General features: G+C 36.8%; 59 protein-coding genes, 1 tRNA gene, 1 other RNA gene and 1 pseudogene (2 of these 62 only partly in view). 44 read left to right on the top strand and 18 right to left on the bottom strand.

The genetic code is table 11. From position 1 onward, the window contains the following. From NST14_RS26290 to NST14_RS26195, 20 genes and pseudogenes are all read left to right on the top strand, one after another. Positions 1–389, top strand: partial view of an ATPase gene (locus NST14_RS26290; protein WP_229143149.1) — the 3' portion only. The gene continues 4 nt to the left of window position 1, outside the view; 389 of the gene's 393 nt are visible here — the last part of the coding sequence; its start codon lies beyond the left edge, outside the window; it ends in the stop codon at positions 387–389. Between the two features lie 16 nt (positions 390–405). Further along, positions 406–633, top strand: coding sequence for a hypothetical protein (locus NST14_RS26285; RefSeq protein WP_229143148.1), 228 nt, complete (start codon positions 406–408; stop codon positions 631–633). A 100-nt stretch (positions 634–733) separates the two neighbouring features. After that, positions 734–1,495, top strand: a complete 762-nt coding sequence (locus NST14_RS26280) for a MerR family transcriptional regulator (protein ID WP_000260368.1) — start codon at positions 734–736, stop codon at positions 1,493–1,495. Further along, positions 1,492–2,112: a hypothetical protein gene (locus NST14_RS26275; RefSeq protein WP_000025190.1), complete on the top strand. Its 621-nt coding sequence runs from the start codon at positions 1,492–1,494 to the stop codon at positions 2,110–2,112. Before NST14_RS26280 ends, NST14_RS26275 begins: the two co-directional genes overlap by 4 nt. A 275-nt stretch (positions 2,113–2,387) precedes the next feature. Continuing rightward, positions 2,388–4,364 (top strand): excinuclease ABC subunit B, encoded by a 1,977-nt coding sequence (uvrB, locus tag NST14_RS26270; protein WP_000441046.1) that lies wholly within the window; start codon positions 2,388–2,390, stop codon positions 4,362–4,364. Positions 4,365–4,369: 5 nt separating this feature from the next. Beyond that, positions 4,370–7,246, top strand: coding sequence for an excinuclease ABC subunit UvrA (gene uvrA / locus NST14_RS26265; protein WP_000045569.1), 2,877 nt, complete (start codon positions 4,370–4,372; stop codon positions 7,244–7,246). 59 nt (positions 7,247–7,305) lie between these two features. Then, positions 7,306–7,663: pseudogene (locus NST14_RS26260) on the top strand (DUF4275 family protein). A 115-nt stretch (positions 7,664–7,778) separates the two neighbouring features. Next, entirely contained in the window at positions 7,779–8,159 is a 381-nt protein-coding gene (locus tag NST14_RS26255; protein WP_001267308.1) for a phage holin family protein, read from the top strand. Between the two features lie 156 nt (positions 8,160–8,315). After that, positions 8,316–9,245 (top strand): HPr(Ser) kinase/phosphatase, encoded by a 930-nt coding sequence (gene hprK, locus NST14_RS26250; protein WP_001127244.1) that lies wholly within the window; start codon positions 8,316–8,318, stop codon positions 9,243–9,245. Between the two features lie 24 nt (positions 9,246–9,269). Next, complete coding sequence (gene lgt, locus NST14_RS26245) at positions 9,270–10,082, top strand: prolipoprotein diacylglyceryl transferase (RefSeq protein ID WP_071742121.1); 813 nt, start codon at positions 9,270–9,272, stop codon at positions 10,080–10,082. Positions 10,083–10,149: 67 nt separating this feature from the next. Then, complete coding sequence (ppaX, locus tag NST14_RS26240; protein ID WP_000700956.1) at positions 10,150–10,800, top strand: pyrophosphatase PpaX; 651 nt, start codon at positions 10,150–10,152, stop codon at positions 10,798–10,800. A 23-nt stretch (positions 10,801–10,823) separates the two neighbouring features. Further along, the gene (locus tag NST14_RS26235; protein ID WP_001255062.1) at positions 10,824–11,336 is read left to right on the top strand and encodes an acyltransferase; all 513 of its coding nucleotides are present in this window, start codon (positions 10,824–10,826) and stop codon (positions 11,334–11,336) included. Positions 11,337–11,475: 139 nt separating this feature from the next. Continuing rightward, a complete protein-coding gene (locus tag NST14_RS26230) occupies positions 11,476–12,987 on the top strand; it encodes a tetratricopeptide repeat protein (protein WP_000517738.1) in 1,512 nt (503 codons plus the stop codon). 84 nt (positions 12,988–13,071) lie between these two features. Further along, positions 13,072–14,028 carry a thioredoxin-disulfide reductase gene (gene trxB, locus NST14_RS26225; RefSeq protein ID WP_001288072.1) on the top strand — a complete coding sequence of 319 codons (957 nt, stop codon included), beginning with the start codon at positions 13,072–13,074 and terminating at the stop codon, positions 14,026–14,028. 165 nt (positions 14,029–14,193) lie between these two features. Further along, a complete protein-coding gene (locus NST14_RS26220; protein ID WP_000455203.1) occupies positions 14,194–15,000 on the top strand; it encodes a DUF368 domain-containing protein in 807 nt (268 codons plus the stop codon). Between the two features lie 230 nt (positions 15,001–15,230). Beyond that, a complete protein-coding gene (locus NST14_RS26215; protein ID WP_001190080.1) occupies positions 15,231–15,689 on the top strand; it encodes an NUDIX hydrolase in 459 nt (152 codons plus the stop codon). Between the two features lie 20 nt (positions 15,690–15,709). After that, entirely contained in the window at positions 15,710–16,591 is an 882-nt protein-coding gene (gene rapZ / locus NST14_RS26210) for an RNase adapter RapZ (RefSeq protein ID WP_000138457.1), read from the top strand. 3 nt (positions 16,592–16,594) lie between these two features. Beyond that, on the top strand, positions 16,595–17,548 hold the full coding sequence (locus tag NST14_RS26205; RefSeq protein ID WP_000712175.1) for a gluconeogenesis factor YvcK family protein: 954 nt from the start codon (positions 16,595–16,597) through the stop codon (positions 17,546–17,548). An 89-nt stretch (positions 17,549–17,637) separates the two neighbouring features. After that, on the top strand, positions 17,638–18,588 hold the full coding sequence (gene whiA / locus NST14_RS26200) for a DNA-binding protein WhiA (RefSeq protein ID WP_000006561.1): 951 nt from the start codon (positions 17,638–17,640) through the stop codon (positions 18,586–18,588). A 23-nt stretch (positions 18,589–18,611) separates the two neighbouring features. Further along, entirely contained in the window at positions 18,612–18,860 is a 249-nt protein-coding gene (locus NST14_RS26195) for an HPr family phosphocarrier protein (protein WP_000250307.1), read from the top strand. Positions 18,861–19,174: 314 nt separating this feature from the next. Here the strand turns inward: NST14_RS26195 and clpP are convergent, their stop codons facing one another. From clpP to NST14_RS26155, 8 genes are all read right to left on the bottom strand, one after another. Next, on the bottom strand, positions 19,175–19,756 hold the full coding sequence (clpP, locus tag NST14_RS26190; protein ID WP_001049162.1) for an ATP-dependent Clp endopeptidase proteolytic subunit ClpP: 582 nt from the start codon (positions 19,754–19,756) through the stop codon (positions 19,175–19,177). Between the two features lie 241 nt (positions 19,757–19,997). Further along, a complete protein-coding gene (locus tag NST14_RS26185) occupies positions 19,998–20,867 on the bottom strand; it encodes a DUF421 domain-containing protein (protein ID WP_000018916.1) in 870 nt (289 codons plus the stop codon). 20 nt (positions 20,868–20,887) lie between these two features. Continuing rightward, positions 20,888–21,094 carry a DUF1657 domain-containing protein gene (locus NST14_RS26180; RefSeq protein WP_000215911.1) on the bottom strand — a complete coding sequence of 69 codons (207 nt, stop codon included), beginning with the start codon at positions 21,092–21,094 and terminating at the stop codon, positions 20,888–20,890. Between the two features lie 11 nt (positions 21,095–21,105). Then, a complete protein-coding gene (gene spoVAE, locus NST14_RS26175) occupies positions 21,106–21,456 on the bottom strand; it encodes a stage V sporulation protein AE (protein WP_000575919.1) in 351 nt (116 codons plus the stop codon). Next, positions 21,453–22,469, bottom strand: a complete 1,017-nt coding sequence (gene spoVAD, locus NST14_RS26170) for a stage V sporulation protein AD (protein ID WP_000938956.1) — start codon at positions 22,467–22,469, stop codon at positions 21,453–21,455. The genes spoVAE and spoVAD overlap by 4 nt, the downstream gene beginning before the upstream one ends. Further along, the gene (gene spoVAC / locus NST14_RS26165) at positions 22,470–22,946 is read right to left on the bottom strand and encodes a stage V sporulation protein AC (RefSeq protein WP_000095407.1); all 477 of its coding nucleotides are present in this window, start codon (positions 22,944–22,946) and stop codon (positions 22,470–22,472) included. 29 nt (positions 22,947–22,975) lie between these two features. Beyond that, positions 22,976–23,461 (bottom strand): YhcN/YlaJ family sporulation lipoprotein, encoded by a 486-nt coding sequence (locus tag NST14_RS26160; protein ID WP_071727107.1) that lies wholly within the window; start codon positions 23,459–23,461, stop codon positions 22,976–22,978. A gap of 93 nt (positions 23,462–23,554) precedes the next feature. Continuing rightward, complete coding sequence (locus tag NST14_RS26155) at positions 23,555–23,761, bottom strand: DUF1657 domain-containing protein (RefSeq protein WP_000216166.1); 207 nt, start codon at positions 23,759–23,761, stop codon at positions 23,555–23,557. Positions 23,762–23,966: 205 nt separating this feature from the next. Here NST14_RS26155 and NST14_RS26150 point away from each other — a divergent pair. The 9 genes from NST14_RS26150 to eno all read left to right on the top strand — a co-directional run bounded on the left by NST14_RS26150 (position 23,967) and on the right by eno (position 33,023). Further along, positions 23,967–24,042: transfer RNA gene (locus NST14_RS26150), tRNA-Arg, on the top strand. A 259-nt stretch (positions 24,043–24,301) separates the two neighbouring features. Next, the gene (gene rpoN, locus NST14_RS26145) at positions 24,302–25,609 is read left to right on the top strand and encodes an RNA polymerase factor sigma-54 (protein ID WP_000647985.1); all 1,308 of its coding nucleotides are present in this window, start codon (positions 24,302–24,304) and stop codon (positions 25,607–25,609) included. Positions 25,610–25,618: 9 nt separating this feature from the next. After that, positions 25,619–25,864, top strand: a complete 246-nt coding sequence (locus NST14_RS26140) for a glutaredoxin family protein (protein ID WP_000869738.1) — start codon at positions 25,619–25,621, stop codon at positions 25,862–25,864. A 135-nt stretch (positions 25,865–25,999) separates the two neighbouring features. Beyond that, on the top strand, positions 26,000–27,028 hold the full coding sequence (gene cggR, locus NST14_RS26135; protein ID WP_001258187.1) for a gapA transcriptional regulator CggR: 1,029 nt from the start codon (positions 26,000–26,002) through the stop codon (positions 27,026–27,028). Between the two features lie 26 nt (positions 27,029–27,054). Beyond that, entirely contained in the window at positions 27,055–28,059 is a 1,005-nt protein-coding gene (gap, locus tag NST14_RS26130; protein ID WP_000161231.1) for a type I glyceraldehyde-3-phosphate dehydrogenase, read from the top strand. Between the two features lie 139 nt (positions 28,060–28,198). Further along, positions 28,199–29,383 (top strand): phosphoglycerate kinase, encoded by a 1,185-nt coding sequence (locus NST14_RS26125; RefSeq protein WP_001036343.1) that lies wholly within the window; start codon positions 28,199–28,201, stop codon positions 29,381–29,383. Positions 29,384–29,415: 32 nt separating this feature from the next. After that, on the top strand, positions 29,416–30,171 hold the full coding sequence (tpiA, locus tag NST14_RS26120) for a triose-phosphate isomerase (RefSeq protein ID WP_001231036.1): 756 nt from the start codon (positions 29,416–29,418) through the stop codon (positions 30,169–30,171). Continuing rightward, positions 30,168–31,697, top strand: a complete 1,530-nt coding sequence (gpmI, locus tag NST14_RS26115; protein WP_001231150.1) for a 2,3-bisphosphoglycerate-independent phosphoglycerate mutase — start codon at positions 30,168–30,170, stop codon at positions 31,695–31,697. Before tpiA ends, gpmI begins: the two co-directional genes overlap by 4 nt. A 30-nt stretch (positions 31,698–31,727) precedes the next feature. After that, a complete protein-coding gene (eno, locus tag NST14_RS26110; protein WP_000103957.1) occupies positions 31,728–33,023 on the top strand; it encodes a phosphopyruvate hydratase in 1,296 nt (431 codons plus the stop codon). A 50-nt stretch (positions 33,024–33,073) separates the two neighbouring features. On the opposite strand, the gene NST14_RS26105 is transcribed toward eno, so the two are convergent. Continuing rightward, on the bottom strand, positions 33,074–34,024 hold the full coding sequence (locus NST14_RS26105) for a nucleoside hydrolase (RefSeq protein ID WP_001125031.1): 951 nt from the start codon (positions 34,022–34,024) through the stop codon (positions 33,074–33,076). A 275-nt stretch (positions 34,025–34,299) separates the two neighbouring features. Here NST14_RS26105 and NST14_RS26100 point away from each other — a divergent pair, with 275 nt between their 5' ends. From NST14_RS26100 to ssrA, 7 genes are all read left to right on the top strand, one after another. Then, positions 34,300–34,668: a CidA/LrgA family holin-like protein gene (locus NST14_RS26100; protein ID WP_000673222.1), complete on the top strand. Its 369-nt coding sequence runs from the start codon at positions 34,300–34,302 to the stop codon at positions 34,666–34,668. Further along, positions 34,665–35,357: an LrgB family protein gene (locus tag NST14_RS26095; protein WP_000078304.1), complete on the top strand. Its 693-nt coding sequence runs from the start codon at positions 34,665–34,667 to the stop codon at positions 35,355–35,357. The genes NST14_RS26100 and NST14_RS26095 overlap by 4 nt, the downstream gene beginning before the upstream one ends. Before the next feature lie 94 nt (positions 35,358–35,451). Then, positions 35,452–35,685, top strand: a complete 234-nt coding sequence (gene secG / locus NST14_RS26090; protein ID WP_000557262.1) for a preprotein translocase subunit SecG — start codon at positions 35,452–35,454, stop codon at positions 35,683–35,685. 161 nt (positions 35,686–35,846) lie between these two features. Beyond that, a complete protein-coding gene (gene estA, locus NST14_RS26085) occupies positions 35,847–36,587 on the top strand; it encodes a carboxylesterase (protein ID WP_000761976.1) in 741 nt (246 codons plus the stop codon). Between the two features lie 142 nt (positions 36,588–36,729). Next, on the top strand, positions 36,730–39,150 hold the full coding sequence (gene rnr / locus NST14_RS26080; protein ID WP_000391094.1) for a ribonuclease R: 2,421 nt from the start codon (positions 36,730–36,732) through the stop codon (positions 39,148–39,150). A gap of 370 nt (positions 39,151–39,520) precedes the next feature. Then, positions 39,521–39,988 (top strand): SsrA-binding protein, encoded by a 468-nt coding sequence (gene smpB / locus NST14_RS26075; protein WP_001123901.1) that lies wholly within the window; start codon positions 39,521–39,523, stop codon positions 39,986–39,988. A 126-nt stretch (positions 39,989–40,114) separates the two neighbouring features. Further along, positions 40,115–40,469, top strand: a transfer-messenger RNA (tmRNA) gene (gene ssrA / locus NST14_RS26070). Between the two features lie 169 nt (positions 40,470–40,638). On the opposite strand, the gene NST14_RS26065 is transcribed toward ssrA, so the two are convergent. From NST14_RS26065 to NST14_RS26035, 7 genes are all read right to left on the bottom strand, one after another. Beyond that, entirely contained in the window at positions 40,639–41,013 is a 375-nt protein-coding gene (locus NST14_RS26065; RefSeq protein WP_000734553.1) for a YxeA family protein, read from the bottom strand. Between the two features lie 381 nt (positions 41,014–41,394). After that, on the bottom strand, positions 41,395–41,514 hold the full coding sequence (locus NST14_RS26060) for a DUF4027 family protein (RefSeq protein ID WP_162876064.1): 120 nt from the start codon (positions 41,512–41,514) through the stop codon (positions 41,395–41,397). A 55-nt stretch (positions 41,515–41,569) separates the two neighbouring features. Continuing rightward, entirely contained in the window at positions 41,570–41,689 is a 120-nt protein-coding gene (locus tag NST14_RS26055; RefSeq protein WP_162876064.1) for a DUF4027 family protein, read from the bottom strand. Between the two features lie 185 nt (positions 41,690–41,874). Then, the gene (locus tag NST14_RS26050; protein ID WP_074569549.1) at positions 41,875–43,011 is read right to left on the bottom strand and encodes a hypothetical protein; all 1,137 of its coding nucleotides are present in this window, start codon (positions 43,009–43,011) and stop codon (positions 41,875–41,877) included. A gap of 130 nt (positions 43,012–43,141) precedes the next feature. Next, a complete protein-coding gene (locus NST14_RS26045; protein ID WP_229143365.1) occupies positions 43,142–44,992 on the bottom strand; it encodes an FtsX-like permease family protein in 1,851 nt (616 codons plus the stop codon). Positions 44,993–45,008: 16 nt separating this feature from the next. Continuing rightward, positions 45,009–45,770 carry an ABC transporter ATP-binding protein gene (locus tag NST14_RS26040; RefSeq protein WP_001189526.1) on the bottom strand — a complete coding sequence of 254 codons (762 nt, stop codon included), beginning with the start codon at positions 45,768–45,770 and terminating at the stop codon, positions 45,009–45,011. Positions 45,771–45,782: 12 nt separating this feature from the next. Continuing rightward, entirely contained in the window at positions 45,783–46,838 is a 1,056-nt protein-coding gene (locus NST14_RS26035) for a DUF418 domain-containing protein (protein WP_001100769.1), read from the bottom strand. 367 nt (positions 46,839–47,205) lie between these two features. Here NST14_RS26035 and NST14_RS26030 point away from each other — a divergent pair, with 367 nt between their 5' ends. Next, complete coding sequence (locus tag NST14_RS26030; RefSeq protein ID WP_229143367.1) at positions 47,206–48,342, top strand: VanZ family protein; 1,137 nt, start codon at positions 47,206–47,208, stop codon at positions 48,340–48,342. Between the two features lie 28 nt (positions 48,343–48,370). Here NST14_RS26030 and NST14_RS26025 read toward each other — a convergent pair whose 3' ends face one another. Further along, on the bottom strand, positions 48,371–50,293 hold the full coding sequence (locus NST14_RS26025; protein WP_229143369.1) for an ABC transporter permease: 1,923 nt from the start codon (positions 50,291–50,293) through the stop codon (positions 48,371–48,373). Beyond that, positions 50,280–51,047, bottom strand: coding sequence for an ABC transporter ATP-binding protein (locus NST14_RS26020; RefSeq protein WP_229143372.1), 768 nt, complete (start codon positions 51,045–51,047; stop codon positions 50,280–50,282). The genes NST14_RS26025 and NST14_RS26020 overlap by 14 nt, the downstream gene beginning before the upstream one ends. A gap of 136 nt (positions 51,048–51,183) precedes the next feature. Here NST14_RS26020 and NST14_RS26015 point away from each other — a divergent pair, with 136 nt between their 5' ends. The 7 genes from NST14_RS26015 to NST14_RS25985 form a co-directional block, all read left to right on the top strand. After that, entirely contained in the window at positions 51,184–51,855 is a 672-nt protein-coding gene (locus tag NST14_RS26015) for a response regulator transcription factor (RefSeq protein WP_086707183.1), read from the top strand. Beyond that, positions 51,852–52,877, top strand: coding sequence for a sensor histidine kinase (locus tag NST14_RS26010; RefSeq protein ID WP_229143373.1), 1,026 nt, complete (start codon positions 51,852–51,854; stop codon positions 52,875–52,877). The genes NST14_RS26015 and NST14_RS26010 overlap by 4 nt, the downstream gene beginning before the upstream one ends. A 272-nt stretch (positions 52,878–53,149) precedes the next feature. Then, entirely contained in the window at positions 53,150–53,827 is a 678-nt protein-coding gene (locus tag NST14_RS26005; protein ID WP_001250243.1) for a response regulator transcription factor, read from the top strand. A 346-nt stretch (positions 53,828–54,173) separates the two neighbouring features. Continuing rightward, positions 54,174–55,187, top strand: a complete 1,014-nt coding sequence (locus tag NST14_RS26000) for a siderophore ABC transporter substrate-binding protein (protein WP_000753431.1) — start codon at positions 54,174–54,176, stop codon at positions 55,185–55,187. A 19-nt stretch (positions 55,188–55,206) separates the two neighbouring features. After that, positions 55,207–56,223, top strand: coding sequence for an ABC transporter permease (locus NST14_RS25995; protein WP_000041817.1), 1,017 nt, complete (start codon positions 55,207–55,209; stop codon positions 56,221–56,223). Then, positions 56,220–57,284 (top strand): iron chelate uptake ABC transporter family permease subunit, encoded by a 1,065-nt coding sequence (locus NST14_RS25990; protein ID WP_229143375.1) that lies wholly within the window; start codon positions 56,220–56,222, stop codon positions 57,282–57,284. Before NST14_RS25995 ends, NST14_RS25990 begins: the two co-directional genes overlap by 4 nt. Then, positions 57,281–57,671 carry the 5' portion of an iron ABC transporter ATP-binding protein gene (locus NST14_RS25985; protein ID WP_000590067.1) on the top strand. The gene runs 362 nt beyond the window's last position, so only the first 391 of its 753 coding nucleotides appear in the window; its start codon is at positions 57,281–57,283; its stop codon lies off the right edge, out of view. Before NST14_RS25990 ends, NST14_RS25985 begins: the two co-directional genes overlap by 4 nt.

The raw sequence follows: 57,671 nt of genomic DNA, 5'->3' as shown, positions 1-57,671 counted from the left end.
GTAAGCAAGATGTTATAAGGTTTATAGGAAGTTTATTTTTAGCGAAGCTTATTTTAAATGCGAGTTTAATAATGTTAAGTATTTCGTGGAGAACTATTTTCATATCGAATGTAGCACTAGTCATTTTATATGGCATTGCGGAATATAGAGAACAGAAGCGTTTGAAAGAAGAGGGAATACCGTCGATTGATGAGCGAGTTGTGAACAAGATGAAGTCATATTTTACGATTAGTATGACAAGCTTCGTTTTCTTGTTCATTATGTATCTTTGTGTAAATAAGTATTTAGACAGGCTAGTAGTACATGTAAATGAGTTATTATATATTGCTATTTTTGGTCTATTAATAAGTATGGCATCGACGAGCGTGTTAGCAACAAGGAATAGATAGAAAAAGGGGAACTGGGATGGGATTACCGGTATTATGTGTCGCTACGGCTATTTTTGCTTTGTTTTGGGGAATGCAGAACCTTTCTCATAATCCAGTGCCGAGTATTTGTATTATGCTTGGTACTGTAGGTTTATCGTATTATTTATTAGTTTCAGCTCATTATCATAAAACAGCAACGAGTGTTGTTGTTGGGGCACTTATTTTATTTTGTGGTCGTGCTGTGCAAAAGGGGTTATTTCCGTAAAGGCTGTTTATACGAAGCGTATAAACAGCCTTTTGTATTTTTTTTACAAAACACTTGAAAGTTACGTAACGTCATCTTTTATAATGAAGGAGAAGAGGTGATGGTAGTGATTTCAATTCAACAATTGACGAGAGAAACAGGGGTTACGGTACGTACATTACGTTATTATGATCAAATAGATTTATTAAAGCCGAGTGGTAAAACAGAGGGTGGACATCGGTTATATAGTGAAGCGGACGTTATTCGTTTGCAACAAATTTTGTTTTTAAAGGAAATGGGATTTTCATTAAAAGAAACTGCGAATATGTTAGTAAAAGGTGAGCTAGATTTAAAAAATTCGCTTGAAAAACAACTTCGGTTTGTACAAGAAGAACAAAAGAAATTTAATCGAATGGAGAGTGTTTTACAAGCAGTTGTTTATTCGGTAGATGTGGAAGGAGAACTCGATTGGAAAGTTATGTTTGAACTGATTCAGCTTTCGAAGCAGTCTTCTCGTATACGTGAAATATTTCAAAATGAAGTGTTTTCAAAGGAAGAACAAAAATTGCTTCATAATTTACCAAACATGAGTAAGGAAGATACGAATGTTTTAGAATGGGTAGATTTATTAAAGCAATTCCGTACTTTTATGAAAGACGGTAAAGAAGTAGCTAGTGATGAGGTACAAGGGGCAACGAAGAAATTAATGCAGAAATGTTTAGAAATGGCTAATGGTGATGAAGCGTTTTTAGATAAGTTATGGGAAGTTAGAAAATCGAAGGAAGATTCACAGAAAATGAGCCTGTATCCGATTGAAGAAGAACTTTTACTATATATGGATGAAGCTTTTCGTATCTATGATGAAAAGGAGAGGGCTAAATGAGTATACTCGCAGAATATCGTTGGTATTTTTTAATTGGGGCAGAAATTGTATTTTGGTTAGCGGCTATCGGTTTCTTTTTACTCCGTTACGGATTTCGTTTGAAAAAGGCGAGTTTTATTATGGGAATTGTGCTACTCGTAAATGAAGTGTTTATTTTAACTTTAGGGGTAGTGGACTATTATCAAACAGGAAAGTTTTCTAACTTTCAAATCATTACTGTAATCATTTTATTGTATGCAGTCTTCTACGGGAAAAAGGATTTGAAGAAGCTTGATATATTTGCGCAAAAATTAGTTGCGAAATGGCGGAATGAGCCGGCGCCTATTATAGAAGAACAGGTAGAATTAACAGGTATGGCTTATGCGAAGCAGGAAATGAAAAATTGGGTATTGCACCTTAGTTTGTTTGTTGTTGTGCATATTTTCTTTTTCTTTCTGTACGGTCTTGCCCCGGTTGAACAATGGCGTAATTGGTTAGAAACGGGAATTGTTTTAAATAAAGCAGCGAGTCGGGTTAGCCAAGTTTGGGCGATTATACTTTTAGTGGATACAGTTATTTCATTTTCATATGTTCTTTTTCCGAAGAAGGAGAAGGGGAAAGAGAAGCTACTTTCTTAGAGGAAAGTAGCTTTTTTAGTATACCGATAGTTTGTATAGGAGAGGATGACAGTAGGAAAAAGAGCGGATTTTAAATGAAGTGGAATCTTAATCAGTGTGGTGCTTACTGTTTGTTCATGCGGAAGAAGATTTGATAAGGAAGGAAGTGTACTCTCCTTCCTTTTTCTATATATATTGTCGAAAACTTTACCGAATATCTGTTCGTTTTTTTAGGTTTTTTATGGGCATTCGTGGTAAAATAATAATACAGATTTTTATGAGGAGGTCGGATTTTCTTGGAACGTCAATTTGAAATTGTCTCAGCGTATTCCCCACAAGGTGATCAGCCGGTAGCTATAGAGAAGCTTGTAGAGGGAATTAATAGTGGAAAGAAAAAGCAAGTGTTGCTTGGAGCGACAGGAACGGGTAAGACATTTACGATTTCAAATGTCATTAAAGAAGTGCAAAAGCCAACGCTTGTCATGGCTCATAATAAAACGTTAGCAGGACAGTTATATAGTGAGTTGAAAGACTTTTTCCCAAATAATGCAGTTGAATATTTTGTTAGTTATTACGATTATTATCAGCCAGAAGCGTATGTGCCGCAAACAGATACGTTTATTGAAAAAGACGCACAGATTAATGATGAAATTGATAAATTGCGTCACTCGGCAACGTCTGCATTATTTGAACGGGATGATGTAATTATCGTTGCGAGTGTTTCGTGTATATATGGTTTAGGTTCTCCAGAAGAATACCGCGAGTTAGTTGTTTCACTTCGAGTTGGTATGGAAAAGGATCGCAATCAATTGCTTCGTGAACTTGTTGATGTGCAGTATGGTCGTAATGATATTGATTTCAAGCGTGGTACATTCCGTGTGCGCGGAGATGTAGTTGAAATCTTCCCGGCATCACTTGACGAGCATTGTATTCGAATTGAGTTTTTTGGTGATGAAATTGATCGTATTCGCGAAGTAAATGCGTTAACGGGGGAAGTATTAGCAGAACGTGATCATGTAGCAATCTTCCCAGCATCTCACTTCGTTACACGTGAAGAAAAGATGAAGGTCGCTATTGAAAATATCGAAAAAGAACTAGAAGAGCGTTTAAAGGAATTAAATGATAACGGCAAGTTGTTAGAAGCGCAGCGTATAGAGCAGCGTACACGTTATGATTTAGAAATGATGCGTGAGATGGGCTTTTGTTCAGGTATTGAAAACTATTCCCGTCATTTAACACTTCGTCCAGCGGGGGCAACGCCGTATACGTTATTAGACTATTTCCCGGAAGATTTCTTAATTGTTATGGATGAGTCGCACGTATCAGTGCCGCAAGTAAGAGCGATGTATAACGGGGACCAAGCGCGTAAGCAAGTACTTGTGGATCATGGATTCCGTCTGCCATCAGCTTTAGATAATAGACCGCTCACTTTTGATGAGTTTGAAGAGAAAACGAATCAAGTTATTTACGTTTCAGCAACGCCAGGACCGTATGAATTAGAGCAGTCGCCAGAAGTAATAGAACAAATTATTCGTCCAACAGGGCTTTTAGATCCGCCAATTGATATACGACCAATTGAAGGGCAAATTGACGATTTATTAGGAGAAATTCAAGATCGCATTGCAAAAAATGAACGTGTATTAATTACGACTTTAACGAAGAAGATGTCAGAGGATTTAACAGACTACTTAAAAGATGTAGGAATTAAGGTGAATTACCTGCATTCTGAAGTGAAAACGTTAGAACGTATTGAAATTATACGAGATCTTCGCCTTGGTAAGTTTGATGTTCTCGTTGGTATTAACTTATTGCGAGAAGGATTAGATATTCCAGAAGTATCCCTTGTAGCGATTTTAGATGCTGATAAGGAAGGATTCTTGCGTTCAGAACGTTCATTAATTCAAACAATTGGCCGTGCAGCACGTAATGAAAACGGCCGCGTTATTATGTACGCAGATCGTATAACGAGATCGATGGGAATTGCGATTGAAGAAACGAAGCGTCGTCGTAGTATACAAGAAGCTTACAATGAAGAGCATGGTATTACGCCGAAAACGATTCAAAAAGGTGTGCGTGATGTAATCCGTGCAACGACAGCTGCTGAAGAGCCGGAAACATATGAAGCAACGCCAGCTAAGAAGATGACGAAAAAAGAGCGTGAAAAGACAATTGCGAAGATGGAAGCAGAAATGAAAGAAGCAGCAAAAGCGTTAGACTTCGAGCGTGCAGCTGAATTAAGAGATTTACTATTAGAATTAAAAGCGGAAGGGTGAAAAGAGTGAGTAAGAGCAAGGATTTTATCGTTGTAAAAGGTGCTAGAGCACATAACTTAAAAAATATTGATGTAACCATTCCGAGAAATCAGCTTGTCGTTGTAACGGGATTGTCTGGTTCGGGGAAATCATCATTAGCATTTGATACGATTTATGCAGAAGGGCAGCGTAGATACGTAGAATCGTTATCTGCGTATGCACGCCAGTTTTTAGGGCAAATGGATAAACCGGATGTAGATACGATTGAAGGATTGTCACCAGCAATTTCAATTGATCAAAAAACGACGAGTCGTAATCCGCGTTCAACTGTTGGAACGGTAACGGAGATTTATGATTATTTACGTTTATTATTTGCGCGAATTGGTACGCCAATTTGTCCGAATCATGGCATTGAAATTACATCACAAACAGTAGAGCAGATGGTAGACCGGGTCCTTGAATATCCTGAACGTACGAAATTACAAGTGTTAGCTCCTATCGTTTCTGGTCGTAAAGGTGCACATGTGAAAGTACTTGAAGACATTAAGAAGCAAGGATATGTTCGTGTACGTGTTGATGGTGAAATGCTTGATGTGTCTGAAGATATTGCGTTAGATAAAAATAAGAAGCATTCCATTGAAGTTGTAATAGACCGTATTGTTGTAAAAGAAGGAATCGCAAGCCGTCTTGCAGATTCTCTTGAAAGTGCATTAAAGCTTGGCGGGGGACGAGTGTTAATCGATGTTATGGGAGAAGAGGAACTTCTATTTAGTGAACATCATGCTTGTCCGCATTGTGGTTTTTCAATTGGAGAATTAGAACCGCGTATGTTCTCATTCAATAGTCCGTTCGGGGCATGTCCTTCTTGTGATGGGCTTGGTTCAAAGTTAGAGGTAGATTTAGAACTTGTTATTCCGAACTGGGATTTATCATTAAATGAACATGCGATTGCACCTTGGGAACCGACAAGTTCACAATATTACCCACAGCTCTTACAATCTGTATGTAATCATTACGGCGTTGATATGGATGTGCCTGTAAAAGATATACCGAAAGATTTATTTGATAAAGTGTTGTACGGAAGCGGTGAAGAGAAAGTTTATTTCCGCTATGTAAATGAATTTGGTCAAGTAAAGGAAAATGAGATTTTATTTGAAGGTGTTATTCCAAATATTGAACGTCGTTATCGTGAAACGAGTTCTGATTACGTTCGTGAGCAAATGGAAAAGTATATGGCAGAGCAAGCTTGTCCGAAGTGTAAAGGTGGACGTTTAAAGCCTGAGAGTTTAGCTGTTTTCGTTGGCGGAAAAACGATTGCTGATGTAACGAAATATTCTGTTCAAGAAGTACAGGAATTCTTCTCAAGTGTGGAGCTAACAGAGAAACAACAAAAAATTGCTCATTTAATTTTAAGAGAAATTCAGGAGCGCGTTGGGTTCTTAGTGAACGTCGGTTTAGATTATTTAACGTTAAGTCGTGCCGCAGGAACTTTATCAGGTGGTGAGGCGCAACGTATTCGTTTAGCAACGCAAATTGGTTCTCGTCTTACTGGCGTACTTTACATTCTTGATGAGCCTTCTATCGGTTTGCATCAGCGCGATAACGATCGTCTTATTCGTACATTGCAAGAAATGCGTGATTTAGGTAATACGTTAATTGTTGTTGAGCATGATGAAGATACGATGATGGCAGCTGATTATTTACTTGATATCGGGCCTGGCGCAGGTATTCATGGTGGACAAGTCGTATCAGCAGGTACACCAGCTGAAGTGATGCAAGACGAAAATTCGCTAACCGGTAAGTATTTAAGCGGTAAAGAGTTTATTCCAGTTCCACTTGAAAGACGTAAAGGTGACGGACGAAAAGTGGAGATTGTTGGTGCAAAGGAGAATAACTTAAAGAACGCGAAAATGTCATTCCCGCTTGGTACGTTTGTAGCGGTAACGGGTGTATCTGGTTCTGGTAAAAGTACGATGATTAATGAAGTACTATATAAATCGTTAGCGCAAAAGTTATATAAAGCGAAAGCGAAGCCAGGTACTCATAAAGAGATTAAAGGTCTTGAGCATTTAGATAAAGTAATCGATATTGATCAATCGCCAATCGGTCGTACACCGCGTTCTAACCCTGCGACTTATACAGGTGTATTCGATGATATTCGTGATGTGTTTGCCCAAACGAATGAAGCGAAAGTGCGTGGATATCAAAAAGGACGTTTCAGCTTTAATGTAAAAGGTGGACGTTGTGAAGCGTGCCGTGGTGATGGAATTATTAAAATCGAAATGCACTTCTTACCAGATGTATACGTGCCGTGTGAAGTTTGTCATGGTAAACGTTACAACCGTGAAACGTTAGAAGTGAAATATAAAGATAAGAACATTTCTGAAGTATTAGGAATGACAATTGAAGATGGGGTAGAGTTCTTCGCTAACATCCCAAAAATTAAGCGTAAACTTCAAACGCTTGTAGATGTTGGACTTGGTTATATGAAATTAGGGCAACCAGCTACGACGTTATCTGGTGGTGAAGCACAGCGTGTGAAATTAGCTTCTGAATTACACCGTCGTTCTACAGGGCGTACACTATACATTTTAGACGAGCCAACGACTGGTTTACATGCGCATGATATCGCGCGTCTTCTAGAAGTGCTGCAACGTCTTGTTGAGAGCGGGGAGACGGTACTTGTAATTGAACATAATTTAGATGTAATTAAAACAGCAGATTATATCGTTGACCTTGGACCAGAGGGCGGAGACAAAGGTGGACAAATCGTTGCTTCCGGAACTCCAGAGCAAGTAGTGAAAGAAGAGCGTTCGTATACGGGTAAGTATTTAAAAGAGATTTTAAATCGTGATAAAGCAAGAATGAAAGAGAAAATAAAAGAAGTAGAGTTATCGCAATAAGTTTAGTAATAAAAACCGAGTGGAAATGACGCTCGGTTTTTATTGTATAGGGGGAGAAGGTGGAGTTTTTAGATGTGTTGCGAAAGAAAAATATGAAGGTAAGAGAGTTTCGAAATTGGGGTGTATATTTTCGGAAGCGCTGGGAGGATAACTTTGAAAATCATGTAAGTGATGAGGAAAAAGAAGTGTTTAGAGGGAGAAGAAGTGGAAAACACGTTTCATAATGAAGTGAAAAAGGAGTGCTACATCTTCTATCAACACTGTGATGATGCACTACTAATAAAAGATGCAAGTTTATTAAGTATGGATGATATGTATAAAGGCGATATTTACATTGTAGATAGAGAGTTCACTTGGACTTTTGTAAAAACGCATGAACATAGATGGTGTGGGCCTTATTTCGCAAAGAAGTGTTAGTAGGTATACAAGTATGAAGAGTAGAATAAGTTGATATAAGTGTTCGTATCATACTTGCGTTTATTATCTATTAGCGTATGATGAAAGATATATGTTTAAAAGGATGTGTAAGAAAATGAGATGGATTGTATCACTTCTTGTAAATAGCGTTGTGTTAATCGCTGTATCGGGACTTTTAAAAGGGATTGCACCAGACGCGTTTTACGTAGCAAATATACAAACTGCAATTATTGCGAGTATTATTTTGGCTGTTTTAAATGTGTTCGTAAAACCGTTTTTAATTTTAATTACGCTACCAATTACTGTTGTAACTTTCGGTTTCTTCTTAATTGTTATTAATGCGATTACGTTAAAAATAGCAGATTCATTATTAGGAGACGCATTTAATATATCAGGTTTCGGTGTAGCGATCGTTGCGGCAATTTGTATTTCAATTTTTAATATGATTATTGAAAAGGCAATTGTGGAACCTTTATATGAAAAAAAGAGAAAATGACAAAAAGAAAAACATTTCATGATATGTATGAAATGTTTTTTTCTATTTATTAGAAACCGTATTTCTTGTTTCCAGAAAAAAATGGTACAATATCCGATAGAATGGAATTTTACATCAAATGAGACTGAACCCGCAGCGGAGTGGAGGTTTATACATATGCCGAAAGTAAGGACAAAAGATTTAATTGAACAATTTCAATTGGAGTTAATAAGTGGTGAAGAAGGAATTCATCGTCCAATTGATACAAGTGATTTATCACGACCTGGAATTGAAATGGCAGGATTTTTTACATATTATCCAGCTGATCGCGTGCAGCTTCTTGGAAAGACGGAGCTTACATTCTTTGACACGTTAACGTCAGATCAAAAACAAGAGAGAATGAAAGCGCTTTGTACTGAGGAGACGCCATGTATTATTGTAACTCGTAATCAAGATGTACCAGATGAGTTACTGCAAGCATCACGTGAATCAGGCATGCCTTTATTACGTTCTTCTCAAACGACAACAAGACTATCAAGTCGTTTAACAAATTATTTAGAAGGTAAGTTAGCGCCAACAACAGCTGTTCATGGTGTGTTAGTAGATATTTACGGCGTTGGTGTTTTAATTACAGGGCAAAGTGGTGTCGGTAAGAGTGAGACAGCTCTTGAACTTGTAAAACGTGGTCATCGCCTTGTTGCGGATGATAGTGTAGAAATTCGCCAAGAAGATGAAGACATGTTGGTCGGAAGCTCTCCAGATTTAATTGAGCATTTATTAGAAATTCGAGGTCTAGGCATTATTAACGTTATGACGTTATTCGGTGCAGGGGCAGTGCGAAATTATAAGCGTATTACACTTGTTATTAATCTTGAAATTTGGGATCAAAAGAAAAATTATGATCGCTTAGGTCTTGATGAAGAGAAGATGAAGATTATTGATACAGAACTTACGAAGATTACACTTCCAGTTCGCCCTGGTCGAAACTTAGCTGTTATTATTGAAGTGGCAGCGATGAACTTCCGTTTAAAACGTATGGGAGTCAATGCAGCACAGCAGTTCTCAGAACGATTAATGAGTGCGATTGAGTTAGGAAATCAGGAGTAAACATTGGAGAGGGAGGTCATACATATGCTGTTAGGTTCTGTACCACAGCTTGACCGCGTAGCTATCCAACTTGGACCGTTTCCTGTTTATTGGTACGGGATTATTATCGGTACAGGTGTGCTATTAGGTCTTTGGCTAGCAACTCGCGAAGGAGAAAGGCTAGGTATTCCAAAAGATACATTTGTTGACCTTGTATTAATTGCAGTACCGATCGCTATTCTATTTGCGAGAATGTACTATGTTATTTTTGAATGGGAATATTACGCGCAAAACCCGAGTCAAATTATTAATATTCGTCAAGGTGGCTTGGCGATTCATGGTGGCTTAATCGGGGCTGTTATTACAGGGATTCTTTTTGCGAAACGTCGCGGAGTTTCATTCTGGAAGTTGGCGGATATTGCTGCACCAAGTATTTTACTAGGACAAGCAATTGGCCGATGGGGAAACTTTATGAACCAAGAGGCACATGGTGATGAGGTAACGAGACAGTTTTTAGAAGGCCTTCATTTACCGGATTTCATTATTAATCAAATGTATATTGATGGTGTTTACTATCACCCGACGTTTTTATATGAATCATTATGGAATTTTGCAGGTGTCATTTTATTACTCGCATTACGAAAAGTGAACTTGCGCCGTGGGGAATTATTCTTCACATATTTAATTTGGTATTCAATAGGACGCTTCTTCGTAGAAGGGTTACGTACAGATAGTTTAATGCTAGGGCCACTTCGTATTGCACAAGTAATGTCAATTGGACTTGTTGTTATTTCTATTATTTTCATTATTGTGAGACGAAAAATGGGGCAAGCTGATAAAAGATATTTAGAAAATTAGAGAAAAGTAGCATCTTATTATAAGATGCTGCTTCTTTCATATTCAGGAAAGAGAAAGGACTAAGGCAATGAAAATAAATACAGTGTTATTTGATTTAGATGGAACGTTAATTAATACAAATGAACTTATTATTTCTTCTTTTTTACATACTTTACATACATATTATCCAAATCAATATAAGCGTGAAGATGTATTACCATTTATCGGTCCGTCTTTGCATGATACGTTCAGTAAGATTGATGAAAGCAAGGTTGAAGAGTTAATTACGAGTTATCGTCAATTTAATCATGATCATCATGATGAATTAGTAGAAGAATATGAAACTGTATATGAAACAGTTCAAGAGTTGAAGAAACAAGGCTATAAGGTTGGTATTGTTACAACGAAAGCACGACAAACTGTTGAGATGGGATTAAAGTTATCGAAGCTTGATGAGTTTTTTGATGTTGTTGTGACAATTGATGATGTCGAGCATGTGAAACCACATCCAGAGCCACTTCAAAAAGCGCTTCAGTTATTAGATGCGAAACCGGAAGAAGCATTGATGGTTGGGGATAATCATCATGATATTGTTGGCGGACAAAATGCGGGTACGAAAACAGCTGCGGTTTCATGGACATTGAAAGGTAGAGCGTATTTAGAGGCTTACAAGCCAGACTTTATGCTAGATAAAATGAGTGATTTATTGCCGATTTTGTCCGACATGAATCGTTCGTAAAGATAAGTAGAGGAGCGAGTGAAGTGCGACGGACAACGCGCTATCCTGTTTCAGGAGAAAATTCATTATGGAATGTGTATAAGACAGTGTCTTTTTGGAAGGTAATGAAGAATTTTATTATTATCCAAATTGCACGTTACACGCCATTTTTATCTGTAAAAAATTGGTTGTACCGCACATTTTTGCGGATGAAAGTAGGAAAGAAAACATCGTTTGCGCTCATGGTAATGCCGGATATTATGTTCCCAGAAAAGATAACTGTGGGAGATAATTCGATTATTGGCTATAACACGACGCTTTTAGCGCACGAATATTTAATTCGCGAATATCGACTTGGAGAGATCGTTATTGGAAACGAAGTGATGATCGGGGCAAATACGACTATATTACCAGGTGTGAAAATTGGGGATGGCGCGATTGTTTCAGCTGGCACACTTGTTCATAAAGATGTGCCAGGCGGTGCTTTCGTGGGTGGGAATCCAATGCGTGTTATTTATACGAAAGAGCAAATGGAGGCTAGAGAAGGTTCATACTAGAAATGTAACATTTCTCTTCTTTTTTAATGAATAAAAAGGAAATAATTGAGTATAATATACTGTTTTGTTTTTTACGGAATCGTTTATACTTATAGATAGAAGAATGTGTGAACGAAGAAAACAAAAAACTGGAGGATATATGGGGAAAAATCAAAGAATATATAAGGAGAACGGACAAGTTATCTCTTTTAATCAATTAGCGGACTTCTTTTATAAAAAAGGGATGAGGGCTTACAAAGGACAAAAATTGCAAGATGCAATTAAATATTTTCGAAGAGCGGCACAAAGCGAGAAGGAGCCGTTTATTTTATGTCAATTAGCAACAGTATTATCTGAGGCTGGTGAATATCAAGAGTCGAATCAAACCTTCTTTAAGCTTGTTAGATCTAATCCAGAACTTGAACAATGTTATTATTTTATTGCAAATAATTATGCGTATATGGGTCTATTTCAGCAGGCGAAGAAGTATGCGGATCGCTATTTAGAAGTTGCAGAAGAGAAGGAATTTGTTGAAGATACATTAGAATTACTTGAAATTATGGAAGAAGAAGCGATGGGTGCGGAAGAGATTGAGGATGAAGATGATTTAATTGTTATGCAGGAAGAAGCCAATCGTTATATTCGTAATGGACAATTGGAAGAAGCAATTGCTACATTAGAAATTGTTACGAAAGACTATCCGGAATTTTGGTCAGGGCATAATAATTTAGCCATTGCGCATTTTCAATCTGGTAATGTAGATAAGGCACTGAAATTAACGGAAATGATTTTAGAGAAAAATCCTGGTAATATACATGCGCTTTGTAATACACTTATTTTTCTATATTCAATTGGAGAGCATAAACAAGTAGAGGTGTTAGCTGCTCAGTTAGTTTCGGTATATCCGATTTCGTTTGAACATCGTTTGAAACTTGGGACGACACTTGCAACAATTGGTCATTTCGAGCCTGCATATAAATGGTTCAAATTATTAAAGCGTCAAGGATACGAAGGAGACGTTAGTTTCTATTATTGGTTTGCATATTCTGCGTATATGGTGAAAGATCAGCAAGTAGCTGAAAAAATGTGGCAACATGTTGTAGAATTGCACCCTGATAAAAAGGGAAAAGAACCGTGGAATGCATTGAATTTAGCGGATGAAGGACAAAATGTGTTATTTGAAGAATTACGAAAATCATTCCAGCAAAGTGCGACGCTAGAGGAACAAATGCTAGCTTTATATTTAATGAATGAATTATCAACGCCGGAGAAGGTTGGATTCTTCTTTGATGTAACGCAGGCGAAGAATGGTGTTCCAATCGTATCGCAACTTGCAAAGTATTTCTTTTTACTGAATAGCCATAAGAGTATTCCAGCTGATTTACAGCAATTTGAACAGTGCGCGCGAATCGCGGATGCTTTATACAATTATACGAAAAAAGATGATGAATTAATCGAAGAGTGTTTACAATTTTGGTTTTGTACGTTCATACGTTTATATACATCTGGGGCAGTTTTTACAAATGTATACGGCTGGTCAGCTGCGGTTGAATATATCGTACGCAGTGAACAAGGAAATAAGATGACACAGTCGGAGCTCGGAGATGTGTATAATGTATCTGTAGCGACTGTTCGAAAGTATGTGCAAGCTGTTAAGCGTACGCACACATAGATAAGCAAATCATTGGGAAAAAAATGATGCGAACAGTATAATGAGGGTAACTTAATTGTGTAGGAATGGATAGGAGTGAATAGTGTGTCAGAAGAAAAAATTTATGATGTCATTATTATTGGTGCAGGACCAGCTGGTATGACAGCTGCAGTATATACATCTCGTGCGAATTTAAGCACATTAATGCTTGAGCGTGGTATTCCAGGCGGGCAAATGGCAAATACAGAAGATGTAGAAAACTACCCAGGTTATGAGTCTATTTTAGGACCAGACTTATCAAATAAAATGTTCGAGCATGCGAAGAAATTTGGTGCTGAATATGCATACGGTGATGTGAAAGAAGTCATCGATGGTAAAGAATACAAAACAATTATTGCTGGTAAAAAAGAATATAAAGCACGTGCAATTATCGTTGCAAGTGGTGCAGAGTATAAAAAAATCGGTGTACCAGGTGAAACAGAACTTGGCGGCCGCGGTGTATCATATTGTGCGGTATGTGATGGCGCATTCTTTAAAGGTAAAGAACTTGTAGTTATTGGCGGCGGAGATTCTGCTGTTGAAGAGGGTGTGTTCTTAACACGCTTCGCATCAAAAGTAACGATCGTTCACCGTCGTGACACGCTTCGCGCACAGAAAATTTTACAAGATCGTGCTTTCCAAAACGAAAAAGTAGACTTCATTTGGAACCACACGATAAAAGAAATTAACGAAGCAAATGGTAAAGTAGGAAGTGTAACACTTGTAGATGTAAACAGTGGAGAAGAGAAAGAAGTCAAAACTGACGGCGTATTCGTATACATCGGTATGTTACCACTATCAAAACCATTTGTTGAACTAGGTATTACAAATGAAAATGGTTACCTTGAAACAAACGAGCGTATGGAAACGAAAGTTCCTGGTATTTTCGCAGCAGGTGATGTTCGTGAAAAAATGCTACGTCAAATTGTAACTGCAACAGGTGATGGTAGTATTGCAGCACAAAGTGCACAACATTACGTAGAAGAATTATTAGAAGAACTAAAAACTGTATCAGAAAAATAAGGGATAATATACCTTTTGAGAAGAAAGCTACCGATAGGAGCTTTCTTCTTTTTTTGTGTGAAAATGTCAAAGTTTTGTCAAAAAATATTGGGATTATAAGCTTTCTTATTGATATACTGGACTTTACGGAAAAAATCACTATAAGAAATGAGGAATTTATTCAGTATGGAATGGCGTAATATATATCGTGGATTTTGTATGGGTGTTAGTGATTTAATTCCTGGTGTGAGCGGCGGTACAATCGCTGTTGTGTTAGGGATTTATGAACAATTGCTTGCGGCAATTAGCGGATTCTTTAGTCGTGAATGGAAAAAACATTTAGGATTTTTAATTCCACTTGCAGCTGGTGTGGCAGCAGCGTTTTTAACGTTAAGTCACGTTATTAAATATTTACTTGCAAATCATTATGAACCGACTCAATTTTTCTTCCTCGGTTTAATTATTAGTATATTACCGATGTTAATGAGAGAAGCTGATGCAAAGTCGTCGTTTAAAGGTAAGCACATTGTTTTATTAATCGTTGCAGCAATTCTTGTTGCCATCACAGCTTTCTTTAAACCAGATAAGACAGCAGATCCAATTACGACGTTAACAATTTTAAATGCAATTGGTTTATTTTTCGCAGGATGGATGGCTAGTATGGCGATGTTACTTCCTGGAATTAGCGGATCGTTTATTTTATTAATTATTGGTGTATATCCGACAGCAATTAATGCTTTAACTACACTCAACTTACCTTTAATTGCAGTTATTGGTGCTGGCGTTATGGTAGGGTTCGTTGTAAGTAGTAAAGGAATTAGTTTCTTATTAGATCGATATAAAAGTATGACATTTGCGGCAATTATTGGACTAGTTATCGGTTCGATTGTAATTGTGTTCCCTGGTATTCCAACTGGAGGATTTTCAATTATAAGTTCAATTATTACCTTTATTTTAGGATTTGCGATTGTTACTTATTTCGGTAAGAAGTAAGGGCGCTGGAGTCCCCTTGGCGATAAAAGTCGTTAAGGGGATTTTTCATGCTATTCACGGAAAGTCCAGGCATTTACATTGCTTGTTATAAAAAGCTTTTTTAAAATTGTTGAGTAGCAGTGCTTAGCGAAAGGGGGACTGGCTCCTTCGTTGTAGCAAACTGTTTTTGATAGTATAATGAAATGAGTATGCAGTGAGAAATTTGCTGCAAGTAGCTGAGGTGAAGAAACATGCAAAGAGTGACAAACTGTGTGTTAATTAGAGATAATGAAGTACTCTTACTCCAAAAACCTCGCCGGAATTGGTGGGTTGCACCAGGCGGGAAAATGGAGCGTGGTGAGACTGTAAGAGATTCCGTTGTTCGCGAGTATCGTGAAGAAACAGGTATTTATTTAAAGAACCCAGCGTTAAAGGGGGTCTTCACCTTTGTCATCCAAGAAGGTGATAAAGTTGTTTCTGAATGGATGATGTTCTCCTTTTTAGCGACAGATTTTGCAGGAGAAAACAAACTAGAGAGCGAAGAAGGCATCATTGGTTGGCATACATTTGATAAAATTGATGATTTAGCAATGGCACCAGGAGATTATCACATTATTGATTATTTAATTAAAGGAAATGGCATAATCTACGGTACATTTGTATATACCCCAGATTTTGAGTTGCTTTCATATCGATTAGATCCGAGTTAAACCGTCAAGGAGAGGATACGATGACAGAGAATAATGATATAAAAATGGTAATTATTACAGGAATGTCTGGAGCTGGAAAGACAGTAGCTTTACAAAGTTTTGAAGATTTAGGATATTTCTGTGTAGATAATTTACCACCGATGTTATTGCCAAAGTTTATTGAGCTTATGGCGGATTCAAAAGGAAAAATGAATAAAGTAGCACTTGGTATTGATTTACGCGGCCGAGAGTTTTTCGAACATTTATGGGAAGCGCTTGATGATTTATCAGAACGTACATGGATTATTCCTCATATTTTATTCTTAGATGCGAAAGATAGCACACTTGTAACTCGTTATAAAGAAACGAGACGCTCGCATCCACTTGCACCAACTGGTCTGCCGTTAAAGGGAATCGAAGCAGAGCGTAATTTATTAACAGATATGAAGGCACGCGCGAATATTGTGCTTGATACATCTGATTTAAAACCGAAAGAATTACGTGAAAAAATTGTTCACCTATTTTCAACTGAAACTGAGCAAGCATTTCGTGTAAATGTTATGTCATTTGGATTTAAGTACGGTATTCCAATTGATGCAGATTTAGTATTTGATGTTCGTTTTTTACCAAATCCATATTACATTCCACATATGAAGCCATTAACAGGACTAGATGAAGAAGTTTCATCGTATGTGCTGAAATTTAATGAGACGCATAAGTTTTTAGAGAAATTGACTGATCTTATCACTTTCATGCTGCCTCATTATAAAAGAGAAGGCAAGAGTCAACTTGTAATTGCAATTGGATGTACAGGTGGACAGCATCGTTCTGTTACGCTTACAGAATACCTTGGGAAACATCTGAAACCAGAGTATAGCGTTCATGTATCTCATCGTGATGTGGAGAAGAGAAAGGGTCATTAAGGGATGAAAAAAGAGAGAAAACCTAAAATTGTTATCATGGGAGGCGGAACGGGACTTTCTGTTTTATTACGAGGATTAAAACAATATCCGGTTGATATTACAGCAGTTGTTACAATCGCTGATGATGGTGGCAGTTCAGGTAGATTACGTGATGAGCTAGAAATTCCACCCCCAGGTGACATTCGTAACGTACTTGTTGCGTTATCAGATGTAGAACCACTGGTGGAAGCTTTATTCCAGCATCGTTTCACAACGGGAGATGGGCTGAAAGGTCATGCGTTAGGAAATTTATTATTGGCAGGTATGACCTCGATTACAGGAGACTTCTTCCATGCTATTACAGAAACGAGTAAAGTTTTAAATGTTAGAGGACGTGTATTACCGGCGGCGAATCAAAGTGCAGTACTGCATGCGGAACTAGAAGATGGAGAAATTGTAACAGGTGAATCAAAGATTCCTTATTTCGGAAAGAAGATTAACCGTGTCTTTTTAACTCCAGAAGATGTAGAGCCGTTACATGAAACGTTGACTGAGATTAAACGAGCTGATTTACTTGTTTTCGGTCCAGGAAGTTTGTATACGAGTATATTACCGAATTTAGTTGTTAACAAAATCGGGGACGCTGTTCTTGCTGCAAAAGCGAAGAAGGTATATGTGTGTAATGTTATGACGCAAGCTGGTGAAACGATGGGATATACTGCGTTTGATCATGTGCAGGCGTTACATGATCATTTAGGTGAACCATTTATCGATACTGCAATTGTAAATAACCGTGATATTCCTTGTGAATTACGTCAGTTATATGAGGAAGAAATGTCAGCGCCAGTTGTAGTAGATGAAGAGCGTTTTACTGAAAATAATATTAACGTGATTCAAGATCAATTAGCGAAGTATGATGACCGTGTTGTAAGACACGATACATTAAAACTAGCTTCTATTTTATATTCACTGTTGTAGATGTGCGTTGCCTCGTTTGAGGTAACGCTCCTCATTTCATATAGGACAAGATTTTTGTTCCACAATAATCGTATAAGGAGGTGTTGACTGTGTCATTTGCATCAGAAACAAAGAAAGAGTTGACGAATCTGGAGATGAAGGAATGCTGTGAGAAAGCAGAATTATCAGCGTTACTTCGCATGAACGGATCGCTTTCTTTTTCAAATCGTCGTCTATCAATCGATATTCAAACGGAAAATGCGGCAATTGCAAGAAGGATTTATACGCTTTTGAAAAAAGGATATGACGTGACGGTAGAATTACTTGTTCGTAAAAAAATGCGATTGAAGAAAAACAATGTATATATCGTAAGGCTTGTTGAGAAGTCACGCGAAATATTAGCTGATCTTCATATCGTTCGAGACGACTTTTCATTTATTCGAAATATATCACAAGAATTAATTGAGAAGAAATGTTGTAAACGATCGTATTTACGCGGTGCATTTTTAGCAGGTGGTTCAGTAAATAACCCAGAAACATCATCTTATCATTTAGAGATCTTTTCGTTATATAAGGAACATAATGATGCTATATGTGAACTGATGAACGGATTTGATTTAAATAGTAAGACGTTGGAAAGAAGAAAAGGGTACATTACGTATTTGAAAGAAGCAGAAAAGATTACAGAGTTTTTAAATATTATAGGTGCTCATAATGCACTTTTAAGATTTGAAGACATTCGAATCGTACGTGATATGCGTAATTCTGTAAATCGCTTAGTGAACTGCGAAACAGCTAATTTAAATAAAACAATTGGTGCAGCGCTAAGGCAGATTGAAAATATCCGTTATATTGATGAGACAGTTGGTCTTGATATATTGCCGGATAAATTACGAGAAATTGCGCAATTACGAAGAGATTATCAAGATGTAACATTGAAAGAGTTAGGTGAGATGGTATCCGGGGGGAAAATTAGTAAATCGGGTATTAATCATCGTTTGCGTAAAATTGATGATATTGCAGAGAAATTACGCGCGGGGGAAACGGTAGCAAAAAAATAAGAGGTTAAAGGGGAAATGGAGCTGTGGTTCAAAAAAGAGTTCAGGTTTCATTAAAAAACGGTTTACAAGCACGTCCGGCTGCGTTGTTTGTACAAGAGGCCAATCGCTTTCATGCAGATATTTTCATCGAAAAAGATGGGAAGACAGTAAATGCAAAGAGCATAATGGGGATTATGAGCTTGGCAATTGGAACTGGTAGCATGATAACAATTACAACAGAAGGTTCAGATGCAGAAGAGGCTTTAGAGGCATTAGCTGCATATGTACAATAAGAAGCTATCGCGCATGTGCGATAGCTTTTTTGTTGTTTGGGGCTTGTTGGTGGGGGTGTGTGGGATGTGCGTTCTTGTCGAGAATTGTCGGTAAGTCGATAAGTTGTGTCGAAACGTCGATATATTAAAATAATCGCCGATATAATTGGAGTTACGGTCGATATATTTGAAAAATCGCCGATATATTTAGAGGGATACTGAGTGGGGTATGTTCGTGCGGAGATTTAACTATAAAAAAGCGCCCTGTAATAGGCGCTTTTTTATGTATCCAGCTCCAGCGACTCTAAATAAGCCGCTTCCGCTTTAAATATCTATTAACGATTTGTAAAGATCTTATCGATTAAACCGTATTCTAAAGCTTTTTCTGCTGTCATGAAGTTGTCGCGGTCTGTGTCGCGTTGTAGCACTTCAAGTGGTTGACCTGTGCGGTCAGCAAGAATTTGGTTTAGTTTTTCACGTAAGAATAGAATACGTTTAGCAGCGATTTCGATTTCAGTCGCTTGACCTTGTGCACCACCAAGTGGTTGGTGAATCATTACTTCACTGTTTGGAAGTGCATAACGTTTTCCTTTTTCACCTGCTGCAAGTAAGAATGCACCCATAGATGCAGCCATACCGATACAGATTGTTGATACTTGCGGTTTAATAAACTGCATTGTATCGTAAATTGCCATACCTGCTGTGATAGAACCACCAGGGCTGTTGATGTAGATGTGAATATCTTTTTCTGGATCTTGAGATTCCAAGAATAAAAGCTGGGAAACGATTGAGTTAGCTACGTTGTCATCAATTGCGCTACCAAGCATAATGATGCGGTCTTTTAATAGTCGAGAGTAAATATCGTAAGCGCGTTCTCCACGATTTGTTTGTTCAATTACTGTAGGAATTAAATTCATCTGTTATTTCCTCCTTATAAAGCTTTCTTAGTCTTATAATACAATTATGGTCAATAAAGGTCAAACGAAACCACTTTAAATCAAAAAAATATGTAGTTGTACCATGAAATATTCGCTATGTTTTTGAAATTCCCTGCTTATGTATCTTCAACATCATAACCGAATTACATAAATTTAAACGTTATAAAAACTGTAGAAAAAAAGAAAAGAACGCCTTTTGACTGAAGCGTTCTTTCGATATCTATTCTTTTAAAAGATAGGTTACTTTATTTAAAATCTTTTCGATTTGTTTCGCGTTTTTACTATACATTTCGCTCGCTGATTTCGACTTTGTTTCTAAGGAAAATAGTTCAAGATCAGCATGACATTTTTTTAATGATGCTAATAATAAAGGTTTGTTTTGAGGAGAAGGCATTTGTAGTTTGTCATTATAAATGTCGATAGTCAGTTGTCCGTATGAATCAACTTGACCGAGAAAGACATTTTCGATAACAACACCGAGCTTTTCTAGTTCAGCATGTAGCCAAGCGCGGTTATGTCCACTTGCGGATAGCGGTTCATCTAAGACATTGCCATCCATAATAACAGTTTGTGGTTCTTTTTCGTTTGCTACTTTTAAACCGATGTCTTTTGCTGTAAGTGGCTGGGAATCTTTCTTTAATAATACATTTAATTCTCCGCTCGGTTCTAAGACAGCAAATTCAACATCAGCTACGCTGAAAGCACCTTTTCCACGGAGAAGTTCCAGTAATTCATCACTTGTATATTTTTCTTTCTTTAAGTTGTCTTCGAGTATCTTTCCGTCTTTTATTAATACGGTAGATTTCCCTTCAAAGAAGTCCCGAGCTGTTTTGTTCTTTAAAGAGAGGATTCCTGTTAAAAAAGGTACCACAGCGAAAATGAGTATCGCAAAGACGCCGTGGAAAAATTTTGAATCGAGCCCTGTAGATACTTGGGCAGCGATGTCACCGATTGTCATTCCGGCTATGTATTCAAAAAAGGAGAGCTGAGAGATTTGTCTTTTCCCTAACCATTTCGTAATAGCGAATAAAATAATTAATATGAATACAGAGCGAAGAATGACAAGTGTCCATTCCGGCAGGTGAGACATAGTCATTTCCTCCAGTCTACTTAAAACCCTTTATATTGAGGTTCTTCACGTTCTAATACTGAAACTCTATTTTGTAAATCAGCGATGATGCTGTCCATTTCTAGCATGCATTCGTGAAATACACGTTTTGTTTCTTCATCCTGTGAATTTAGTGAAAGGGAACTTAAACTTGCTTGAGCGCCCCTTACACTAGCGAGACAGGTTTTTACGCTAGCGATAACAGTCATACAAACACTCCTTATCCTTTCGGTTTGAATAACAATGCTCCGATGAAGCCGAAAATAATAGCTGCGGATACACCGGCGCTTGTTACTTTAAACATGCCGGTAATAACGCCAACGATGCCATGTTTTGCGGCTTCTTCCATTGCGCCGTGAACGAGGGCATTACCAAAGCTTGTAATAGGTACGGTTGCCCCAGCTCCAGCGAAGTCAATTAATGGTTCATACAAATTAAATCCATCTAATATAGCTCCAGCAACAACGAGTGTTGCCATTGTATGAGCGGGTGTTAGTTTGCCGACATCAAACATAAGTTGGCCAATTACACATATGAGTCCGCCAATGACGAAAGCCCAGAAAAAAATCATTGCGTTGCACCTCCGAATTCAATTGAAACGGCGTGAGCGATGCACGGAATCGTTTCTTCTTGTTGGAATGTAAGTGGAGATAGTAAAGCGCCTGTCGCAACGACAAGTATTTTTTTGAACTCTCCTCTTTTCATTCTGTTTAATAAATGACCGTACACGACTGTTGCGGAACATCCTGGTCCACTAGCCCCAGCTATGACAGGTTGCCCTTCTCTATAAATGAGCAGCCCGCAATCTTGAAACTGTTCGCTCGTTACTTTCGTTCCGTGTTTATGTAATAAGTCATAAGCAATTTCGCGGCCGACATGTCCGAGGTCACCGGTTACGATTAAATCGTAGTAAGAGGCGTCGATTTGGCGTTCGCGTAGGTGGGCCTCAATTGTATCGACGGCGGCTGGAGCCATTGCGCCTCCCATATTAAACGGATCGGTTAATCCCATATCAACCACTTTTCCGATTGTGGCTGATGTTACCCTAGGGCCGTTTCCAGTATCACTTAAAATAGCGGCTCCTGCTCCAGTTACTGTCCACTGTGCAGTAGGTGGCTTTTGTCCGCCGTATTCGGTAGGATAGCGGAATTGTTTTTCTACAGCTGTATTATGACTGGATGCACCAGTTAATAAATATTTTGCGCCTTTTGCATTTACGATACTCGCCCCAAGTGCTAAACCTTCCATAGAAGTAGAACAAGCGCCGAATAGTCCGAGATAAGGAGTGCCCAGTGTACGGCAAGCAAAGCTTGTAGGGGTAATTTGATTAATTAAATCTCCTGCGAGTACAAATTGGATATCGTCTTTACGAAGTTCTGCTTTTTCAGTGGCGCGGCTACAAGCTTCTTCGAACAAAATTTTATGTGCTTTTTCATAGGAATCTTGTCCGAGCCATAAATCTTCATGAAGGATATCGAAGTCTTCGGGGATTTTTCCTTTTGCTTCAAACGGCCCGCCGACGACTCCTGTCGAAATAATAACTGGTTTGTTTTCAAATACCCACGTTCGGTGTCCTTGTAACATTTATAGCCCTCCCCATTGAACGAGAATCGTTTTAATAAGTGCGATGACGAAAGCTGAAAATACACCAAATAAAATAACGGAGCCGGCTAATTTAAACATGTTACCGCCAACGCCAAGGACAAAACCTTCCGTCCGGTGCTCGATACATGCGGCGACAACAGAGTTACCAAATCCAGTGACAGGTACAGCTGTCCCAGCACCTGCAAATTGACCGAGACGATCATATACGCCGAACCCAGTTAGTAACATCGAGATGAAAATAAGAGTTGCTACTGTTGGATTCCCTGCTGAGCGTTCAGTGAAATCGAAATACGTAATATAAAAAGTAGAAATGAGTTGCCCAATTAGGCAAATGAAACCACCAACGAAAAAGGCTTTTATACAGTTTTTTAAGACAGGACGCTTCGGTTCGCGTTCTTGCTCGAATTTTTTATATTCCTGTTGCACAGGGGTTAAGTTTTTATCTTTACTAGACATTGCAAACCTTCCTTTTCTTTTAAAAAGCGTTAAGTGTTAGACTCCATTTTTTTACCAATGAATTTTAATTGTTTATTAATTTCATCTTTAGATACTTTCTTTTCCTTAATTTTTCTTTCAAGCTTTTCAAGTAACATAAAGATTTTTTTATCTGTACTTACACGAACATCGAAAGTGGGGTGCTCATCACTTAGCTGCTTTTGGAGCTTCTTACGGAGAGGTTTTAATCCAAATCTTTCGTGATGCTCAGGTGTAACTGCTATGTAGAGATCTAAATTTGAATTTACTGCCGCACTTTTTATAATCCCATCCATAGCGAGGGCCCTTTTCTTGGCTCCTTGTGATATAGATTGATTAAAGGATTCCGTACTCATCTTTGTTAATTTAGGACCTTTCTCTTTCTCCGTTCGTTTTGCTTCTTCTTTCACTTTTTTATCTAAGGGACTATTATCACATCCGGTAAAAGAGCTAAATAGAAGAGCAAATAATACGGTTATGAGTCCGAGTTTTTGCATACTTATCATTCCATTTCTATTGCAATATGTAATGTGATAGAAAAAGGATGACTGCATATCATCCTTTTTCTATTTCGCAGCAAGACTGATTCGTTATTGCTGTGAGTATTGTGGTTCTTCTTGTTGGACTTCTTCAACGCGTGGGTTTAAAGAATCGATAATCGTTTGTGTTTGCTGTGCAGCTGTTTGGAAAAGTTGCTTAGCTTGTTGATTATCCGTATCAAGAGCGAATCCCTCTAAGCTAGCTTGTGCACTTTTTAATCCAGAAACAGTTTGTTTTAATTTCGTAATTACAGTCATTGAATGAAGCCCCCTTTGGAATATCAATTCAAAGATTATAATTTGTGAGTTGGGTTGAATTTATGATTGGAAAATTTAGGGGTGGGTGCTTTGTTAATATACTCATAACTAAGCGTCATAAAGGATTACGGGGATATTTTTATTGATTTAGATGGATTTTATTGCTATTATTATGAGAAGAAAATGAAGTGTTTTCTATTATCATGCGCCCATAGCTCAGTCGGATAGAGCGGTGGTTTCCGGTACCACGTCTGCCGGGGGTTCGAATCCCTCTGGGCGCGTCAAAAAGTCCTAACTTACGTTTTGTAGGTTAGGACTTTTTTTATTTCCCTCTTGTTATATCTGATAATAAGATTTACTATTAGTACTTGGTTATGATTTAATTCCGTTATTATTTTCTTTCAATATTATTCAAATTTCGGTTGTAAGTTGTAAATCTCATTAATACATATAAATTAATAATATTTTGGAATGGGTGTCTGTGATAGCATTCTCCTTTTACCAAACTTATTGTACAATAGAAACAAGGGGGAGATTAGTTTGAAGGCAAGTCTTTTACAAGAACAAAGCTTACGTTTGGCAATGACACAAGAGTTAAGGCAAGCGATTACAATGCTCCAGTATAATGTACAAGAATTATCGGAGTTTTTGTATGAGCAATCGTTAGAGAATCCCCTTATTGAGTTAGGTGGTTTTGAGAGGGAGAAGAAAAAGAGCTCTAACACAAGTAAAAGTACCAGCAAACAAGTCGAGAATCAGATGGAAATCTACAGTGTGGATTCTACAACGATTCAGCAACATTTATTAAATCAAATACAGTATTATAAAATAGAGGAAGAAGAGCGAAAAGTAGCTTCTTTCATTATTATGAACATGGATGGAAATGGGTATTTACAAGAAACGAATGAAGAGTTAGCAAATCTTCTTTCCGTACCACTTCATGTAGTCGACCGCTCTGTAGAGCTTGTCCAATCACTGGAGCCAGCAGGGGTAGGAGCGCGTAATATTCAGGAATGTCTAACCTTGCAATTGAAGCGCTTACAAAGGCGGAATGGATTAGCAGAAGAGGTTGTAGAAGACCATTTCGCTTATTTCGTGAAGAAAGATTGGCGAAAGCTCGTTCAAGTGTTGAAGTGTAGTAATGAGGAATTGCAATCGGCGGTGAACTGTATTACGTCATTACAGCCGAAACCAGGTCTTGCGTTTTCTTCTGATAAACCACTTTATATTGTGCCTGATATGGCGGTGAAAAAAGATGGTGATCGTCTCGTTTTACAAATGAATGAGAGAAATATGCCGAGAATTGAAATTCATTCTGAATATAGTGCGCTTCTTAATAATAGTGAAAGTGAAGTAGCATCTTACGTTTCAGAAAAGTATCAGCATGTGCAGTGGATTATGCGTAGTTTGAAACAGAGAAAACAAACGCTTTTGCAAGTAATGACCATTATTATGGAAAAACAACGTGATTTCTTCTGGAAAGGTCCGGAGTATTTAAAGCCACTTGCTTTAAAAGAAGTAGCAGAAGAGTTAAGTGTGCATGAATCGACAATTAGTCGCGCAACGCGAAATAAATATGTGCAAACACCACACGGTTTATTTGAGATGAAATCGTTCTTTAGTAATGCCGTTTCGACTACTGAAGATGAAGCAGTCTCTACAAAGCGTGTAAAACAATTTATTCAAACGCTTGTTGAGGCAGAGAATAAGAAAAAGCCACTTTCAGATCAAAAGATTTCAAAATTGTTAGAAGAAGAGCATGAAATCGTTATTTCTCGAAGAACAGTGGCGAAGTATAGAGAGCAAATGCACATCCCAGCGTCGTCATTACGAAAAACGATCGGATAGGTGAAGAAGATGAAAGTTGTACTGTATACAAAAAATGATTGTGGCCTTTGCGTTAAGGCGAAACAAGTTTTACAGGAAGTACAATGTGAATATTCTTTTCAAATTGAGGAAATAGATATATATGAAGATAATGACCTTTTAGAAAAATATCATCTAATGATTCCGGTTGTAGAAATAGACGGAAAACAAGTAGAATATGGTAACATTCACAAAGGTGTCATAATAAACTATATAAAGAATGCAGTTAAGAGTTGAATAAGTTTCTATCTCCTGTTACAATAATACACGTAGCAGGGATTATTTTTTTAACCTATGTGGGACACAAAATGTCACTACGGGACGTAAAGTGACCATGAGGGAAAATGAACCGATGTAGTGAGGAGAAAAGATATGCGCTCATGGATTCAGAACACAAAAAAATTATTACCTGATCTGCTACCTGTTATGCAAACGAGAATGCAAATTCTTCAATACATTAGGCTTATGCAGCCGATTGGAAGAAGAAATTTATCAGCAAGTCTCGGTATGACAGAACGAGTATTGCGAAGTGAAGTTCAAGTTTTGAAAGAACAAAACTTAGTTCACGTCGCTTCTTCTGGAATGACTTTGACAGAAGAAGGAACAGCTTTAGTTCTTGCTTTGGAAGACTTTATGAAAGAAATTTCCGGGTTAAAGGTTTTAGAAAAGCAACTTAAGGAAACATTAGACTTGGATGAAGTTTTCGTTGTCCCTGGTGATAGTGATGAATCGCCTTGGGTCAAACTGGAGATGGGCCGTGCTTGTGTGACTTGTATAAAAGACCGTCTGACAGCGAATAATATCGTTGCTGTGGCTGGAGGAACTACGCTAGCTGCTGTTGCGGACATGATGCAGCTTGATTGCAAAGATTTACATATGCTATTTGTCCCAGCACGTGGTGGAATTGGAGAAGGCGTCGAGTTAGAAGCCAATACTATTTGTGCCAAGATGGCGCAAAATACGATGAGTAATTATCGCTTATTGTATGTTCCAGACCATGTTAGCAGCGAAGCATATGCGTCTATTGTGACAGAGCCTTCCGTGAAAGAAGTTCTTGAGTTGATTCGATCTTCCAATATCGTCATTCATGGAATAGGTGATGCGTTAACAATGGCACGTCGCAGAAATACTTCAGAAGCAGATTGGTTAAAGATTCAGGCAAGCGAAGCAGTTGGCGAAGCTTTCGGTTACTACTTTAATGAACAAGGAAATGTTGTTCATAAAGTAAGAACAGTTGGTATGCAACTAGAGGATTTACAAAATGTATCTCACGTTGTTGCAGTCGCTGGAGGTTCTTCAAAGGCAAAGGCAATACAGGCTGTAATTAAACAAGGGCACACTTCAATTCTAATTACAGATGAAGGTGCAGCAAAACAGTTAACAAAGGGTATTACCCTTTAATATAATCCCCCAAGGAGGAAATTCAAATGACTAAAATTGGTATTAATGGATTTGGACGTATCGGACGTAACGTATTCCGCGCAGCACTTAACAACCCAGAGGTAGAAGTAGTAGCAATCAACGACTTAACAGATGCTAAAACTTTAGCTCACCTTTTAAAATATGACACAGTTCACGGAACTTTAAACGCAGAAGTATCTGCTAACGAAAGCAGCATCGTTGTTAACGGTAAAGAAATTAAAGTTATCGCTGAGCGTGACCCAGCACAATTACCATGGAGCGACTACGGAGTAGAAATCGTAGTAGAATCTACTGGCCGTTTCACTAAAAAAGCAGACGCTGAAAAACACTTAGGTGGATCAGTTAAAAAAGTTATCATCTCAGCTCCAGCTTCTGACGAAGATATCACTGTAGTTATGGGTGTTAACCACGAACAATACGATGCAGCTAGCCACAACGTAGTATCTAACGCTTCTTGTACTACAAACTGCTTAGCTCCATTCGCTAAAGTATTAAACGAAAAATTCGGCGTAAAACGCGGAATGATGACAACAATTCACTCTTACACTAACGACCAACAAATCTTAGACTTACCACACAAAGATTTACGTCGTGCTCGTGCAGCAGCTGAAAACATGATCCCAACATCTACTGGTGCAGCTAAAGCAGTAGCATTAGTATTACCAGAACTTAAAGGTAAATTAAACGGTGGCGCTGTACGTGTTCCAACTGCTAACGTTTCTCTAGTTGACCTAGTTGTTGAACTTGACAAAGAAGTAACAGTTGAAGAAGTAAATGCAGCATTCAAAGCAGCAGCTGAAGGCGAATTAAAAGGTATCCTTGGATACAGCGAAGAGCCATTAGTATCTATCGACTATAACGGATGTACAGCTTCTTCTACAATCGATGCATTATCTACAATGGTAATGGAAGGTAACATGGTTAAAGTACTTTCTTGGTACGATAACGAAACTGGTTACTCTAACCGCGTAGTAGACCTAGCAGCTTACATGACTTCAAAAGGTCTTTAATTCTTAATTATATAAGTTATCAATGACAAAACGAGGGAGAGGGTTTGTTCCCTCTCTCTCTTCTTTCGTTTTAAAAGCAAATGTGTTAAGCTTTTGAGTGGGTTTTGTCAATCCTAACTAGTAGTCGGAGGGAAATCCAATGAACAAAAAATCAATTCGTGACGTAGATTTAAAAGGTAAGCGTGTATTTTGCCGCGTTGACTTCAACGTACCTATGAAAGAAGGCAAAATTACAGATGAAACTCGTATCCGTGCAGCTCTTCCTACAATTCAATATTTAGTAGAGCAAGGTGCGAAAGTTATTTTAGCAAGCCACTTAGGCCGTCCAAAAGGTCAAGTAGTAGAAGAATTACGTCTTACTCCAGTAGCAGCACGTTTAGGCGAGCTTCTTGGTAAAGATGTTAAAAAAGCAGACGAAGCATTCGGACCAGTTGCACAAGAAATGGTTGCAGCAATGAACGAAGGCGACGTATTAGTTCTTGAAAACGTACGTTTCTATGCGGGCGAAGAAAAGAACGATGCAGAACTTGCGAAAGAATTTGCAGCTCTTGCTGACATCTTCGTAAACGATGCATTCGGTGCAGCTCACCGTGCTCACGCTTCTACAGCAGGTATCGCGGACTACCTACCAGCAGTATCTGGTTTACTAATGGAAAAAGAGTTAGATGTTCTTGGAAAAGCACTTTCTAACCCAGATCGTCCATTCACAGCTATCATCGGTGGGGCGAAAGTAAAAGATAAAATCGGTGTAATTCGTCATCTATTAGACAAAGTAGATAACTTAATCATCGGTGGCGGACTTGCTTACACATTCGTTAAAGCTTTAGGTCATGAAATTGGTCTATCTCTATGTGAAGACGACAAGATCGAACTAGCAAAAGAATTTATGCAACTTGCAAAAGAAAAAGGCGTAAACTTCTACATGCCAGTTGATGTTGTAATCACTGAGGAATTCTCTGAAACTGCAACAACTAAAATCGTTAATATCGATTCTATCCCTTCTAACTGGGAAGGCGTGGACATCGGTCCTAAAACACGTGAAATTTATGCAGATGTAATTAAAAACTCTAAGCTTGTTGTATGGAATGGACCAATGGGTGTATTCGAAATGACTCCATTCTCACAAGGTACAAAAGCAGTAGGACAAGCATTAGCAGATGCAGAAGGTACATACTCTGTTATCGGCGGTGGTGACTCTGCAGCAGCTGTTGAAAAATTCGGTATGGCTGATAAAATGAGCCACATTTCTACTGGCGGCGGTGCGTCATTAGAATTCATGGAAGGTAAAGAGCTTCCAGGTGTAGTTTGTCTTAACGACAAATAAGTAGCAGCCAAAGAAAAAGGACGGTGCAAAGCATGCGTAAACCAATTATCGCAGGTAACTGGAAAATGAATAAAACTCTATCTGAAGCAGTTAGCTTCGTAGAGGAAGTTAAAGGTCAAATCCCAGCAGCTTCAGCTGTTGATGCAGTAGTTTGCTCTCCAGCTCTATTCTTAGAGCGCCTTGTAGCAGCGACTGAAGGAACTGATTTACAAGTAGGTGCACAAAACATGCACTTCGAAAAAAATGGTGCATTCACTGGCGAAATTAGCCCAGTAGCACTTAGCGACTTAAAAGTAGGCTACGTAGTACTTGGCCACTCTGAGCGTCGTGAAATGTTTGCTGAAACAGATGAGTCAGTAAACAAAAAGACTATCGCAGCATTTGAACATGGTTTAACACCAATCGTATGTTGTGGTGAGACTTTAGAAGAGCGCGAAAGCGGAAAAACATTTGATCTAGTAGCAGGTCAAGTGACAAAAGCACTTGCAGGTTTAACTGAAGAGCAAGTTAAAGCAACTGTTATCGCTTATGAGCCAATCTGGGCTATCGGTACAGGTAAATCTTCTTCTTCTGCAGATGCAAACGAAGTATGTGCGCACATCCGTAAAGTTGTTGCAGAAGCTGTTTCTCCAGCTGCTGCAGAAGCTGTTCGTATTCAATACGGCGGTAGCGTAAAACCAGAAAACATTAAAGAGTACATGGCACAATCTGACATCGACGGCGCTTTAGTTGGCGGTGCTAGCTTAGAGCCTGCTTCGTTCTTAGGTCTTCTGGAGGCGGTAAAATGAGAAAGCCAACAGCTCTAATTATTCTTGACGGTTTCGGACTTCGTGAAGAAACTTACGGGAATGCTGTAGCACAAGCTAAGAAACCTAATTTTGATGGTTACTGGAACAAATTCCCTCACACAACGCTTACAGCTTGTGGCGAGGCAGTAGGTCTTCCAGAAGGTCAAATGGGTAACTCTGAGGTTGGTCACTTAAATATCGGTGCTGGCCGCATTGTATATCAAAGCTTAACACGCGTAAACGTTGCAATTCGTGAAGGTGAGTTCGATAAGAACGAAACGTTCCAAAGTGCAATTAAAAGCGTAAAAGAAAAAGGTACTGCACTTCATTTATTCGGTTTACTTTCTGACGGTGGTGTGCACAGTCACATGAACCACATGTTTGCTCTTCTTCGCTTAGCAGCTAAAGAAGGCGTTGAGAAAGTATACATTCATGCATTCTTAGATGGCCGCGATGTTGGACCAAAAACAGCACAAAGCTATATCGATGCAACAAATGAAGTAATTAAAGAAACAGGAGTAGGACAATTCGCGACTATCTCTGGTCGTTATTACTCCATGGACCGTGACAAGCGTTGGGATCGCGTAGAAAAATGTTACCGTGCTATGGTGAATGGTGAAGGACCTACTTATAAATCAGCAGAAGAGTGTGTAGAAGACTCTTATGCAAATGGTATCTACGATGAATTCGTATTGCCGTCTGTAATTGTTAACGAAGATAACACGCCAGTTGCAACAATCAATGATGATGATGCAGTTATCTTCTATAACTTCCGTCCAGACCGTGCAATTCAAATTGCTCGTGTATTTACAAACGAAGACTTCCGTGAGTTCGATCGTGGTGAAAAAGTACCTCACATTCCAGAATTCGTATGTATGACACACTTTAGTGAAACAGTAGATGGTTACGTGGCATTCAAGCCAATGAACCTTGATAACACTTTAGGTGAAGTTGTTGCGCAAGCGGGATTAAAGCAACTTCGCATCGCGGAAACTGAAAAGTATCCGCACGTTACATTCTTCTTTAGCGGTGGTCGTGAGGCTGAATTCCCAGGAGAAGAGCGTATCTTAATTAACTCACCGAAGGTTGCAACGTATGACTTGAAACCTGAAATGAGCATTTACGAAGTAACGGACGCTTTAGTAAATGAAATCGAAAATGATAAACATGATGTTATCATTCTTAACTTTGCGAACTGTGATATGGTTGGCCATTCTGGGATGATGGAACCAACAATTAAAGCAGTAGAAGCAACTGACGAATGTTTAGGAAAAGTTGTAGAAGCGATTCTTGCAAAAGATGGTGTAGCACTTATTACTGCTGACCATGGTAATGCTGACGAAGAATTAACTTCTGACGGAGAGCCAATGACAGCTCATACAACTAACCCGGTTCCTTTCATTGTTACTAAGAACGACGTAGAATTACGTGAAGGTGGTATCTTAGGTGATATCGCTCCAACTATGCTTACACTTCTTGGTGTTGAGCAACCGAAAGAAATGACAGGTAAAACAATTATTAAATAATTTGCTTATATAAAAAGGAGAGAATTTATTATGTCAACAATTATTGATGTTTATGCTCGCGAAGTCCTTGACTCTCGTGGTAACCCAACTGTAGAAGTAGAAGTTTACACAGAAAGCGGCGCTTTCGGACGCGCTATCGTACCAAGTGGTGCATCTACTGGTGAACACGAAGCAGTAGAATTACGTGACGGTGACAAATCTCGTTACCTTGGTAAAGGTGTTGTTAACGCAGTAAACAACGTTAACGAAATTATCGCTCCAGAAATCGTTGGTTTCGACGTAACTGACCAAGCTGGTATCGACCGTGCTATGATCGAATTAGATGGCACTCCAAACAAAGGTAAACTAGGCGCTAACGCTATCCTTGGTGTATCTATGGCAGTAGCTCACGCAGCAGCTGACTTCGTAGGTCTTCCATTATACCGTTACCTTGGTGGATTCAATGCAAAACAATTACCAACTCCAATGATGAACATCATCAACGGTGGTTCTCACGCTGATAACAACGTAGACTTCCAAGAGTTCATGATCTTACCAGTTGGTGCTCCAACATTCAAAGAATCAATCCGTATGGGTGCTGAAGTATTCCATGCACTTAAAGCTGTATTACATGACAAAGGTCTTAACACTGCAGTAGGTGACGAAGGTGGATTCGCTCCAAACCTTGGTTCTAACCGTGAAGCATTAGAAGTAATCATCGAAGCTATCGAAAAAGCTGGTTACAAAGCTGGCGAGAACGTATTCTTAGGAATGGACGTTGCTTCTTCTGAGTTCTACAACAAAGAAACTGGTAAATATGACCTTGCAGGCGAAGGCCGTACTGGCTTAACTTCTGCAGAAATGGTTGATTTCTACGAAGAGCTTTGCAAAGACTTCCCAATCATCTCTATCGAAGATGGTTTAGACGAAAACGACTGGGATGGTCACAAATTATTAACTGAGCGTCTTGGAAGCAAAGTACAATTAGTTGGTGACGATTTATTCGTAACTAACACTCAAAAACTTGCTGAAGGTATCGAAAAAGGTATCTCTAACTCAATCTTAATTAAAGTTAACCAAATCGGTACTTTAACTGAGACTTTCGAAGCTATCGAAATGGCTAAACGTGCTGGTTACACAGCAGTTGTATCTCACCGTTCTGGTGAAACTGAAGATGCTACAATCGCTGACATCGCAGTTGCAACTAACGCTGGCCAAATCAAAACTGGTTCTATGAGCCGTACTGACCGTATTGCTAAGTACAACCAATTATTACGCATCGAAGACGAACTAGGCGAAATCGCTGTTTACGATGGTATCAAATCTTTCTACAACATCAAACGATAATTGTAGAAAATAACGACAGACCGTGAGAAATCACGGTCTGTTTTTTTATGCTAAAATTGTTCCCCCGTCATAAGTGACATGAAATGTTTAAAGAAACTGTTATAATCAAAATCAATTGCAATTTGATGACCCGGCCAATCAATAAATGGCTTTTGGTTCACTAAAGAACGAAATTCCCCTATGCTTGCTCCTTGTGCAGAGGATTCTGTCATGACAACGATAGGGGATTTGTGATACGTAAACATAGAGTTATCAAGTAAAGCGAGTATTGGCATTGTGTCATGGAAGGGGCTACCTTTTAAATGTGGTAGAGCATTTTTATAATAGCCGTAGTAATAATGATCGAATAACGGTTTGACGAGTGGGGCTTTTCCTTTTGCTTCAATATATTCAGCCATTTCTGGTGTAATGATGGAATATTGGGTGACGTTTAATGGATAGATGTACATGTTAGGTGAGGATTGAAGGACTATATTAGCGGCAGTAGGGTCACCATAAAAGTTTGCTTCAGAAATAGGGGTGACATTACCAGGATGTAAAAAGGCACCGCCCATTACGTAGTAAGATTTAATTTGTTTCATTAACTGTTTGCACATGATAAATAAAATTGCTAGAGAGGTAAGTCTTCCTAAACTTACAATAATTAATTCATCTTTATACTGTTCAATAAGAGGAATCACTTCAAAGAAATTCTCCATTTCTCCGTTAGTCACATTCCCATTTGGAATAATTGGCCCAAGCCCTTGTTTCCCGTGTACTTCTGTAAAAAAAGCAGGCGGGGCACCAGTAAGAGGGCGTTCTGAACCACCGAATATCTTAATATTTCTATTCCTTGTTTCATTCTTAAGAAAATGAGCATTTTGTACGGCCATCTCTTTTGGAACATTGCCGTAATCAGCAACAATGCCGATGATTTCTATTTCATCGATAAAGAACGCTAAGAGGAGAGCCATCGTATCATCAATGCCAGGATCACAAAAAATAAGAACTTTTTTGGGCATATGTTCACCACCTATCTTGTTTATATATATGTAAGCTTAAGGATAAAAAGATTATTTTATTGAAATAACAACCTTTAAAATTCAGAAAATAAAAACTTCTTATATTAGGTCAAGGTTTTTGACTTAATTTTTGTTTAGAAATGTAGTCATATCAAGGTTGTAAGCGTATAACATAGGCGTTTTTTGCTGTCAAGTTGATAAATTGCAGCTTTTTACAATTTATACTATGATAAAGATATTAACAGAAGATCGTATAAACAAGAGGGATGATGAACATGAAATTTACAAAGATTCTTGTCCAAATTGCTGCTCTTTACGTTTTTTATATGGTTGGAACTTGGGTACAAGAAATGTTAAATATTCCGATCCCAGGAAGTTTGATTGGAATGTTCCTCTTACTTGTTTTACTTAGCCTAAAAGTTCTTCCAGTGAAATGGTTCGATTTAGGAGCAGAAACACTCGTTGCTATTATGCCGTTTTTATTAATTCCGCCAACGCTTGGCCTAATGAATTACGGTGCTTTTTTTATGAGTAAAGGAATTTCTCTTTTCATTACAGTTGTAGCGAGTACATTTTTAATCATTATTGTCGCAGGACATACAGGACAATATCTTGCGAATAGAAAGGAAAGAGAGTCGCGATGAGTCAAATATTAATCGGGATCGGTTGGGTTCTTTTTACGGTGCTATTATATCAATTATCTAAAAAAATCTATAAATTATTTCCAACACCATTCACCATTCCAATGCTTGTAGCAACAGGATTAATGGCTTTCCTATTTATCGTGCTTGATATACCATATCAACATTATATGGAAAGTGGTGGCGGCTGGATTGCAAAGCTACTTGGACCCGGTGTTGTAGCATTTGCAATTCCTCTTTATAAACAACGTCACGTTCTGCAAAAGTATGTTGTACCGATTGCCGGTGGTGTATTAGTAGGTACAACAGTTGCCATTGCAAGTGACTTTGCTATTGCGTCACTTATGGGAACAGATAAAAGCTTAATTTTATCTTCTTTACCAAAATCGGTGACAATGCCAGTTGCGATGAGTGTTTCGGAGCAAGTTGGTGGTGTACCGTCATTAACAGCAGCTTTCGTTGTTATTGCAGGTATTACTGGAACGATTACCGGCCCGCTTTTATTAAAATGGAGCCGCGTTACAAACTCAGTTGGTAAAGGTATCGGATTTGGATGTGCTTCTCATATTATGGGCGTGATGAGAGCGATGAAAAATAATGAACATGAAGGTGTTATTGGATCGGTAACAATGACATTAACAGCCATTTTGACATGTTTGCTCGGGCCGCTATTTGCAATGATGTTCATGTAATAGAAGAAAAGCGAGAGCAACCTTATAGCTCTCGCTTTTCTATAGAATTTATGCTACAGTTACAATAACTGAATCTTTGTAGGAGGTACGCCAAGTGCATACGTTATTATCCGTTTTACTTATTATTGTATCGATTTTAATGATTGTTATGGTACTTATGCAGTCTAGTAATAGCTCAGGCCTTTCAGGTGCAATTTCAGGCGGTGCAGAGCAATTATTTGGTAAGCAAAAAGCACGTGGAATTGAAGCGGTATTAAACCGTATTACAATTGTTTTAGCTGTATTGTTCTTCGCATTAACAATTGGTGTTACGTACTTAAACTTATAGAATTGAAAGAAGGAGCGTTAGTAGGATGTACTAATGGTTCTTCTTTTTTTGTTTTGCCATTTGAAAGATGTTTCTAATTAGATTATAGAAATATAAATATGGTACACTAGATATAGAAAGAATACGACTAGATTACAGAAGAGAAAGAGGAGAAGTACATGATGAAATTAGCATCTCCGAAACCATTTACATTTGAGGGTGGAGACCGCGCTGTTTTATTACTACATGGATTCACAGGAAACTCAGCTGATGTACGTATGTTAGGGCGTTTCTTAGAAAAGAAAGGCTACACTTGTCATGCCCCAATTTATAAAGGGCACGGTGTACCACCAGAAGAGCTTGTTCATACAGGTCCTGAAGATTGGTGGCAAGATGTAACGGAGGCATATCAGCTTTTAAAAGATAAAGGTTTTGAGAAAATTGCTGTCGTTGGATTGTCACTTGGCGGAGTATTTTCACTAAAATTAGGTTATACAGTACCGGTTTTAGGTGTAGTGCCGATGTGTGCACCAATGTATATTAAGAGTGAAGAAACGATGTACCAAGGTATATTGGCATATGCCCGCGAATATAAAAAGCGTGAGCAAAAATCACCAGAGCAAATCGAACAAGAAATGTTGGAATTCCAAAAGACACCGATGAATACATTAAAAGCATTACAACAATTAATTGCTGACGTACGTAACAATGTGGACATGATTTATGCACCAACATTTGTTGTACAAGCGCGTCATGATGAAATGATTAATACAGATAGTGCGAACATTATTTATAACGGTGTAGAATCAACGTTAAAAGACATTAAATGGTATGAAGACTCTACGCATGTCATTACACTTGATAAGCAGCGTGACGAGCTACATGAGGATGTATATAACTTCTTGGAGCAACTAGATTGGTAAGATCTAGTTGCCTCTTTTTTTCATAAGGAATTTTTTGTGAAAACTGTAAAAATCATAAGGGGAGTATTGAAGTTTCGCTTTATACATCCCCTATCTTTCGGATACACTAAATAATATAAGGTTTTAAAGGAGGTATTTTTGCTTGGAAGAAATCATACAAGAACATATTGATAAGTTGTTATTATTTATGAGAGAAGAAGCGTATAAACCGCTAACGATACAAGAGTTAGAAGAGGCATTTGGGATTGAAGGTTCTGAGGGCTTTAAAGATTTCGTAAAAGCACTTGTAACGATGGAAGAAAAGGGACTTGTTATTCGTACTCGTAGCAACCGTTACGGTCTTCCTGAAAAGATGAATTTAATACGTGGTAAGTTAATTGGACATGCGCGTGGTTTTGCATTTGTTGTACCAGACGAGAAGAAAACAGGAGACGATGATCTTTTCATCCCGCCTACAGAATTAAACGGTGCACTTCACGGCGATACAGTATTAGCACGCCTTAGTTCCCAATCGAGTGGTTCGCGTCAAGAAGGTTCCATTGTACGCATTTTAGAACGCGGAACGAAAGAATTAGTTGGTACATATACAGAATCGAAAAACTTTGGATTTGTTATACCTGACAATAAACGCTGGACAAGTGACATTTTCGTATTGAAAAGCGCATCAATGGGTGCTGTAGAAGGTCATAAAGTAGTTGTGAAAATTACGAGCTATCCAGAGAATCGTTTAAGTGCAGAAGGTGAAGTTGTTCAAATTCTAGGTCATAAAAATGACCCAGGAGTAGATATTTTATCTGTTATTCATAAACATCATTTACCTTTAGCGTTCCCTGAAGAAGTGATGGAACACGCAAACAGTGTACCAGAAACGATTTCAGAGGAAGATTTAAAAGATCGCCGTGACCTGCGTGACCAAATGATCGTAACGATTGATGGTGCAGACGCGAAAGATTTAGATGACGCTGTTACAGTAACGAAGCTTGAGAACGGTAACTATAAGCTTGGCGTTCACATTGCGGATGTAAGCCATTACGTTCAAGAAGGTTCTCCAATTGATGTAGAAGCAGCAGAAAGAGCGACGAGTGTGTATCTTGTTGACCGTGTAATCCCGATGATTCCGCATCGTCTATCTAACGGTATTTGTTCATTAAATCCGAAAGTAGACCGTCTGACGTTATCTTGTGAAATGGAAATCAACAATTTAGGTGACGTTGTTAAACACGAGATTTTCCAAAGTGTAATTAAAACGACAGAGCGTATGACGTATGCTGACGTAAGAAGCATTTTAGAAGATGAGGACGAAGAATTAATTAAACGCTATGAGCCGCTCGTACCGATGTTTAAAGAGATGGGCCAATTGGCACAAATTTTACGTGAAAAACGTATGCGCCGCGGGGCAATCGACTTTGACTTTAAAGAAGCGAAAGTATTAGTAGATGAAGAAGGAAAACCGACAGACGTTGTTATGCGTGATCGTTCTGTATCAGAGAAGTTAATTGAAGAATTTATGCTTGTTGCAAACGAAACAGTAGCAGAGCATTTCCACTGGATGAACGTACCATTCATGTACCGTGTCCATGAAGATCCGAAAGAAGATAAGCTAGAGCGTTTCTTTGAGTTTGTAACGAACTTTGGATATGCAGTAAAAGGACGTGCAAATGAAGTACATCCTCGTGCGCTGCAACAAATTCTTGAAATGGTTCAAGGGCAGCCTGAAGAAGTAGTCATTTCAACAGTTATGCTTCGTTCTATGAAGCAAGCGCGTTACGATGCAGAAAGTTTAGGTCACTTTGGTTTATCAACTGAGTTCTACACACATTTCACATCACCAATTCGTCGTTACCCAGATACGATTGTTCATCGATTAATTCGTGAATACATCATTAACGGTAAAGTCGACAATGAAACACAAGCAAAATGGCGTGAAAAATTACCTGAGATTGCAGAGCACTCTTCTAATATGGAGCGTCGTGCAGTTGAAGCAGAACGTGAAACAGACGAGCTGAAAAAAGCAGAATATATGCTTGATAAGATCGGCGAAGAGTATGACGGTATGATTAGCTCTGTAACAAACTTCGGTTTATTCGTAGAGCTTCCAAATACAATTGAAGGTCTTGTACACGTTAGCTACTTAACGGATGATTACTATCGTTATGATGAGCAGCATTTCGCAATGATCGGAGAACGTACAGGTAACGTATTCCGCATCGGTGACGAAATTACAATTCGCGTTATTAACGTAAACAAAGACGAGCGAGCAATCGACTTTGAAATCGTTGGCATGAAAGGTACGCCTCGTCGTAAGTTCAAAGATCGTCCAGTCGTGATTGAACAGCCAAGAACAGGCAGAAAGAAACGCGGTGGACGTAGCGAACGCAGTAATGAGCGCGGCGGAGAACGTGGCACAGGTAGAAAATTTGACCGTGGTGGCAAAGGTAAAGGAAGAGGATCTGCATCCGCGTCCGCTAGCCAACCAGGGAAAAAAGATGGTAACGGCAAGAAGAAAAAAGCATTCTTCGAAAACGTACCAGGATTCAAGAAGAAGAAGAAAAAGCGTAAGTAAGAAAAGGATGGCTTCGCTTTGATAAAAAGCGGGGCTTTTTCTTTTTTCTTAGTGGCTGGAGAACGAGCCACTTTCGCTTTTTATTGGAATCCAGCTCCAGTGGCTAGAATGTTCGGTGGCTTCGCTTCTTCCCGAGAGGCAAAGAGCGCCTCAAGGTCAGAAGCTCCATCCACCTCACATTCTGAACGAGCCACTTTCGCTTTTTGTATAATCCAGCTCCAGTGGCTAGAATGTTCGGCGGCTTCGCTTCTTCTCTAGAGGCAAAGAACGCCTCAAGGTCAGAAGCCCCATCCACCTCACATTCTGAGCGAGCCACTTTCGCTTTTTGTTTACATTTGTTACAATAGTAAAAATAGAGGAGGGACGTTATATGCCAAAAGGTTCAGGTAAGGTTATTGCACAAAATAAAAAAGCTTTTCATGATTATTTCATCGAAGAAACATACGAAGCAGGGCTTGTCCTTCAAGGAACGGAAATTAAGTCAATTCGCGCTGGACGAGTGAACTTGAAAGATGCGTTTGCACGTGTACATAATGGTGAAGTATGGGTTCATAATATGCATATTAGTACGTACGAACAAGGAAATCGTTTCAACCACGATCCGCTTCGTACGAGAAAGTTACTTCTGCATAAAAAAGAAATTGATAAATTAGCAGGAGCTGCAAAAGAAACAGGATATGCATTAGTTCCACTAAAAATCTATTTGAAAAATGGATTTGCGAAAATGGCACTTGGTTTAGCAAAAGGTAAGAAACAATATGATAAGCGTCACGATTTAAAAGAGAAAGAAGCAAAACGTGAAATTGCACGCGCGTTCCGTGATCGTCAAAAGATGTAATACAGATATTTACATTTGTAAAACGGCGCGCGTATGTTATAATAACTTATGTAAGGTTGTTGCACATTGAAAAACAGCTCTTAGTAGCTATCACGAAATTTTCTTCGTATGCTCCATTTTTATCATGGGGACGTTACGGATTCGACAGGGATAGTTCGAGCTTAGGTTGCGAGTCGAGGGGATCGGCCTCGTTAAAACGTCAAAGCCTATAATTGGCAAACAAAACAATCTTTCTTTAGCTGCTTAATTGCACTAAAGGTTCCTCCCTCCATCGTCCATGTGGTAGGGTAAGGGACTCAAACTAAGTGGACTACGCCGGAGTTCGCCGTCTGAGGACAAAGGAAGAGAACAACCAGACTAGCAACTTGGAAGCCTGTCGATAGGCTGAAGAGTTCGCGAAATGCTAATATATCGACTACACTCGTAGAAGCTTAAGTGCCGATATTTTTGGACGTGGGTTCGACTCCCACCGTCTCCACCAATACATATTTGGTGGTTTTTTTATTTTTGTATGATATGAACCATAACTTTGCTAGGTTGGCGAGGTTATGGTTCTTTTTGTTTGTGGCAAACTAATGGTTCCAAAAATAAAAGGAGTATTTCTTGCTGAACAAGAAATACTCCTTTTATGTGTTTTTAATAATTATTTATTATTTTACACCTAATTTTTCTTTTGTTTTTGCGGGTAAATCTGATTTTTGTACTTCTTCATAAGATTTAACTTCCGTGTCTGGTATATCTGTTTTCTTTTCGTCCTCTTGTTTAATGTAAAGGCGTAAAAATGCATTTTCTTTCATTTTTTCATTATTTGGTTTTTGACTAGTGAAAGTAACTTTCTTTTCGTCTCCATCTTCATTATAAGTAGGTAAAGTATAGACACGTCTATTATCTTTAATCTCACCTTCACCTTGGATTTGAACGTAGTATTCTTCTGTACCAATTTTACTTGGAGAAGATACATTACATCCCACCGCAAAGCTAGCGAATAAGGCGAAAGTAGCGCATGAAGCAAGTAATTTTTTCATATGAAAACTCCTCTATAAGTTATTTGTGTGTTTAAATTGGACTAACTAGTTATTAGTTTACAAGGAATAAATGTTTGCAAACATCGATGTATCTAACTGGAAACTTACATTTTTGTAAGGAACCCTTATTTTGAAATTTATCTATATAAAAAGTGATTTTTAGTCATCTTGAATGATTTTAAATTTAAAGTAGTAATGAAGAAATATTACATGAAAAGTTGTTGAGCGATTTTAATAACAGCAGCAACACCAGTTAGTAAAATGGAACCGCCTAAGCAAGAAACAGTAATGATTTGGTTGAATAATAAGTTTTGGTTTTCTTTCATGAGAATTCGCTCCTTTAAGTGATTTGATAATTTATAATTGCAATGAGTTTATATATTACATGAAAAGTTGTTGAGCGATTTTAGTAATAGCCGCAACACCAGTTAGTAAAACGAAGCCGCCTAAACAAGAAACAGTAACAATTTGGTTGAATAATAAGTCTTGGTTTTCTTTCATGAGAATTCGCTCCTTTAAGTGATTTGATAATTTATAATTGCAATGAATTTATATATTACATGAAAAGTTGTTGAGCGATTTTAGTAATAGCCGCAACACCAGTTAGTAAAACGAAGCCGCCTAAGCAAGAAACAGTAACAATTTGGTTGAATAATAAGTCTTGGTTTTCTTTCATGAGAATTCGCTCCTTTAAAAGTGTTTTTATTGTTGATTGATTATCTACTTTTAGTTTATATGAAATGTAAGATTGGAAACATCGAAGTAACTAACGATTGGCTTACAGTATTGTAAGGAATCTTACAGAAGTATGAAAAAAGGCTATTCTATTGAAAGAATAGCCGAGGCCTGAGATAGATGCTTTTATGGAGTTCTCTCATCTAACTTCATGTTTTTTATAAATCGTTTCGTTTCTGGATTCATAAGGAGAAGTAAGCGGAATGATGTGCCACCGTAATAGACACATTTCTTGATTTTAGTAACTATTTTTTGTTTTTGTGAAGGAGAAAGACAATCAATATCATTTTCTTCTAACAAATAAATAACTTCTAGCATGTTTTTTTCTGCTTTTTGGGCGATACGATTTGATTTAAACTTTATATACATAAAATTAATGGTTGCACCAATTGTATAAGGTAATAAGGCTAATTGAGCTTTCTTTTCTAAATTCGTTTCTCCGCCAGTTAGTACAGAAATATCTTGAATGAAAATAACTAGTAATAATAGCGTTGTAGCAATCATTGAATTGGATATAAAAAAAGCATTTTCTGTACGACTTAGCTGATAAGGAGGGCGTATCCATACAATTCCCATTTGAACAATAATGCCAATGAAAATTGTTAAAATGATGGAAAAGTTATTTAAAAGATCAAAATGAGTTAAACTGCCTATTGTTGATAATAAACCAGTACTTATTATCGCTCCAGTGATAACTGAAGAGAGTATTAATAGTATAGTCATTAATATATTTGTCCATTGTAGTGCAAGATAAAGGCTGGTTACTGTGACCGCACTTAAAAGTAAAATCATATGCATCACATTAGAGACTAGGTCTGAAATAGACGGTGAGATGGATGCATTAATTTGTAATAAGCTATTGAAGCTCGATGCAGCGATAAGTAAGCTATACAATATTTTTGTATAGCACTTGTAAATATATCTTCGATAAGGTAAATCTTTATTGGAGTCAAAGAGAGAAAAGAAGGTTAGCTCTTTCACTTTTTGATGCTCTTGTTTCATTTCGAAGTAAATATTTTTAGCGAAATATAGATAGAGTGACATGCTTATAAGCCAGCCGATATTAAAGAGCCCTACTCCGTAAGATGTCTTAAAATTAAAGAGTAGGGAAATAATTTTGGTTCCCAAATAAATATAAATAGCGATACGAATAAATGTATTTGTTTTTTTTCTTAAATTATAGGTTAGAAACTTTTCAATTTGTTTACTGAAGAAAAAATATAGAAAATTTCTCAGTAGTTGTTTCACATGTTGCAATAACATAGCTCCTTTCTTTCATTTATATAAGGTGTTGAAAATTAGTAATAAAATCAAGTACATATACTAGTATAGTAAATAAATCACTGATATGGGATATAAAAAAGCTGATGACAGCATGTCACCAGCTTTTTTATTATCTTTCTTTCGGAAGTACAATACCTTTGTACAATTGAACTGTAATTAAGTAGTAAATAGTATAGATTACCGCAAAAATTACGAGTGGAACCCAAATACGGAAGTATGGGTCAATCAAAATGAAAGAGAACATATTCATACCAACAATTACATGGGAGATACCAATGGTAGCTGGGAATAAGAATACTAACAATAACTCTTTATAGATTGATCTCGCTAATAGCTCACGACGAACTCCTATTTTACGTAACATTTGATAGCGCTTTGTATCTTTCGTTGCGCCAGATAGGATTTTGAACATTAAGCAACTTGCCATCATAGCTAAGAAAGCAATTCCTAAGAAAAAGCCCATAAAGACTGTACCACTTGTGAAAGTGTACATAATTTCGTAAAAGCTAAATTTACTATTTAACTGATCTTTAGTTATATGTTTATATTTTGCCAATTGTAATTGATCAAGTTCTTTCCATTCTTTCTTATACGCTGCGAAATCATTTGTTTTTCCAATTACAACATATTGTTCCTTTGTTTTTATTTGATTGTACATTTTTTGGTCTGCAATTTTTATGTGTTGTTGTTTGTATAAGTATTCAGGTTGTATTTCTTTGAATGCATTCTTCCATTCTTCAGAAAGAGCAAGACCACCAATTGTATCATTTGCACCTTTCTTTACAATTGCTCCGACTGGAAGTTCATTTGCAGTTCGTTCTACTTGACCGACTTTCTTTTGCCCGAAACCATTTTGAACAAGAGGGCGATTTTTTTCTAAGTCTTCTTTCAAGTAATAAACGAATTTTTGATCTACTTTGTAGCGATAGTTCGCTTTTTCTTCAAATTTGATCTTGTTTAATATTTTTTTCTCATCTGCTGTTGGATTATGAACTGATACGTCGTATAGGCTAGCAATATCAGTAGTTAGGCTAATATTGTTTTTAAAAGCCATTCCGCCAGCAATTGCGCCAACTGCAAGTGCAATTAACATTGCTACAGTTGCTAATACTTTTGTTAAATCATTTACGCGGAAGCTTAATTGAGAAAAAGTAAATGAATTTAATCCCTTTTCATTTAATGGTTTAATTTTTTTCAGTAATTTAATAGTTAGCGGTAATAAAGAGATGAAAATAAGATATGTTCCTAATGTCGTTGCTACTGTAGCGATAGGAAATCCAGCTAATGATAAAGCCTTTATATTTATTAATGCTGCATATCCAATTGCTAATGAACCAGCACCAATTACTGCTACAAAGAATGTTTTAATCCCTTTTACGGAAGGCTTGTCTATTTTCATCTCAGAATGAACGAGTTGTAATATTGTAATGCGAGATAGTTTCGCTATATTCATAATGGCAGCTAAGAAAAACAGGATGAAGAAAAATATTACTGTTACACGAATAGATGGAATATAAAGAGCGTGGTATCCATCGGAAGCAAATTCTAATTCTTTCATAAGAAGTTGTCCAATTCCTTTAGAAAGTCCGATACCGATTCCAATCCCAATAATAAGTGAAGTGATCCCGATAGCTAAAGTTTCCATAAACATGAGTAGCGTAATTTTATATTTTTTCGCACCTAACATCATATACATACCGAACTCTTTTTGTCTTAATGACAGTAAAAATGAATTGGCATATAGGATATAGAAAAACGTGATAGTTGCCAATAAAAATGAACCAACTTGGAAGATGATCCCAATAGAGCTAATCATCGAATTTGCTTTAATAAATGAATCATTCATTGCTAGTGTTTGGAACATGTAAAAGATTGAAATGGACATAACAAGCCCAATTAATAAGACAATGTAGTCTCTTATTTTACTTTTTAGTCCTGACATGGAAAGTTTGAGTAACATGTTGTAAATTCCTTTCTTATGCTTTTTGTGTACCCAAATCAGCAAGTACATTTAAAATTTCTTTATAAAACATTTCACGGTTTGTTGTACGATGTAGTTCTTTATACAGCTCTCCATCCTGAATGAACAAAATGCGCTGGCAGTAACTTGCGCTAAATGGATCGTGGGTAACCATCATAATTGAAACATTTTGCTCTTCATTAAGACTTTTCATTGCATCTAAAAGGCTCGTTGCATTTTTAGAATCAAGTGCTCCTGTTGGTTCATCTCCTAAAATAATCGCTGGTTCATGAACGAGTGCACGTGCAGCAGCAGAACGTTGCTTTTGTCCACCAGATACTTCTGAAGGATACTTTTGCAGTAATGATGAAATTCCTAACATCTCTGCTACTTTCGTTACTTTTGGTCCAATCTTTCGAGAAGGAACACCTTGCAAGGAAAGTGGCAATGCAATATTTTCATAGATTGATAAATTTTCTAAAAGATTAAAGTCTTGAAAAATAAATCCTAATTTTTTGGAGCGGAAATCAGAGAGTGCACCTTGCTTCATTTTTGTAATATCAGTTCCAGCAATTTCAACTTTTCCGTCCGTTGCATTATCTAATGTAGAAATTACATTTAGTAATGTTGTTTTTCCAGATCCAGATGGTCCCATGATACCGACAAATTCACCTTCTCGGATTGAAAATGATACACCTTTTAAGGCATATGATTGATTCTCACCTTTTTTACCATATACTTTCTGAACATTTTTTACGTCTACAACAGGTCTTTGCATTTTTATAGCCTCCTATATGTTATTTTTTCTATTATTTTTTCGGATAGGCACTAAGTTCCAATAAGTTAAGCAGCGCCAAATCCATTCTATAGGTCCAAAATTAAAATATTTTAACCAAACGTTACTCAGTATAATTTGAACAATCCATGTTAATAGGCAGACATTAATCATAAGGAAAGCGAGATCCATGCTTTTGACGAATAATGGTAAGATAAAAATTCCTACAAAAGTTTGTCCCAAGTAATTACTCATGGCCATTTTTCCATAGGCTTGTAACGGATGGAGTACAACGCTTCCTAGTTTACTTTTTAACAGAGCCATTAAAATTAAAATATAAGTTAGTGCTAGGAAAGGCTGTAAAATGGTCAATATGATGAATGACAGTTTGGCGCCTTCTGTGAGAAATTGGAAAGTTACTCCAGTGATTGAAATACTGCCTACTACAATTAAAAGTATTGTATGAAGCTTTGGATTCTTCCTTAATTTTGTGAAAATATCCATCTGCATGAGTGAAAAACCCTCAATAAAATAAATTAGAAATCCTGTTAACGTAGTAATGACTTGAAGAACATTCAAGAGTGGAGGTACATTCAAGTTCCCTCCGTACAAATAATCATAAGACATAATACTCACAATAATTCCGATTACATGGAAGGTTAGAGAAATGCCTAATAACCATTTACCAGGAATTTTATGAAGTGATAGTAGCACTAATCCTACAATTGCATAGGGAACAAGTACATCTCCTGACCAAATACTAGCGTGTAAGAGCCCAATGACAACTAATATAATCATACGACGTATATACAAGGAATAAGGTTGCCCTTTGGCTTTCGCACGGCTTAAGAAAAGAGCTGAACCTGCTCCAAAAAGTAAAGAGAAGATAGCATAAAACTTCCCTGTTGCTAAAATGTTAATCCAATTAGCATCGCTTAATTGTCCAGCACCCGATCTCTGACTAAATTCAGCTATATTCACTAAGAAAATACCAATTAAGGCAAAACCTCGTATGACATCTAAATCAACAATTCGATTTTTTTGAGGTAAGCTTTGTTTTATTACATTCATAATCTACCTATCCTTTCTATAATGATTTTTAGTGCATGTATTAAATTTGCGATGACAGCAGATTAATGTCGAAGTGTTGCTTGGTTAACTATTGTTAGTGTACAAGTGATTAAAAGTTGCAAACATCGATGTATCTAACTGGAATCTTACATTTTTGTAAGGAACCTTCATGTAGATGTTTTTTTGCATACATGAAAAGACCCTAAAGAATTACTGGTAAGTAGTAATTCTTTAGGGTCTTTTTGATGAGTAATAAGTTAACTTGAAAACCAAATAAATTGAATGAAAAAACAAATAAAACTGAAAATGGCATAAAAAGAAAAATTTGTTATAATAGCGAATGTTGTATATTTTGGAGGTGAAGAAATTGGGTGCTTATTTATTCCCGATTAAGACAGCGATAATTACCTTTCCAATCGCTGGGTTTATTTTATTAATTCCTTTTTTAATTTGGCAGTATCGGAAGCATGGGTATATTAATTATTTACGTATGTTTGTTTTGTACTCTTTATTATTATTTTCAATGGCGGCCTATTATTTAATTATTTTACCGTTTCCGGCTACGTTTGATACGTGTAGTATGCAACGTCCAGGAACACAGCATTATCAAATAACACCTTTTACTTCAATCATGGACATTTTGAGAGAAACAAAGGTGAATTTTGCAAATCCAATGTCATACATTGGATTTTTGAAAGAGCGTGCATTTTTACAGGTAGCATTTAATTTTCTTTTATTGTTACCATTAGGCGTTTATTTACGATATTATTTCCGTCGTAATCTGTTACAAACTGTTATTATTACATTTTTTGTTTCCTTATTCTTCGAAGTTACACAATTAACAGGATTCTATGGATTGTATAATTGTCCATATCGTTTATTTGATGTTGATGATTTATTCTTAAATACGCTTGGTGGATTTGCAGGATATATGATTGCACCAATATTTACTTATTTCCTACCAGATGTACATGCGATGGATGAAAAAGTTGATTTTGAAAATAAACCAGTTCGTATGACACGACGCTTCCTTGCTCTTTGGATGGATTGGTTTGTTATTGGGATTGTGACTTCTTTAATATTCAATGTGAAAGTTTCCATAGCATTTATATTTAACCCTGCTGAAAAATTGGACGAGCTTTTACTTGGCTTCGTTTGGATATTCGTTTATTTTATTGTTGTTCCTTATTTCACAAATGGGAAAACAATTGGGAAATGGATTCTTCATTTTAGAGTAAAAGGGCAAGGAGAGAGAATTACTTTCATTGAATTATGTAAACGCTATGGCCTGTTATATTACGGGATTGGTGGTATCAATTATATTTTAATTGCTTCTAGAGTATTAAATGAGCAATTAGAGATAATTTTCCTTTTACTATTCTTTATTTTCAATGGTTTAATCTTATTGCATTTTGCATTGCATATTTTCAAACGAGATAAGCGTTTATTCTATGAGAAAATGAGTAAAACGTATAATGTGATAACTTTTAAAAAGAACAAATAAATAAAAAGCATCTGTTGAGATGCTTTTTTTATTTATTCACAATGTTATTGTAGGATTTTACTGTCAGTATATAGTAAGCAAAATAAATCAATGTATATGCGACAATGGTAGTTAAAACTGGAATGAAAATATCTATGCCAAGTGTATTAGAAAGTGCCTTTAAAACGACAATACTATGCAAGCTACCGACAGTAAGTGGCAAAATGAATATAAAGGCAATTTGTTTTGCAATCGATTTAAAAATGGTTTGCTTACTTACACCTAATTTACGTAAAATGATATATTTGTCTTGATCTATAGTTGCTTCTGTTAATTGTTTAAAGTAAATAATGCTTCCAGTTGCAGCTAAAAAGACGAGTCCTAAAAATACACCAGCGAAGATGACTAATCCTGATGCTTCCAAGACACTTTTATAAGCACCGTATTTGGATATTAAATGAATATCTTTAAGGAGTATTTGAATAGCTTTTGTTAGCTTCTTTGTATTTTTGTCATCGGAAACCTTATATGCTTGTAGCATATAAGGTTTTTGTTGTTTGCTCATATCATAAAAAATTTGGTCGGGCACGACGATAGTGAATTCGTGTAATGAATCATTTAGGATGTTGTCTTGAATTTTTCCTACAAATTGCAATGAATAATCATTATTTGAAAGATGCAGGTCTACTTTGCCGTTTTTATATTCAGTTTGAAACGTATGACTTTTATTTGCATCGAGAGCAACCACTTCTGTATTTTGAAGGGATACTTTTATATCCTTATTAGTCTTATCGGCTAGCATATTGAATGTACTCTCAGATAATAAATTTAACTCATTAGGATTTTTTTCAAAATTAATTGGCATGAGACCATTCACCTGTAAATCCGCTTTTACTTTTATTAAAGGAATAGTAATCTTCTCTTTTATTGTATGATTAGAATTTTTTATTGTATTTTCAATTTGTTGATCTACTTGTGAATCTGTTTTTACATACATAAAACTAAACGGTTCTGTTTTATCAATCATTACTTTATTTTTATAATACATACTATAAGAAGCACCGATTCCGCATAGTGTGACTGCGCTTAATAGTGCAATGGCAGTTAGTGTTTTTGCGTTTGCTTGAATGCGTGCTAATAGTTGAGATACACTAACCACATTAATCCCGCGGTAATAGCGTGTTTTATTCTTCTGTAAGCCAAGTAATAAAAAAACAGTAAAAGAACGAAATATGAAATATGTACCGATTATAGAACCACCTAAAATAATACACATATTCCGTGTCTTATGATCCAGCCATGTAGAAGAGAAAATAGGTTGAAGTACGAACCAGTAAGAAGAGATAACTAAAATAATTCCTAATAAAGCGGTCCATATGGATCCTTTTGGAATGAGCTCACCTTGTCTTTCAGCCTGAAGTAATTCAATCAATTTGAACTTGTAAATGATGCTATAACCGTGAAAAGATGTTATTAAAATAATAATGGTAAATACAAGCGTGGTATGTATTATTGCTTCTAAAGAAAAAGAAAATGAAATAGTGGTTGATAATTGCATTACTTTTAAAAGTAACATGGAAAATACCTTTGAGAGTAAAGCCCCGATGCTCATTCCTATAATGAGTGCAATAATTCCTATGATGAGATTTTCATAAAATAACATGGTACCAATTTGCCGTTTTGGAACACCTAGTAAGGAATATAGTGCAATTTCCTTTTTTCTTTTCTTTGTGAAAAATGAGTTTGAATACCAGATGAATATTGCTACAAAAATGATTAGAATAACAGAAGAAGCTTGAAAAACATCTGCAATTCCTTTGGCTGTATTTGTTTGTTCTACGATATAATCGTTATATTGTAAGGATACAAAAATGAAATAAATGACAATACTAAGTATCATAGATGCAAAGTATAGTACATAATTTTTAAGATTTCTTTGTAAGTTTTTTTTGATGATACTAAATGGTGTCATGCCCGCTACCTCCAAGAGCAGAAAGAATACGTAATAGTTTTTGGGAGAATTCTTCTTGTGGCATCTCGCCCTTTACAAGTTCTGTGAAGAGTTTTCCATCTTTAATAAAGAGGATGCGTTTGCAATAACTTGCTACAAAGGGATCATGCGTAACCATCAAAATGGTGGCAAGTTGTTTTTTATTTAACGCTTGTAGGCTGTTTAGTAAATCAGCTGCTGATTTAGAGTCTAGTGCACCTGTAGGTTCATCAGCTAAAATTAATTTCGGTTTTCCTATAATAGCTCTCGCTGCCGCAGTACGCTGCTGTTGTCCACCAGAAATTTGATACGGATATTTATTTAGCAATTGTTGAATGCCAAACATTGTTGCAACTTCATCTACACGCACATCAATTTCGTGTGCATTCATATTTCTTAAAGCAAGTGGTAGAAGTATATTATCCTTTATCGTTAACGTATCAAGTAAATTATAGTCCTGAAAAATAAAGCCTAATGTGTCACTACGGAATGTAGTAAGCTGCTCATCTTTCATTTTTATAATATTTTTTCCATTAACAATAATTTCTCCTGTGGTTGGTATATCAATTGTCGATAATATATTTAATAAAGTAGATTTCCCAGATCCAGATGGACCCATTATGCCAACGAATTCACCTTCAAAAATTGTGAGATCAATATCATGGAGGGCAGTAAATATGCTACCTCTATTACTAAAGACCTTCCTTACGTGTTTTGCCTGTAATACGGGGTTCAATATGGATCCTCCTCTATTGTATGATAAGCTTATTGTATGGTAATTTTATAACCTAAACCATAGGACAACCTTACAAATTATAATTCAAACCTTACAAACTTGTAAGGTTAAAATAGTACTAGGAGGCAAACTTTTTATGAAAGTTTTATTAGTTGAAGATGAACCAACCATTCGTGAAACAGTGGCCGATGAGTTAGGGAAATGGGGATTTGAAGTATGGACGAGTACAAACTTTGAACATATTTTAAACGATTTTTTAGCTCAATCTCCGCAACTTGTTTTACTTGATATTAATCTTCCTTATTTTGATGGATTTTATTGGTGTAGAAAAATTCGTGAAGTATCGAAAGTACCAATTATTTTCTTGTCATCTCGTGATAATCCTATGGATATGGTAATGGCCATGAATATGGGAGGAGATGATTTTGTACAGAAACCATTTTATACAGATGTTTTAGTGGCTAAAATTCAGGCTCTTATGAGACGTACATATTCTTATACACAAACTGAAACAAATGTTGTTGAATATGAAGGGGTCGTATTAAATTTACAGAGCGGGGAAGTAACCTATCATAATCAAATATTGGAATTAACAAAAAATGAGTTTAAAATTTTACAGATATTAATGCAGAATATAGGATCGATTGTAAGTCGAGATAATATTATGCGTAAACTCTGGGAAAATGAAAGTTTTGTTGATGATAATACATTAACAGTAAACGTCGCTCGTGTAAGGAAGAAGCTTGCCGAACTTGGAAAAGAGGAGTTTATCCATACGAAGAAAGGGCAAGGTTACATTATTACATGAGTATTTTTCGTTACATAAAAGAACGCCGTTATTTTATGCTTCTGTACTTTTTGATTATGTTATTTATTTCTACCATGATTTATTTAAGTGAGGGATTAAGTAATACAAAAGCAAATCTTATATATATCAATGTTGTAAGTGCAATTTTTATTCTTATCTATCTTATAATCGGATATTTTTATCATAAAAGATTTTATAAAGAACTTCATATTGCTCTTCATTTAGAGCAGGATACAGTTATTGCAATTCCAAATCCACACACATATGAACAGGAAATGTATACAGATATATTAAAAAAACTGTATTTAGAGCAACAAGAGAAAATGTACGTATTGCATGAGGAAAAGAAAGAATATCATGATTTTATTATGTCTTGGATTCATGAAGTTAAGATACCGATTGCTGCTAGTCAACTATTGATGCGTAGCAACAAACCAGCGGATATTTTAATTGATAAATTAGAAGATGAGTTAGGAAAAATAGATCACTTTGTTGAACAAGCTTTGTATTATTCACGGCTTGATTCCTTCTCAAAAGATTATTTCATTCAAGAAGTTTCTCTAGAGGCGATTACGGGTGCTAGTATGAAGAAATATGCTAAGACATTTATTTCAAAACGCATTCAATTTGAACGCACAAACTTGCAACTTTTAGTAGAGAGTGATACAAAATGGTTATCTTTTATTGTCGATCAGATTGTGGCAAATGCATTGAAGTATACTGATTCGCATGGAGAAATTAAGTTTATTGGGGAAGAAGACAAAGCAGAAAAGCGACTCATTATTCAAGATAATGGAATTGGTATTAAGCTTGAAGATATTGGGCGTGTATTTGAGCGTGGTTTTACAGGAGCGAACGGGAGAGTCCATACGAAGTCAACGGGATTAGGGTTATATTTAGCGAAACGTTTATCTCATAAATTAGGGCATGATATTTCTATCGAATCGAAGGAGAATGAATATACAAAAGTGACTATACATTTCCCTAAAGGAAATCAATATCATACAATCGCGAAAACATAACAAAAGCACTTATTCTATGGATAAGTGCTTTTGTTATATTTTCTTTTATCCTATTATCTGCCGAGATGTCTGTAAAAGTCCGATTGAGCTAAATTGAAAATTCATTTTATTCAAATCTTAATATGTTTTGTGTTTCTATCTATACCTATTGTAAGATTATATAGAGTTCTCCTAATAAACTGTTTTAATGGATTTTTTAGGGGTTTAATATTTATAAATCTTAAATAATTTTTTATGTAACTAAGTTATATTGAAGTAGAGGTGAACCATCGGTGAGGCAGGTGTTAGTAATTAAAAATGAACGGTCTTTAGCAAAGAAAATCGTAAGCGGTTTAACGGAAGAAGGCCATTTCATTTTAAAACTTCACAATGAAAACGAAGGTTTAAATATAGCATATGAACAAGATTGGGATATTATTATATTAGATTGGGATTCATTAAGTATATCTGGACCAGAAATTTGCAGGAAAATACGACTTGTTAAAATGACACCCATCATTATTGTGACCGACAATATTTCTAGCAAGGATTGCGTAGCAGGGTTACAAGCTGGAGCTGATGATTATATAAGAAAACCATTTGCGAAAGAAGAATTAGTAGCAAGGGTGCAAGCTATTCTAAGGAGAAGTAACTGTAACCAGCAAAATGAGATAACCTTTTATCAGTTTAAAGATCTCTTTGTTGATGCATCTAGCAATATTGTGAAAAAAGGTGGTAAAAATCTCTCGCTTACGAAGCGTGAGTACGATTTACTTGTATTTTTAATCAAGAATAAAAATACAATATTGAGCCGTGAAATGCTTTTGAACCAAGTTTGGGGACATAACGTAGTCGTAAATCCAAATGTAGTAGACTTATATATTGGGTATGTAAGAAAAAAGTTAAAGTGTGAGAAGAAAAATAGATATATTCAAACAATACATGGCAGAGGCTATTCAATGGTTGAATGATAAAAATAAGATCATAAAGTAGTTTCTGTGAAATATGAAAAGACAGAAACTATAAAAAGAAGATTGCTATCAGGAAATAGTTATTTTTTTGCAGTAAAAACCATGTTTTATAAGGTGTGGGGGATGGATCTGCTGCGCATTAGTTGAGACCGTATCAAATTTATTTTTAATTTTATTAACTCACACCATTCACAAGATTTTCACATAATTAATGACTATACTTATTTACAGGATATTCAAATGAAAATGATTATCAATATTGATTTAGGTGAATAGCAGTTATTATCTAATTCAATCTTTGGAAGTCATCATTTTCGAAATAAATTACATAATAAGGAGTATACGTATGAAAAAAACTATGCTTTTAAAATTAGTAAGTATTCTAGCAATTTTCACTTTAATGTTAGTAGCTTGCTCAGATTCAGGTAAAGAAACTTCGAAGGCTACTAAAGATAATGGTAGTGATAAGCCAAAAACGGTTGAAATCACTGATGCGCATGGAAAAGTTACTGTTCCTGTAAATCCAAAGAATGTAGTTGCTTTAGATAATAGAACGTTTGAAACTTTAGCTGATTGGGGAATTAAATTAGCAGCTGCTCCAAAGGATATTATGCCTGCTGATTCAGCATATAAAAAGGATGAAAAAGTTCAAAATATTGGGAATCACCGTGAACCAAATCTTGAAATTATTGCCGCTGCAAACCCTGACCTTGTAATTGTTGGTCAAAGATTTGCTGATCATTACGAAGAAATCAAAAAATTAGTGCCAAATGCAGCTGTTATTGATCTTAATTTTGATGTTTCTGAGAAAGCTACTAAGCCTGGAGAAAACTTAGTAAAAGGACTTAAAGATTCTACAATTACTTTAGGAAAAATCTTTAATAAAGATAAAGAAGCTAAACAATTAGTAGCTGATTTCGATAAATCTATTGAAAAAGCAAAATCTGCTTATAACGGAAAAGATAAAGTTATGAGTGTTATCGTTACTGGTGGTAATATTGGCTTTGCTGCGCCGCACTCTGGTCGTGTTTGGGGACCAATGTATGAAATTTTCGGTTGGACTCCAGCGTTAGAAGTTTCTAATTCTACTGCAGGTCATAAAGGTGATGACGTTTCTGTTGAAGCTATTGCACAAACAAATCCTGATTGGATTTTTGTATTAGATCGTGATGCTGCAACATCTGATGCAGCTAAGTCAACACCTGCTAAGGATGTTATTTCTAAATCACCTGCTCTTCAAAACACAACTGCTGTTTCTAAGAAACAAGTTATTTATGCACCAGAAGATACTTACACAAATGAATCAATTCAAACTTATATAGAGTTATTTGGAAATATGGCAAAAACTTTAGCTAAGTAGTGTAAAGGAGTACGAAACAGTGTCAAAAAATATAATTTCTAGGGTTGAGAATATTTCTCAACCCCAGTTTTATAATCACAATAAATTATGGACAAAACCTTTTATAATAGCGATTATAATTGTTGTAATTTTAGGGATTATATCACTGTTTACTGGAGTTTATGATATACGTGGACAAGAGGACGGAACAGAGATGTTTTTCATCACTCGCGTTCCGAGAACAGCTGCATTAATGCTTACTGGAGCTGCGATGGCGATGGCAGGACTTGTCATGCAACTCATTACACAGAATCGCTTTGTTGAACCTACTACAACGGGGACTATTGAATGGTCAGGCTTAGGCCTGCTTTTTGTGTATTTATTGTTTCCTTCCCCGACGTTAGTTCAAAGAATGACTGGTGCAATCATTTTTTCTTTTATAGGAACTATGATTTTCTTTCTATTTTTAAGAAGAGTTAAGCTTCGTTCGTCTTTAATTGTCCCGATTATTGGATTGATGCTTGGAGCAGTTATTTCTGCAGTGTCTACTTTTATGGGACTTCTTTTTCAAATGACGCAAAGTATTGAAACTTGGTTTGTAGGTTCATTTGCTAACATTCAGGTAGGAAGATATGAATATTTATGGCTGATAGTTATCATTACTTTGCTTATTTTTATGTACGCGAATAGATTGACTTTAGCTGGATTAGGAGAAGATGTCGCAACAAGCCTTGGCGTTAATTACAATAGAATTGTTCTTTTTGGGACCGCTCTTATCTCTGTTGCAGTTGGAATTGTTGCAGCTGTTATTGGGCACTTACCTTTCTTAGGGTTAATTGTGCCAAATATTGTTTCTATGTTTAGAGGTGATGATCTTAGGAGTAATTTACCTTGGGTTTGTGTGATCGGAATGGGGACAATAACTGCTTGTGACATCATTTCTCGAACAATTATAAAGCCGTTTGAACTACCTGTTTCTTTAATACTTGCAACAGTGGGAGCAGTTGTGTTTATTACTATTTTATTGAGACAAAGAAAACCAAGGAGGCTACGATGATCACATTAGAATATAAAAATAAAGAAAATGTCGAAATCGATTCTAGCCTTCATAATGAAAGTAGATCAGCTAGCGCTTTTCGTTCTAAGAAAGAAGCAAGACGTTATTGGATTTTACTAATCACATTGATTGGTTTAGGCCTTCTTTCTTCATATGGACTTTTAGTGTATAACAATCCAGTTCCGATAGATTCACCTTCTTTTATCCCAGTTGTTAAGAGAAGGATAGTAGCTATTGTTGCAATGATTATTGCAGCTGTTTGCCATAGCTTGTCGACAGTTGCTTTCCAATCCATTACGAATAATAAGATTATTACTCCGTCACTTTTAGGTTTCGAATCACTTTATTCAGCAATTCAAACGAGTACAGTATTCTTCTTTGGTGTTAGTGCATTGATCAATTTTAATGGAATTGGATCATTTTTATTTCAAGTCGTTGTTATGGTCTTCATGAGTTTGATACTTTATGGATGGCTACTTTCCGGTAAATACGGGAATTTACAACTTATGCTTTTAGTGGGAATTATTATTGGTACCGGGCTAAATTCTGTGTCAACTTTCATGAGAAAATTACTTGCGCCTTCAGAATTTGATATTTTACAAGCAAGATTATTTGGTTCTGTTAATCATGCAGATCCGGCTTATTTTCCGGTTGTAATTCCGATGATCATAATTGTAGCAGTATTAATTTTTGCTCATTCTAAGAATTTGAACGTTTTGTCACTAGGAAAAGATGTTGCTACTTCCTTTGGAGTTAAATATCAACCTAGTGTAATTTATACGCTTGTATTAGTAGCTATTTTAATGTCTATTTCAACAGCTCTAATTGGGCCACTTACTTTCTACGGCTTTTTAGTAGCGACTTTGAGTTATCAGGCGGCGTCAACTTATGATCATAGATATATTTTCCCAATGGCTTTTGCAATCGGATTTTTAATAATGACGAGCGCATATTTTTTAATGTATCATGTATTCCATGCTCAAGGTGTAGTTTCAGTTATTATTGAATTATTTGGTGGAATTATATTCTTAACTATAGTTTTAAGGAAGAGGGCTTTATGATAAAAATTGATAATGTTAAAAAGTTCTATACGGATAAGGTAAAAATAGGACCTTTGGATATTGAAATACCAAAAGCGGGCTTTACTTCTTTAATTGGACCGAATGGGGCTGGAAAGTCAACGACACTTTTGATGATTGGTAGACTTTTAGATATGGACGAAGGGCAAATCCAGGTAGCAAATATGGATGTTTCTGAATCCAAATCAAAAGACTTAGCAAAAGTTTTAACTATATTGCGACAAGAAAATCATTTTGTAACGAGGCTTACGGTTAGACAATTAGTTGGATTTGGGCGCTTTCCTTATTCAAAGGGAAGATTAACGAAAGAGGATGAAGTTATTATTTCTAAATATATCGACTTCCTAGATTTAACTAATTTAGAGAATA

It is taken from the genome of Bacillus sp. FSL W8-0519, assembly GCF_038005585.1.
Classification (GTDB): Bacteria; Bacillota; Bacilli; order Bacillales; family Bacillaceae_G; genus Bacillus_A; species Bacillus_A paranthracis.
Note: the sequence above shows the minus strand (reverse complement) of the source record. Positions and strands in the feature narration are given on the sequence as shown.

Excerpts from the sequence above, each read along its gene's own strand:
- NST14_RS26285 (WP_229143148.1), top strand. The coding sequence starts at position 406 with ATGGGATTACCGGTATTATGTGTCGCTACGGCTATTTTTGCTTTGTTT.
- NST14_RS26280 (WP_000260368.1), top strand. The coding sequence starts at position 734 with ATGGTAGTGATTTCAATTCAACAATTGACGAGAGAAACAGGGGTTACG.
- NST14_RS26275 (WP_000025190.1), top strand. The coding sequence starts at position 1,492 with ATGAGTATACTCGCAGAATATCGTTGGTATTTTTTAATTGGGGCAGAA.
- NST14_RS26255 (WP_001267308.1), top strand. The coding sequence starts at position 7,779 with ATGAGATGGATTGTATCACTTCTTGTAAATAGCGTTGTGTTAATCGCT.
- hprK (WP_001127244.1), top strand. The coding sequence starts at position 8,316 with ATGCCGAAAGTAAGGACAAAAGATTTAATTGAACAATTTCAATTGGAG.
- lgt (WP_071742121.1), top strand. The coding sequence starts at position 9,270 with ATGCTGTTAGGTTCTGTACCACAGCTTGACCGCGTAGCTATCCAACTT.
- ppaX (WP_000700956.1), top strand. The coding sequence starts at position 10,150 with ATGAAAATAAATACAGTGTTATTTGATTTAGATGGAACGTTAATTAAT.
- NST14_RS26230 (WP_000517738.1), top strand. The coding sequence starts at position 11,476 with ATGGGGAAAAATCAAAGAATATATAAGGAGAACGGACAAGTTATCTCT.
- NST14_RS26220 (WP_000455203.1), top strand. The coding sequence starts at position 14,194 with ATGGAATGGCGTAATATATATCGTGGATTTTGTATGGGTGTTAGTGAT.
- NST14_RS26215 (WP_001190080.1), top strand. The coding sequence starts at position 15,231 with ATGCAAAGAGTGACAAACTGTGTGTTAATTAGAGATAATGAAGTACTC.
- rapZ (WP_000138457.1), top strand. The coding sequence starts at position 15,710 with ATGACAGAGAATAATGATATAAAAATGGTAATTATTACAGGAATGTCT.
- NST14_RS26205 (WP_000712175.1), top strand. The coding sequence starts at position 16,595 with ATGAAAAAAGAGAGAAAACCTAAAATTGTTATCATGGGAGGCGGAACG.
- clpP (WP_001049162.1), bottom strand. The coding sequence starts at position 19,756 with ATGAATTTAATTCCTACAGTAATTGAACAAACAAATCGTGGAGAACGC.
- NST14_RS26185 (WP_000018916.1), bottom strand. The coding sequence starts at position 20,867 with ATGTCTCACCTGCCGGAATGGACACTTGTCATTCTTCGCTCTGTATTC.
- NST14_RS26180 (WP_000215911.1), bottom strand. The coding sequence starts at position 21,094 with ATGACTGTTATCGCTAGCGTAAAAACCTGTCTCGCTAGTGTAAGGGGC.
- spoVAE (WP_000575919.1), bottom strand. The coding sequence starts at position 21,456 with ATGATTTTTTTCTGGGCTTTCGTCATTGGCGGACTCATATGTGTAATT.
- spoVAD (WP_000938956.1), bottom strand. The coding sequence starts at position 22,469 with ATGTTACAAGGACACCGAACGTGGGTATTTGAAAACAAACCAGTTATT.
- spoVAC (WP_000095407.1), bottom strand. The coding sequence starts at position 22,946 with ATGTCTAGTAAAGATAAAAACTTAACCCCTGTGCAACAGGAATATAAA.
- NST14_RS26160 (WP_071727107.1), bottom strand. The coding sequence starts at position 23,461 with ATGCAAAAACTCGGACTCATAACCGTATTATTTGCTCTTCTATTTAGC.
- NST14_RS26155 (WP_000216166.1), bottom strand. The coding sequence starts at position 23,761 with ATGACTGTAATTACGAAATTAAAACAAACTGTTTCTGGATTAAAAAGT.
- NST14_RS26140 (WP_000869738.1), top strand. The coding sequence starts at position 25,619 with ATGAAAGTTGTACTGTATACAAAAAATGATTGTGGCCTTTGCGTTAAG.
- cggR (WP_001258187.1), top strand. The coding sequence starts at position 26,000 with ATGCGCTCATGGATTCAGAACACAAAAAAATTATTACCTGATCTGCTA.
- gap (WP_000161231.1), top strand. The coding sequence starts at position 27,055 with ATGACTAAAATTGGTATTAATGGATTTGGACGTATCGGACGTAACGTA.
- NST14_RS26125 (WP_001036343.1), top strand. The coding sequence starts at position 28,199 with ATGAACAAAAAATCAATTCGTGACGTAGATTTAAAAGGTAAGCGTGTA.
- tpiA (WP_001231036.1), top strand. The coding sequence starts at position 29,416 with ATGCGTAAACCAATTATCGCAGGTAACTGGAAAATGAATAAAACTCTA.
- gpmI (WP_001231150.1), top strand. The coding sequence starts at position 30,168 with ATGAGAAAGCCAACAGCTCTAATTATTCTTGACGGTTTCGGACTTCGT.
- eno (WP_000103957.1), top strand. The coding sequence starts at position 31,728 with ATGTCAACAATTATTGATGTTTATGCTCGCGAAGTCCTTGACTCTCGT.
- NST14_RS26105 (WP_001125031.1), bottom strand. The coding sequence starts at position 34,024 with ATGCCCAAAAAAGTTCTTATTTTTTGTGATCCTGGCATTGATGATACG.
- NST14_RS26100 (WP_000673222.1), top strand. The coding sequence starts at position 34,300 with ATGAAATTTACAAAGATTCTTGTCCAAATTGCTGCTCTTTACGTTTTT.
- NST14_RS26095 (WP_000078304.1), top strand. The coding sequence starts at position 34,665 with ATGAGTCAAATATTAATCGGGATCGGTTGGGTTCTTTTTACGGTGCTA.
- estA (WP_000761976.1), top strand. The coding sequence starts at position 35,847 with ATGAAATTAGCATCTCCGAAACCATTTACATTTGAGGGTGGAGACCGC.
- smpB (WP_001123901.1), top strand. The coding sequence starts at position 39,521 with ATGCCAAAAGGTTCAGGTAAGGTTATTGCACAAAATAAAAAAGCTTTT.
- NST14_RS26065 (WP_000734553.1), bottom strand. The coding sequence starts at position 41,013 with ATGAAAAAATTACTTGCTTCATGCGCTACTTTCGCCTTATTCGCTAGC.
- NST14_RS26060 (WP_162876064.1), bottom strand. The coding sequence starts at position 41,514 with ATGAAAGAAAACCAAGACTTATTATTCAACCAAATTGTTACTGTTTCT.
- NST14_RS26055 (WP_162876064.1), bottom strand. The coding sequence starts at position 41,689 with ATGAAAGAAAACCAAGACTTATTATTCAACCAAATTGTTACTGTTTCT.
- NST14_RS26050 (WP_074569549.1), bottom strand. The coding sequence starts at position 43,011 with ATGTTATTGCAACATGTGAAACAACTACTGAGAAATTTTCTATATTTT.
- NST14_RS26045 (WP_229143365.1), bottom strand. The coding sequence starts at position 44,992 with ATGTTACTCAAACTTTCCATGTCAGGACTAAAAAGTAAAATAAGAGAC.
- NST14_RS26040 (WP_001189526.1), bottom strand. The coding sequence starts at position 45,770 with ATGCAAAGACCTGTTGTAGACGTAAAAAATGTTCAGAAAGTATATGGT.
- NST14_RS26035 (WP_001100769.1), bottom strand. The coding sequence starts at position 46,838 with ATGAATGTAATAAAACAAAGCTTACCTCAAAAAAATCGAATTGTTGAT.
- NST14_RS26025 (WP_229143369.1), bottom strand. The coding sequence starts at position 50,293 with ATGACACCATTTAGTATCATCAAAAAAAACTTACAAAGAAATCTTAAA.
- NST14_RS26015 (WP_086707183.1), top strand. The coding sequence starts at position 51,184 with ATGAAAGTTTTATTAGTTGAAGATGAACCAACCATTCGTGAAACAGTG.
- NST14_RS26010 (WP_229143373.1), top strand. The coding sequence starts at position 51,852 with ATGAGTATTTTTCGTTACATAAAAGAACGCCGTTATTTTATGCTTCTG.
- NST14_RS26000 (WP_000753431.1), top strand. The coding sequence starts at position 54,174 with ATGAAAAAAACTATGCTTTTAAAATTAGTAAGTATTCTAGCAATTTTC.
- NST14_RS25990 (WP_229143375.1), top strand. The coding sequence starts at position 56,220 with ATGATCACATTAGAATATAAAAATAAAGAAAATGTCGAAATCGATTCT.